The sequence below is a fragment of the Ruegeria sp. CDSC079 genome, assembly GCF_059610505.1.
Genome location: NZ_JBXWNT010000001.1, coordinates 337,586 through 393,517, shown reverse-complemented (window position 1 = coordinate 393,517; position 55,932 = coordinate 337,586). Strand labels below are relative to the sequence as shown.

Here is a 55,932-nt window from a genome sequence, read left to right as displayed (position 1 = left end):
TTTAAAGAATTCGATGTAATTGAGACGTAATCCGTGAACGACGCCGCTCATCATGGCGAGCGCGAAATTGAGGATATGCCCGGCGATCAGGATCAACACTCCGAACAGAAGGCCCAGCCCTTTCAGGGACTGCATCACCGAGACCGCCAGATCGTTGAACGTGATCGCCAGCGAAGCCGAGGCCAGCCCCAGCGCAAACAGGCGCATGTAGCTAAGCACATCGCCAAAGGCCCCCATCGCCCCGGCCAACCCCTGCACGCCCTCTATCAGGCGCCACAGCCAGTCAGAGGGTTTGGCAATCTCGCGCTCGCTGGTGAACAGAAGGATCGCCAAGGCCCCAGCGATCATGATCGCGGCCCCCGGTGCAGTTGGTCCGCCTTTCATATAGCTCAGCCACAGTATGAACCCGCCGATCAACACCGCGATCCAGCCAAGATTGGCAACGGAACTGCGCCGCCCCCAAGACGCGCGCGCTGCAAGCGCATTCGCCAATATCAGGTGCAGAACACCGACCACGATTGAAATCAGCATCATCGAGTCGAAATTGTTCAGGTCCAACAGCTTGAGTTTCCCCCAGATCGTGCCCGAGGTCGGGGAAGCGCCAAAATAGCTTCCAACCAAAATCCCGTACAGGACCGTCGCGCCCGAGATGATCAGACCATAAAGCCGCCACGATCTTTTCGCCGGTGTATTGTCGAGACGTTTCCAGAAGGCCAACAGCCCCAGCAGGATAACCAGGCCATAGCCGGCATCCGCAACGATCATCGCAAAGAAGATCGCGAACGAGACGGACACGATTATGCTGGGGTCCCATTCTCGGTACCCAGGAACCTGATAGAACAGGGCAAGGTCTACTGCTGCACTGCGATTTTCCGGCTGCTCAAGCAGCGTCGGAGGCATCTCGTTCGGGCCCGGGTCTTCGATCAATACAGCGGCGTTCTGCGAATTGGCCATGTCCAGGACAGCCTCGACCTGATCGCTGGGCACCCAACCCTGTAGGGCAAACACTTCGCCTTCGTCGCGGACCTTTTGCGTGGCATGGGCCAGTTCGGCTGCGCTTTCGGCGGCGGCAAGATTACGCCGCATCAACGTCAGAAAACGGGTCTGCCCGATACGCTCGGCTTCCAGCGCCTCAATGGCGATTTCGGCCTCTTCCAGCTGAGCTTCAAGCTCGTGAATGGGCAACGAACCCGTATGGGTGCGCGGCACTGGAAGGATGTCGTCTTCGGGATCTTCCGGGGCGATCAGAACGGCGTAGAGAAACCGGTGATCCTCTTGCAGGATGGCCCAGGGCAACTGAAGCTCCGCCAGTGCATCGCGGTGCTTTAGCGGCAGTTGATAGAACCAAAGCCGGTTGCCTGCCAACACATCACTCGGCGGAAAATCCAGATCTCCCCACGGGCGCACCTGAGCGATCCGGTGGGCCAAAAAATCCCGGTGGTCGGTCATATCCCGTATGCGCTGCATCAAGTCCAGGACTTCACCGACGAACTGGTCCATATCAAAACCAGAATCGCGCCGAACCTGACGGCGCGTTTCCGACGATTCTTTCAAGAACCGCAATGCTTTATACGCATCTCGGGCTCCACGCTCGTTGATCCGCTCTGGCTCTGCCGGCGGCGGTGCCAAAGGTAAAACATGCATGCATCCCAATGTCTGCAGCGCGCCCAGAGTGTCCCCCTTGTTCGCGGCATGGCCGACCAAAGACAGTTTCTTCAGCCTTGCAACACTCATGCCGCAACCTCCTTCGCATGTTTGCGTTTGGAGATTTTCGAGCGCACAACGGATTGCATCTGTTCATCGCTCAGATAGATGCGGATTTTCTTGATGTTGGCCCTGGCGCGCGGGATCAACACCTTCTCGAACAGATTGACGCGCTGCGTGATCGTGGCGACTGATTTGTCAAAAATCCTGACCCTTTCTTCGGCCACTTTCACGCGCAATCGGGTTTCGATCATGTCATGCAACAAACGCGCCACTGCATCCACCCAATGTGGCTTGGCCAAAAGGGAATACGGACGTACCGCGACCTCGATTCGGTCCAGATCGGGCATGGTAACGCCAACCACGTTGACCTTCTTCAGCCGGTAATCCTTTAGTTCGACCAACCCTTCCAGGTCGACACCTTGTTGCGCCAGCATGGGCAGCTTTTCCCCGACCTGCTGTGCCAAGCGCGTCACCTCGTCCTGCAGGTGCTGCACATTTTTACGTGCCTTGGCCCGTTCAGCCATCAGTTGCTGACGCTTCAGGTCCAGAGACGGCAGGAACCGCTCATAGCTTTTCAGCTGCGTCTGCTCGCGCGCAAGCGACGATTTATTCAGCTGCAACCGCGCCATGTGCATCCTTTGGGAAGTATTTGTCGATCAGATCCTGCTTCATCAGCAACTGCTCGGGGGCAAAGCATTCAGCTAGTGTCTTCCATCCCAGATCTAGCGCATCCTCCAGCGGGATCGAGACGTTGATGTCCATAAAGCGTTTGCGGAACAAAGCGCCGAATTTCAGCAACTGGTTGTCATAATCCGATAGGTCAAACGCCATGGCCTGTTTCTGCGCGGCATCTCGGCTTTCGGAATAGAACCGGATCATCGTGTTCATGATCTGGCCGTGGTCTTCGCGTGTGGTTTTGCCGATTACATTCTGCTTGAGGCGCGACAAACTGCCGAACGGGTCGATCACCCCGGAATGCAAGTAAAACTGGCCTTCAGTGATATACCCGGTGTTGTCCGGCACCGGATGCGTCACGTCATTCCCGGGCATGGTTGTGACAGTCAGCACAGTAACCGATCCACCCTTGGCATAGTCGCAAGCTTTCTCATACCGTCGTGCCAGTTGCGAGTAGAGATCGCCCATATATCCACGCTGCGATGGGACGCGTTCCTGACTGATCCCAACCTCTTTCATCGCATCGGCATAGGCGGTCATATCCGTCAGCAGGACCAGAACACGCTTGCCCTCTTCCACAGCGAATTTCTCGGCAACGGCCAGCGCCATATCCGGCACCAGCAGGCGTTCGACCAACGGGTCCATGGCCTGATTGACGAACATCACGGTCCGCGAGAACACGCCCGCATCCTCGAACGAGGTTCTGAACGTGTGGTAGTCGTCAAAAATTAGCCCTAGCCCGCCAAACACAACAATATCCGCATCCGCCTGAATGCCGATGCGGCTGAGAAACGCGTTGAACGGCTCGCCGGATACCGAAAAAATTGGGATCTTCTGGCTTTCGACCAGCGTATTGAACACGTCGATCATCGGCACATCCGTGCGAATCATCTTGTTGGGAACCGACCGCTCAACCGGGTTCACCGTTGGTCCCCCAATGTCGATGCGCGGTTCGGCAGACAAGTCCGGACCGCCGTCAATCGCCTCGCCTGCGCCGTCAAACACCCGGCCCAGAATATTGGCCGAATACGGGGTTTGCATCGGATGACCAAGGAACGTTGCTGTCGCCTCGGTCGAAATCCCCTTGGTACCCGAGAACACTTGCAAGGTTATCACATCGCGGTCGATGAAGATGACTTGCGCCAGCGTTCTGTGCCCATCGACAGTTTCGATCACGGCCAGATCGTTGAAACGCACCGTCGCGTCAGCGGACCTGTCACTCGGAACTTTTATCTTTAGCGTATCCCCCACGATCTCGAGAACGCGGGTAAATCTCAGAAGACTTCGGGACATTGCTGATCCTCTTAGCCTGAAAACTTGATTGAACTCAAATCGTGCAGCAAACGGTCACAAAGGTCTGCTTTTCAAATCGACCCACATCACAGCGTCTGCCGAAAAACCATGCGCGCGACCCTGCATTCAAGGGGTCTGCGAACTGAAATTAATGGGCAAATGGTGCTTTAAAACATGATATAAATCAATTCATTTTCAGAAATTTATCCCGGCCATCACCTCAATTACTAAAAATTTAGTTTGACACGCAGGAGGCAAATCGCTGATGCTGATCGTCATCCGGTCTGCGCCGGATCACATTATCTTTGGGAGGAAACAGATGCGGAGACATCTACTTTCCGCAGTGGCGGCGGCTGCCGTCATTGCGGGGCACGGTCCCGTTTGGGCCGACGAAGCCGCAGCACAACGCTGGATCGACGACGAATTCCAGCCATCAACCCTGTCGAAAGACGAACAGATGGCCGAGATGCAATGGTTCATCGAAGCTGCACAGCCTTACAATGGCATGGAAATCAACGTCCTGTCCGAAGGCATCCCTACGCACTCTTACGAATCTGAGGTTCTGACCAAGGCGTTCGAAGAAATTACCGGCATCAAGGTCAATCACCAGATTCTGGGTGAAGGCGAAGTAGTTCAAGCCGTTCAAACCCAGCTGCAAACAGGTCGGAATCTGTATGACGGCTACGTGAACGACAGTGACCTAATCGGCACCCACTCGCGTCTGCAGTTGGCGTATCCGCTGACCGACATGATGGGTGGCGACTGGGCGGGCACGACCTCTCCGACGCTGGATCTGGATGACTTCATGGGCATTCAGTTCACCACCGGTCCGGATGGCAAGCTGTATCAGCTGCCTGATCAGCAGTTTGCGAACCTCTACTGGTTCCGCAAGGACTGGTTCGACGATGAGGCAAACAAAGCCGCGTTCAAAGAGAAGTACGGCTATGATCTGGGCGTTCCGGTCAACTGGTCCGCTTACGAAGACATCGCCGATTTCTTTACCAACGATGTGAAAGAAGTCGACGGTACCGCGATCTATGGCCACATGGATTACGGCAAGCGCGCGCCTGACCTTGGCTGGCGTATGACCGACGCTTGGCTGTCGATGGCTGGTGCTGGCGACAAGGGTGAGCCGAACGGTATCCCCGTTGACGAATGGGGCATCCGCATGGAAGCGGGCACCTGTAACCCTGTTGGCGCATCTGTGTCGCGCGGTGGCGCTGCAAACGGTCCGGCTGCGGTCTATGCGATCCGCAAATGGGACGAATGGCTGCGCAACTATGCGCCTCCAGGTGCCGCGTCTTATGACTTCTACCAGTCGCTGCCGGCGCTTAGCCAAGGCAACGTGGCCCAGCAAATCTTCTGGTACACCGCCTTTACCGCCGACATGGTGAAGCCGAAGTCCGAAGGCAACAACACCGTCGACGACGAAGGCACACCGCTTTGGCGGATGGCGCCGAGCCCGCATGGCCCCTATTGGGAAGATGGTCAGAAGGTTGGGTATCAGGACGTGGGATCCTGGACTTTCCTGAAGTCGACCCCTGCGGATCGTGCTCAGGCGGCTTGGCTGTATGCCCAGTTCGTGACATCCAAGACGGTCGACGTGAAGAAGTCCCATGTGGGTCTGACTTTCATTCGCGACAGCTCGGTCAACCACGAGTCGTTCACCGAACGCGCGCCCAAGCTGGGTGGTTTGGTCGAGTTCTATCGCTCACCTGACCGCGTGGCATGGTCCCCGACCGGCATCAACGTGCCGGATTATCCAAAGCTGGCCCAGATCTGGTGGCAGCAGATCGGTGACGTGAACTCGGGTGCCTTCACTCCGCAAGAAGCGATGGATCGTCTGGCCGAAGAGATGGACATCACAATGGGCCGGATGCAGGCCGCGGATGAAAGCGCCGGTGTCTACGGCGGTTGTGGTCCGCGCTTGAACGAGCCGCAGGATGCGTCCTTCTGGCTGGAAAAGCCGGGTTCGCCAAAAGCCAAGCTGGAGAACGAAAAGCCGCAAGGCCAGACCGTCAACTATGACGAACTGGTTCAGCGCTGGCAGTCCCAGTAAGCGTAAACTCGTAGGCCGGGCTCAGACCCGGCCTACCCCCAAATACCCCCAGAGAACACCAGATGATCGAACTTCAAGACGCGACCAAACGGGTCGGCAACGTCATCCATATCAAACCCACGAATCTGACGCTGCAAACAGGCCATTTCAATGTGTTACTGGGTGCCACCGGTTCCGGGAAAACATCACTGATCAAGATGATGGCTGGACTGGATCCGATCGCCACAGGCAAAGTCCTGATGGACGGTCAGGACGTGACTCGGCTGAATACGCAGAAGCGTAAGATCAGTCTGGTGCACCAGTTTTTCGTCAATTACCCCCATATGAGCGTTTTCGACAACATTGCCTCGCCCCTGCGCGTGGCAGGCATGGCGAAAAGCGAAATCGAAGGCCGCGTCGAAGAGGCCGCTGATCTGCTGCAACTGCGTCCGATGCTGCAGCGCCGCCCGCACGAGCTGTCGGGTGGGCAACAACAACGCACCGCTTTGGCCCGCGCGATTGCCAAGGAAAGCCGGGCCGTGTTCCTTGATGAACCCCTTGCCAATCTGGACTACAAACTGCGCGAAGAGCTACGCGAGCAACTTCCTGATCTTTTTGCCGGACGCGGGGCCGTAGTGGTCTATGCGACATCAGAACCGGAAGAAGCATTGCTGCTCGGTGGTCATACCGCTCTGATGGCAGACGGCCGGGTCACCCAATTTGGGCCAACCGCTGATATCTACCGCAATCCGGAAAACATCGCTGCCGCACGTGTGTTCTCGGATCCGCCCATCAACGTCGCGCATATCACCGTCTCGGGTGCGCAGGCGCAACTTGCAGGGGGCGGTGGATGGGCCGTCACCGGCATCGCAGACGGTGAATACACAGTAGCGGTACGCCCGCATCGCGTGACGCCATTCCGCACATCGGACGCAGATGTAGAATTGACCGGGCGTGTGATCGTGACCGAGCTATCCGGATCTGACTCCAGTGCGCATTTCCAACATGGGAACGACGCATGGGTTTCATTGGCGGCGGGCGTACATCCCTATCAGGTTGGCGAAGACCATAGTTTCTATATGAATCCGGCCCATTGCCGGTATTTCGGCCAAGACGGCAAAAGGGTGGCCTGACATGGCACAGATCAAGCTTTCAAACCTTCGACACAGCTATTTGCCATCGCCGCAAGGCCCCGAGGATTATGCGCTGAAGGAAATCGACGTCACTTGGCGCGATGGTGGGGCCTATGCGCTGCTGGGGCCATCGGGCTGCGGCAAGTCTACGCTGCTGAACATCATCTCGGGCCTGCTGACACCCTCCGAGGGGCAGATCCTGTTTGATGACCGCGACGTGACCGCCCTGCCCCCTGATCAGCGCAACATTGCGCAGGTTTTTCAGTTTCCAGTGATCTACGACACGATGACCGTAGGCGAGAACCTAGCCTTTCCTCTGAAAAACCGGGGCGTTGACGCGGCAACCATCAAGCGGCGTGTTGATGAGATTTCCGAAATGCTGGATGTCACAGATATGCTGGGCACCAAAGCCTCTGGCCTGAGCCCGGATAACAAGCAAAAAATCTCGATGGGGCGCGGACTGGTGCGCGATGACGTGAATGCGGTGATGTTTGATGAGCCGCTGACCGTGATCGACCCGCATCTGAAATGGAAACTGCGTTCCAAGCTGAAAGAGCTGCACCAGCGCGTAAAAGCCACAATGATCTACGTCACCCACGACCAGACCGAGGCGTTGACTTTTGCTGATGAAGTCGTGGTCATGCAGGATGGTGAAGTGGTTCAGATTGGTACGCCGGTTGAACTGTTCGAGCGGCCTCAGCATACATTCGTTGGTCACTTTATCGGCTCGCCCGGCATGAATGTCTTGCCCTGCGAGACCAAGGGCGATCGCGCTATTTTCGAAGGGCATGAGGTGGCCTTGGAAGGTCCGACCCATGGTGAAGGTGGTCGCACCGATCTGGGAATACGCCCGGAATATGTAGGCTTCGGCCAATCCGGCATACCGGCACATGTCACCAAAGTGGCCGATATCGGGCGCCATTACGTGGTCAGTGCGATGGTTGGGAACACACCGATCAAGGCCGTCACCGAACACAATGCGCCTGAACAAGGCTCGATGGTCTTTCTGCAACTCAAACCCGAGCAGTCCCGCGTCTATCGCGACGGCTGGATCGCAACGCAGGAGCGGGCCCAATGAGAACAATAAACCAAAGAGCATGGTTCTTTGTCCTGCCGGTTCTGGCACTGGTCGCGTTCAACGCGCTGGTGCCAATGATGACGGTGGTCAACTACTCGGTGCAGGAGACCTTCGGCAATAACCAGTTCTTCTGGGAAGGGCTGGGATGGTTCGAACAAATCCTGCGCTCCGACCGCTTTCAGGCCGCTTTGGGGCGACAGTTCCTGTTTACCTTCATGATCCTGATCATCGAGGTGCCGCTGGGCATCATTGTTGCCCTGTCGATGCCGCGCAAAGGCTTTTGGGTGCCGGTCTGTCTGGTGCTGATGGCTCTGCCGATGCTCATCCCCTGGAACGTAGTCGGCTCGATGTGGAACATCTTTACCCTGCCAAAAATCGGCCTGCTGGGGTATTTTCTGAATGACGTGCTGGGCATCAATTATGACATGACACAGCAACCATTGTCGGCCTGGATCACTGTCATCATCATGGATGTCTGGCACTGGACTTCGCTGGTGGTTCTACTGTGCTATGCGGGTCTGGTTTCGATCCCGGACGCCTATTATCAGGCGGCCAAGATCGACGGTGCCAGCCCGTGGTCAGTGTTCCGGTATATCCAGTTACCCAAGATGAAGACGGTTCTGACAATCGCCATCCTGCTGCGGTTCATGGACAGTTTCAACATCTACACCGAACCCTTCGTTTTGACTGGCGGGGGTCCCGGAAACTCGACCACCTTACTGTCGATCGATCTTGTAAAGATCGCACTGGGACAGTTCGACCTTGGCCCTGCGGCTGCGATGAGCTTGATCTATTTCGCCATCACACTGCTGGTCTCATGGGTCTTCTACACTCTGATGACAAAGGATGACGCCGAATGAAAAAGCGCTCCCTCATCCCGATCCTCTATATCGCGTTCCTGATGTTGCCGATCTATTGGCTAGTGGCGATGTCCTTCAAGACCACGAACGAGATCCTGTCGGGCTTTTCTCTGTTCCCGCAGACCTTTACGCTGGAAAATTACATCACGATCTTCACAGACCCGACGTGGTATTGGGGCTACATCAACTCGATCACCTATGTGACGTTGAACACGGTGCTTTCCGTCTGTGTCGCCCTACCAGCGGCCTATGCGTTCTCACGCTATCGGTTCCTAGGGGACAAGCAGTTGTTCTTCTGGCTGCTGACCAACCGGATGGCACCGGCTGCGGTGTTCGCCTTGCCGTTCTTTCAGCTCTATTCGTCAATTCAGTTGTTTGACACCTATCTGGCGGTGGCGCTGGCGCATACGCTGTTTAACGTGCCGCTAGCGGTGTGGATTTTGGAAGGGTTCATGCGTGGCATCCCGAAGGAGTTGGACGAAACCGCTTATGTGGACGGGTATTCCTTTCCGCGCTTTTTCGTCACGATATTCCTGCCAAATATCAAAGCGGGCGTAGGCGTCGCGGCATTCTTCTGCTTCATGTTCTCATGGGTCGAAATGCTGTTGGCCAAGACTCTGACAGCGGTCGAGGCCAAACCCATCGCGGCCGTAATGACCCGAACCGCGTCCAGCGCCGGGTACGAATTGGGCCTGCTGGCCGCCGCCGGGACGCTGACCATCATCCCCGGCGCCATCGTCATCTGGTTTGTCCGCAACTACATCGCGCGTGGTTTCGCGATGGGGCGTGTATGAGGTTCGATATGCGTAAACTGCTTTTGATCCCCTTTCTGATCCCCGGTTCGGCCTTGGCGCAAGCACAGGCCGGGTGGGGAAGTGTGGGTCAGCCCGAAGAAAAAGAGTTTTCCTGGACTGCGCCCTTGTGGCCGGATTTCTGGATGGCGTGGACACCGGCGACCCTGGCCGTATTTGTCGGCATCTTTTCAGCCATCGCGCTGATCGGTCTGCTGGAAGGGTTTAAATACCGCGACGGGATTGAACGGCGCGGCGTTCTGGGCTTGACCACCACATTGGGCGACCGTCTGTTCATCACATTGCTTGGGGCAGCTTACATTTTTCTGGCCTGGTTAGGGCTAGTCGGGCAACCGGTCTGGACACCGCTGTTCCTGTCCATCGGCTGGGGCGTTTTCGTGTTCTGGAAAGTTTAAGCTTTGCGAAACCATCAAAGGATGCTTGTCTGTCAGGCACAGGTAAAATGACGGCACTGGGATCAATGCGAAAGAAAAAGACGACAAACCTGCTGACCGAGGTCGAACTGGAGTTCATGAACGAACTCTGGGCTCTGGGTCAGGGCTCGGTGCGTGATGTACTGGACCGGCTGCCACCAGATCGGAACCTGGCCTATACGTCAGGGGCCACAATCCTTCGCATTCTTGACGAAAAAGGCTTTGTAGAAAGTCGCAAAAACGGCAAGACCCTAAGTTATACGCCGCTTCTGGAGAAGGATAGGTATCAGGCGCGTTCACTGCAGAACCTGTCACGAACCCTGTTCGATGACACACCAGCCACGCTGGTTGCACGGTTGGTAGATGACGCTGGTCTGAGCGAGGCAGATCTTGAGGATATTCGGGCACTGGTAGAGAGGAGACTGCAAAATGACAGCGGTTAAACCGGTTCTCGACGCATTTCTCGAACTGAATCTGGTTCTTGCGCTAGCGGCTATTGTATGGATCGCGGCAAGATACGTGGTTTCAATGACGCAGATGCGACACGGGTTTGTTGCACAGCTGCGCGCATTGAAAATTCTGTGTCTTTGCGTCCTGCTCAGCCCCCTTTTGGCAATCGGGGCTGGTTTGGTCATGGCGATGTATTCCGTTGAAAGCGGGGTCGCCATTGGGGATCTTGCGGTTGCCGCCTATCTGCGTGGCGATATCGCCATGCCCGCCACCCAGTTCGAGGCCCTGCTAAATACCCGGCAAAGGTGGATCGAACAGACCCTTTCAGGCGAAAACCCGATTATATCGGCAATCTTGGTGGTAATGGCGCTCTATTCTGCGGTCTGCATCCTGCGCATTATCCGTGACGGGTTGGCAATCCGAGGCATTGTTCGCTCCAGCTATCTGTGGCGAAGCTCGGAAAAGGTCGATATCCGCCTGTCCGACCGGGTCACAGTCCCCTTCGCCGTTCGCGGTTTGTGGCGCAGGCATGTGGTATTGCCCAGCCATCTGCTCAACACCCCCAGCGATATGCGGTTTGCCCTTGCACACGAGCTGCAACATGTCAGGGCTGCCGATGTTGAATGGGAACTGGGGTTCGAGCTTTTGCGGCCGTTCCTGTTCTGGAACCCGGCATATCTGATTCTCAAGTTTCAATTCGATCGGCTGCGCGAGCTGGCCTGTGATCAATCCGTCGTTTCGCGCCGTGGAATCAACGCGGTCGAATACACGTCCTGCCTGCTGAACTATTGCTCCAATTCAGTAATGCGCGGCAGCCCGCGTGTATTGAATGTGGCTTTGGTTAAAGGGGGCAAGGCCAAACGCGTCTTGCGTCAACGTGTGATTGCCCTGGCAGATGCCCCTGCAATCCAACCCACAATGCCCCCTCTGTTCTTTGCCTTAAGCGCGGCTTTTGCTGTGACATTGGCGTTAGGCGCTGCGTCATTGCAGCCTGTAGACGACTGGAGCCATGACAGGTTGATGTTGTCGACCGTTGTGAACCTTGAACGGTTGGAAGCCCGCAATCAGGGCAACTAACCCTTATTCGGGGAAATATTCTCGAAGGATCTGCAGCGCGACGCACATTCTTGCAGCGAAGCCAATCCGCGTTTGCAGAAGAAAGAAATCGCAGGTTGCTTGGTGAAACAGGCTGAGTGGCGGTGCTGTCAGGCAAATTCGAACCAGTCTCAGTCTAGCTCAGAAAGCTGAAAATTAGGCGAAACTAAACTGGCTCCACGCCGAAAGAGCGGCAGTTCAACTGAGCTTGAACTTGTCGTGTGAGTAAAGCTGCCGTTCATGATTGAAGTGACTATGGACGGAAGTGTCGTCTGCGGCAAAATTTTGCAAACATCACATTTGCCGGAGGCAGAGCATCGCACGTTCTTTTCGCCGACGGAAGATGGGAATACTCAGCAAGATTGTTCTTCCAACGGCCAGTTTCTTGCCTAGAGGCATTACCTATGACTTTCATCGCCGCGTCGTAAGAGTGCAATTTGTCAGTGACGACGAAACCTGGCTGGCCGTATCGTTTCATCGCTTTCTTCAAGTGTAAAAGGGCCGCAACACGATCCCGGCGCTTCGTGAAATAGATTTCCAGCACCTCGCCTTCATGGTCGGCTACCCGCCACAGGTGATATTGCTTGCCGTTGATCTTCAGCAATAACCATATTTTGATGCCGCTACCAGTTCGCGAAACATCGCATCCGATTTATGCGTTTTCGGCTAATTTCTGCGGCACAGATAGGGCCAAACCTATTCAACCAGAATCGAACGTGCACGATGACTGCTAGACGAATGATCTCAGGGTTGGTTTTGAAGCAGCAAAAAAGTGAGCGTTTTTGTCATCAAGCGAAGCTACGAAACTGCCCTGCCTGTCTCAAGCCAATTTCCCCTGCACCACCCGTTCAAATGTTCAGGGCTTGCGGATCGAATGGCACAAGAATCTCCTGATTTTCTGTACCTCGGATCAAAAGTTGGTTTCCCAGAGTTTCAACTGCAATCACCCTGGCTCCACTACGCCAACGAAGCGCCCCGATGACATGTGTAACCTCAACTTGGCGATCGGGGTTTAGATGAATGACGCCGTGATCGTTCGGGAAACTGTTTTCGACATTTCCCAGGATGGGCGAAGCGGCCCCCTCCTCAACCCCAAGGCAGGCGAAGTGGCGGCTCGACCAAGGAGCATAATATCGACCACCGTTCGAATGCCACAACATCGTCATCGGCAAAGCCTGAGCCGATTTAAGCGACAGGAACATGTCGCCCTCCACGGGGCGAGTTACCGCGGTCCAACCCAATTTCTCATCAGGCGAATCCAATCCAACAACAAAGTCTTCACTCTGTGGAGACCATGGGTAGTTTGACAGATTCACTTCGCGGTCTTTCCCAGGAAAAGACGCCAACGTTTGGCTTTCAGCCGGATATCTAAGCGCTGAATAGCCTAAGGCCGGATCAACTTCCTGTTCAACCTTAGGCGTTCTCCAACACTGCTTTCGAGAGGTATGAATGATCCCGCCATTGGGCAAGGATACATTTGCGTGATTTGCAACCGGCATCGTGCCGTCGCCACCAATGAAAGTGTGACGCTGGTAGACGAATGGATGCTCAGGATGCAGTGTAATCTCTTTTTGCAGCCTAGCTCCATAAACCGTTCTGTCGAGCTCAGCGCGCAAATAGCTGTCGGTCTTTTCTTCTAGTCTCCAACGAGAGTTAGCTGGCCACCCATGCAGCGGCGATGTCCCCTCAGTTGACCCGAATGGGGCGCAGAAGAAATCACCGCCGAGTTTTTCCAAATGAGGTGCTATACCTTCGGGCATAACTTCGTCTGTGCCGACCCAAGGTGCGCGATGTAGTGGTGAAATCTCAGCGTTACCGTCGTACACACTGAAACTCTCGATCAACCCCAACTGCAAATCGAATGAAAGCCGGATGCCTGTTGCGGACAGCTCGATCACAAACCACTCCTAGCCCAAAAAATCATTCCACCAATACCATGACGCGACCATTTCCTACTCTGGTTTCGTAGGTGCGAAGATCTTCGCATACGGGCGCCCTCAAAGCTTTGCCCGTGCGATAGTCGAATAGCCCATTATGCTTGGGGCACTCTATCTCGTTGTCCATCACCAGCCCGTCCGATAAGTGCACTTGTTCGTGTGTACAGAGGCCGTCGGTGCAATAGAACTCATTGTCCAAACTGCGAACAATCAAGTAGGTTCTACCGTCGTGGTCCCAACGAATGAGATCTTCTTCCTCAACATCGTCTACGGCGCATGCGTCAACCCAAGGCATTACGTTCCTCCTCGATCACCGATTTCTAACCCCGTGTTTCTCTCCGGAACTGCCAAATGAAAATGTTCCCGATATGGGCGGGCCGTCGGCGGGAGAGACTTTCGTATGGCGTAACTCGGGTCAACACGCTGCTTCATGACAGAACCCATCATATCTTTGTAGCCGTCCCAAATCGAAGTATTCGGCGGCGGCAGATCATCCTTGATCAGATCATGAAGCGCTGGAAGAGAGTAATACGGAACCATCGGGAACATGTGATGCTCAATATGGTAATTCATGTTCCAGTAAACCCAACGGCTTATCGGGTTCATATAAAGTGTACGTGAATTTAAACGGTGATCAAGAACGTTCTCCGCAAGCCCTCCATGCTGAAGCAACCCCGTCATTACAAAATGCCAACACCCATAGACCCGAGGACCTCCGATCAAGAGTATGGGGATCAGGGATTTCCATGCGGCCCCGGAGACAAGCAAAACAAATGAAATCAACAAAACAGCGGCGTAGATCGCAATGTGAATCCGCGCCCAAAGGACCGCTTTGGGCCATTGGCTTTCCGGAATGTAATCCTGCTCTTCTTGCGACAAGTTCCCCATGGCATTTCGCATTAGAACTTTGAGTGAAGTCCAGGTCTCAAAAATCCCTACAAATGCAAGCGCCTTCAGGATCAGGCTGATCGGGTGCATCCACGCTATTTCCGGATCGCGGCCAACAATGAGTGTATCGGTGTGATGCCGCGCATGGCTCCAGCGCCAATTGACCGGGTTTCGCATAATCTGGAAGGACGCGATGTGGTACACGACGTCGTTCATCCATCGGGTTCGAAAGGCTGTTCCGTGTCCGCATTCGTGCCAACGGCTGTCGCAGGCCGAACCATACACGACACCGTATGCAAACCAGAAAGGCACGCAAAGCCAGCTACCCCAGAAGTACAGCCCGCCAGCCGCAAATACAAAGTGCAAAGCGATCCAAATCACTGTGTCACGAATGGCCGGCGCATCCCTGCGCTTCATAAGCGATTTCAGCTTCTTACGAGGAACATCGCTGTGGTACCACTCTGCGGCCGACAGACCGTTTTCTATCGCTTGACGCGTATTCGCACCAGTCAGGGAATAATCCCGAACAGTGAGTTCAGAGCCAATGGGTATGGTCGACTTACTCATTTCCCCTTTCTCCATCGCTCACAGCGCCACCCGCTTCTTCGTTGACTATAGCAAAGGCGCCTGAATTTTGACTTCGCTAATTGGGCGGCGCAGAGCTCGCCCGTGTTACAAGCTCTACGGGGAGCGCTGATTTCATTGGAAGCGCTTTGCCAGTGTTCGCCAACTGGCCCAGCAAAACCTCTGCCGCACGGCGTCCCAGTTGGTGTCGGTCCTGTCGGATTGTTGTCAGAGCCGGAACATAAGATCCTGACATTTCGATATCGTCGAAACCAACAACCGAAATGTCACCGGGCACCTTCAACCCACCCGCGACCAGCCCAGAAATCAACCCAAAGGCAACCATATCCGCAGCGCAGAACACCGCTGTTGGGCGCTCATCCATCGCAAGTATTCGTCTGGCGGCCTCATGTCCGGATTCCAGCGAGAAGTCTCCCCTGATAATCCACTCGGGCCGCGCTGGAAGCCCCAAGCGTGTCCGTTCTTCGACCACGCCCTTACGCCGAGCGGTCGTCAGAACATTCCCGTCGGGACCGGTAACATGCGCGATTTTTTTGTGGCCCAAATCATGCAGGTGCCTGATCGCCAATCGCGCACCTTCGGCGTTGTCGCTGGAAATCACCGGAAAGGCCTCGCCTTCCACCCATTCACACAAAAATACTATGCGGTCGCCGGCGCCGTATGTGACGCATTGCTGAAGTGCGGTCGAAGGAATGCCACCATCCAAAGAAATTGCGCCATCTATCCGGCCGTCTCGAAAGTACCCGGCAAGAGTTTCTTCCTGCAGCGGATTACTTTCGGTATCGGCAATCAGAACTGCATAGTCCGAGCCCGCAAACCCCTCACTGATACCGGCAAGTATGCCCGAATAGAAAGGTTTGCCGAGGTTGGGAACAAGGATCAGTACGGCCCCCGCCCTTTTCATCCGCAGGTTTCGGGCCGCCTGATTAACGCGATATCCCGTCTCGCGAATAGCATCCAAAACAGCAACACGTGTTGATTTTGACACCAGATCGGGATTGGACAGAGCTCGACTGACAGTGGCTGTCGACACCTGCGAAACACGTGCGACGTCCTGTATTGTGGCGGGTTTGGGTATCTTGCTCATTGCTTGGCAGTCGATTTCTGGCTTGACTCGAATCTCATGTGATGCCGATTATGTAATCGATTACACAATTTGGAAAGTAGGTATTTTCCAAAATGTAATCGTTTGCAGTAACGATTTCTCCAAACGAGGGAACCTGATGGCATCCGAATTCAAACGCAACAAAAGCCGGGTTCTTTGATGGTTTCGAAGGTGACATTCGACTTTGCCGGGGCAAAGGTCCTGGTGATCGGTGCCAGCCGAGCCGGCATTGGTGCCGCTATTGCAAGAGAATTCCAGGACTCGGGTGCCACAGTGGAGATTACCGGTGTGGAACCGCAATGCGTCGAAGAGGACGCCGCCCGGTTTGACTACATTCAACTGGATGTAACCAACACCGAGGAAGTCTACAATTTTGCAGGTGAGCGGGACCATATTGACGTCTTGGTAAACTGTGCGGCGGTGACTCGACGCGGTGAAGAAATGGCACCTGAGTTCTTTTCCCACGTGCTGGACGTAAATCTGACCGGGTCTTTTCGCTGCGCCGAAGCGCTGCACCCTGCCCTTTCGGTCGCGAAAGGGCGCGTCATAAATGTGGCCTCCATGTATGCGCGCTTTGGTTCACCGCTCAACCCAGCCTATGGCGCGTCAAAAGCCGGCGTGGAACAACTAACAAAATCACTGGCGATTGCGTGGGCCAAAGACGGTATTCGGGTGAACGCGATCGCGCCCGGGTTCATCGTGACCGAGCAATCGGCGAAAGCCCGAAAAGACGCCAGTTTCTCAACAGCTGTAGAAGCACGCACACCCTTGGCACGCTGGGGTCACCCAGAAGATATCGCTGGAACAGCCTTGTTTCTCGCATCCGATGCGGCAGCCTTTGTGACCGGTACCTGCGTGATCGTGGACGGAGGGTATTCGGTTGTTTGACAGGAGCGCACGATGAGTGACTTCGCAAAAATCCGCGCTGCGGTGATCGGGTCCGGCTTCATAGGAACAGTGCACGTTCAGGCGCTTCGGCGTCTGGGCGTGGACGTAAGAGGTGTTCTTGGGTCATCGCCAGAGCGCGGAAGGGAACGAGCGCGGGCAATGAGCGTAGCCCGGGCTTATGACTCTCTGGAGGATCTGTTGGCGGATGAAAACATCGATATAGTGCACGTAACGACCCCTAACCACGCACACTATCCGCAAGTGAAATCGATCCTAGCTGCGGGCAAACACGTCATCTGCGAGAAACCACTTGCCATGACGTCCGTAGAAAGCGCCGAGATGGTCGACCTAGCCAAGGCTTCTGGCAAGGTTGCAGCGGTTTGTTACAACATTCGCTTTTATCCGCTGAACCAACAAGCCCACGGCATGGTAATGGCCGGGGATCTGGGTGATATCCGTTTTGTTACCGGGCACTACCATCAGGACTGGCTTGCCAAGCCCAACGACTGGAACTGGCGGTTGGAAAGCGAAATGGGTGGTGTGTTGCGTTCGGTCGGTGACATTGGAACGCACTGGGTTGACCTGACGAGCTTTGTCACTGGCATGAAAGCGGCATCGGTCATGGCGGAACTGGCTACTTTTATCCCGGAACGCCAGAAACCTCTCGGCTCGGTTGAGACGTTTGCCAGCGGAACCGGCGAAACCGAAAATGTGCATATCGATACCGATGATGCTGCTATGATCCTAATCCGTTACGAAAACGGAGCACGCGGCGTGATGAGCACATCCCAAGTGAATATGGGGCGAAAGAACTCATTGCAATGGGACATCGCCGGAGCAAATGCCAGTGCGGCTTGGGACAGTGAAACTCCTGATCATCTGTTCATTGGGCATCGTGACGCGCCCAACCAGACCCTGATGCGTGACTTCACCTTGATGAACGGTCCGGGGATCGCAGCCGCCACCTTGCCGCCCGGGCATGTCGAAGGGTTCGCAGATTCATTCTTCAACTTTTTCCGGGCGGTCTATGCCGACGTCATCGCAGGCGGGCGGCAACAAGGCAGCACATGGGCGACATTTGAGGACGGCCACTACGAGATGCAGTTCTGCGAAGCCGTCGTCAAGTCGGCGAGTGAGAGCCGCTGGGTCGATTTGAGCGAGATTTGAGGGCGATGACATGAAACTGGGCTTACTGACTGCACCATTCGAAAACTCTCAATTGACTGAGGTGGCGGCCTGGGCCGGTTCCAATGGGTTTTCGGCGATGGAGGTCGCCTGCTGGCCATCGTCAGGTGGCGAACAACGGCGCTATGCGGGAACCAGCCACATCAACGTAGATGGCCTTTCCGCGGATCAGGGCAATGAAATTGTCGGGCAACTCGGCGATCAGGGGATCGAGATTTCGGGTCTGGGGTACTATCCCAACCCGCTCCACGCCGATGAAGAGCATCGGGTTGAAGTTATTGGACATCTTAACAAAGTAATCACCGCCGCCGGTGTTATGGGCATCAAAGTTGTCAACACATTCGTCGGCGGAGATCGCACTCTGCATCTAGACGCGAACTGGGAGCGTGCCACCGAAATTTTCGATCCGATCGTGAGGCATGCACAAAACTCTGGTGTGCGTCTGTGCTTTGAGAACTGCCCGATGATCTTCAGCTATGACGAATGGCCCGGGGGTCACAACATTGCTTACTCGCCAAGAATCTGGCGGCGGATTTTTGAAGAATGGGGCGATGCGGTTGGCATGAACTTCGATCCTTCACATCTGATCTGGCAGTTCATCGATCAGACACGGTTCATCAAGGAGTTCGGTCCTCACATGGCTCATGTCCATGCCAAAGACGTGATGGTTGATGAGGACGGGCTTTATGAGAACGGTGTGATGTCTACCGGCATGGGATGGCAAATCCCACGGCTATGCGGGCTGGGCGATGTGGACTGGTCCGGTTTCTTTTCCGGCCTGTACCGCGCCGGATACGACGGTCCGATCATTATCGAACATGAAGACAGATTGTTCGAAGGGACTGACGAAAAGGTCAAGCGGGGTTTTCTGCTGGCCCGGGATGTCCTGTCACCCTTCATCAAGTGAAGAAATTATCAAATTTGAAATGACTAAAACTGGGAGGAAACTAAAATGAAGAACCTACTTTATGGTGTTGCTGCTCTTGCAGTTTCAGCGTCTCTTTCAACTGTGGCGTTGGCTGACGGGCACAAGCAATACACAATCGGAGTGTCCAACACCGTTCAAGGTAATGGTTGGCGCGAACAGATGATCTGCGCCATGCGTGCGCAAGCTCTGGTCGAAGCCGATGTGACGAACCTGATCGTTGCGCATCGCAACACCGATTCAGCCGGGCAACTGGAAGACATCAACAACCTCATCGAAGCGGGTGTAGACGCCATCGTGCTGAACCCATCCAACCCCGATGCTTTAAACTCGGCACTGGAAAAGGCGATATCTCAGGACATCGTAGTTGTTGCCGTGGATGCCGGCGTTTCGGCTGAAGGCGCCTACATTCTTTCGAACAATCAAGAAGAATACGCCTATCTTGGCGCCAAGTGGTTGTTTGAACAGCTTGGTGGCAAAGGTGACGTTGTCTATATGCGTGGCATTGCTGGGGTTTCGGCGGATACTGACCGCGACAACGGCTTTAAACGCGCGTTGGCAGAACACCCCGATGTCAATGTGGTCCACGAGGTTTTCACCGGCTGGCAGCAAGATCAGGGCAAGCAACAGATCTTTGATTACCTGGCCACCGGCATCCCGTTTGACGGTGTCTGGACCAGCGGCATCGACAATGTAATCGTCGACGCTTTCACTGAATCCGGGGCACCTTTGGTTCCGATCGTTGGCGCAGACAACGCAGGATTTGTTCAATATCTGACCGAGGTTGAGGGATTGAACGGCGCGGCAGTGACAAATCCTGGCTCAGTCGGCGGCGCAGGCATTGCTTTGGCTGTCGACATTCTGAACGGCAAGGCACCTGAGAACAAAACCGTTCTTGTAGATCCTGTGCTTTGGGAGAATGCGACGGACGCAGGCCGTGAAACGATCACAGCGGCTCAGAATCCTAACCTTGACCCGGAGTGGCCCGTATCAGTGACCGTTCCCGGCTGGACCGATTACACGATGGAACAAATCATCGACTGTAAGGGACCCGGCGAGGGCTGATCCGAATTGACTGGCCTTCCGCCTTTAGCTGGGCGGAAGGCAAATCCAACCCACTCGGCATTCAAGGGCATCCATGAGCAGCACACCACTTCTCTACGCGTCTGACGTGGCTAAAAGTTTTGGCGCCGTACGGGCGTTGACCAATGCGCACCTCACGGTTGCCGAAGGCGAGATCGTCGCCTTGATGGGCGCAAATGGCGCTGGCAAGTCCACTTTCGTCAAGATCATTACCGGTGCCCTTAAACCCGACGCTGGTCAGGTATTGATCAGAGGCAAACAAGCGTTTGTCGGAAGCCCCGCCGAGGCGCGCCGTTCCGGTTTGGTGCCGGTTTATCAAGAACCCTCACTCATTCCTGATCTCGACGTATCCGACAATCTTCGGCTGACAGACACACCTGTCGATCAGTTTCAAAACTGGGTTACAGAACTTGGCATCGAAGGCCTGAAACTATCGGCAATGATTGGCGACCTGCCACTTGCTACGCTGCGCATCCTCGATCTGGCACGCGCGCTGGCAGTTGAACCAGATGTCCTCTTGCTGGACGAAATGACCGCGGCGCTGCCGACGGATCTGGTTGAACGCGTATTGAAGACCGTAAGGCGCAAAGCAAATGACGGGATGGGTGTGATCTATGTTTCTCACCGTTTCACCGAGATTTCGGAACTGTGCGATCGGGCCACTGTGTTGCGGGATGGCATGTCTGTCGGAGATCTCGACATTGAACCCGGCGTAGAAGAACGCGTGGTCGAATTGATGCTGGGTCAGAAGATTGACATTGGAACACGTCAGATCCTTCGAGCAAATGAACCACAGACTAAGACACCGCGCCTAGGCATTAAGTCACTGGCTTTTGAGCCCAGTTTCTCGGATGTTTCGTTCGACTTATTCCCCGGCGAGGTCCTAGGGGTGGTCGCGCTTGAAGGTCAGGGGCAAGATGAACTGTTTGAGGTTCTGGCGGGCTTTGATCGCCCATCTTCAGGATCGATGGAAGTTGATGGAATGCCCGTAAACTTCGCCCACCCCGCCGACGCCATTGCCGTCGGGATAACTTTCGTTCCGGGCGATCGTTCAGACGCTCTGCTGGCGCAAAGGTCAGTTAAAGAAAACATCGCTCTGCCATTTTCAGCCCGGCTCAAGAACTGGGGACCAATAAAATTGCGGCATGAGCGCGATCGGGTCGCTTACGCGGTCGAGAAGCTGCAGATCGACACACGCGCGCAGGGCGAGGTGCAAAGGCTTTCAGGTGGCAACCAACAGAAAGTCACCATTGGTCGCTGGCTCGCGACAGGTGTCGAAACCCTGCTTCTATTCGATCCGACCCGTGGCATCGATGTGCGCACAAAACGCCAGATTTACCCGCTTGTCCGTGAGTTGGCAGATCAAGGAGCGGCGGTTCTATTCTACACGTCCGAGTTGGAAGAAATCCCACTTGCCTGTGACCGCGCGGTCGTAATCTTCAACGGTCGCGTGGTTGATGTGATTGATGCCGCTGACGCGGATGAACAAACACTGATGCGTGCTGCCTATGGCCTGACTGAGACGGAGGGCGCGGCGTGAGCGTGGCCATCCGAAAACACGCATGGGTCATGGGGTTAGCGATTCTTCTCATGGTCCTTTTGACCATCACAAAATTGATACAACCAACTTTCGGTGCGTCAGGACTGGAGAGTATTGCCCGCGCCGCCCTGCCCTTTGCTTTCGCAACCGCCGGTATGGCCATCGTCGTAATCGTCGGCGGTATCGACCTGTCTGTTGCGTCTATGATGGCTGTCTGTGCTGTGACTGCAGCCGTTCTGATGGAGCGCATGGCCGGTGTACCGGCCTTGTTTATCGTGTTGGGGGTCGGGTTATTGATGGGGTTGATCAATGGTCTTTTGATCGTTGTAACGCGCGTGCCCGATATCGTTGTGACACTCGCCATGCTGTTTGTGTGGGAAGGCGTCGCGCTGTTGATCCTTGAGACACCGGGCGGCGCGACTGCAGATTGGCTGGAACAGGCAATACGCGGTCACTTTCTATTCGCCGGGCTGCCCAAGGCACTGCTTGTCATTGCCTTGGGCATCGCTGTTGTCTGGATGCCAATCCGGCGCTCCAAACTCGGACTATCGATCTACGCCACCGGATCAGACGAGCTTGCCGCCTTCCGCTCTGGCGTTTCAGTGGGAAGAACAAAGATAACGGCCTATGCGCTATGCGGGCTGTTTTGCGCCATGGGCGGTCTAAGCCTCGCTGCGCTGACCGGGATTGGAGAGCCGGTTCCGGGGCCATATCTTATGGCCTCGGTCGCGGCCGTAGTACTTGGCGGCGTCGTACTGGGCGGAGGCAAAGGCAGTCTGCTTGGGCCGATCATCGCGGTGTTCATTTTGCGGATCATTCGAACGATCCTGACATTGCTGGCCGTCGATCCAAACGTGACCACAATTATCGAAGGCACAATTATGGTTCTCGTCGTTATGCTGGGCACGGCGGCTTCACTAAAAGGAGCCCGCCGATGAGCATGGACACCATAGATCCACCGATGGTCCGCTTTGGCCGTTATCTGCGCGACAACCCGATCATCCCGCTATTGGTCTTCCTTGTCCTGATGATCGCTGTGCTGGAAGTATTGCGGCCAGGTATCGTTACCCCGGTCCGAGCAGGTCGGGATGGGCTGATTTCAACCTTTTGGGTTGGCAACCTGATCAAGTTCGCAATTCCATTGGCGATGCTTGCGGCTTGTCAGGTGCTGACAATGCTAACCGCAGGAATTGATCTCTCGGTCGGGGTAGTTGCCACCGTGTCAGCCTTCGTTTGCGCAACACTTAGTGCGATTTGGGGCGTGACACCTGCAGTATTGATCGCGCTGTCAGCTGGCCTAGTTGTGGGCGTTGTAAATGGCATCGGTGTGGGATTGGTCCGGGTCCATCCATTGATCATGACACTGGGATCGGGGTTAATCGCCACCGGATGTCTGCAGGTCTATCAACGCCTCGTTATCAATGCTGGCACCGAAATCCCCGCCTTCCTTGCCTGGCTCGGAACCGGCCGCACCGCTGGAATGCCGAATGGCCTTTTTGTATTCATCCCGTTTGCGCTCTTTATCCTGTGGCTTATGCGCTATACAGGATTTGGTCGGCTGCTGTTCGCCCTAGGCTCCAATGAGCAGGCCGCTAAGCTGTCCGGGGTCCGAGCATGGCAGGTCTATCTGGGGCTCTACGTGCTTTCAAGTTTGATCGCTGCGCTGGCTGGCTTGCTCTATCTCGGCATGATCCGTCAAACTTCGCTGAGCCTTGCCAACCCCTTATTGTTACCCTCTGTCGCTGCGGCGGTGATTGGCGGCACATCAATCTTCGGAGGTCGTGGCAGTTTCGCAGGTGCGATTGTGGGCGCACTTATTCTACGTGTGCTGGATACTATGCTAACATTGATGCAAATGCCGGAAGGTGCGCGCACGGCCCTGTTTGGGCTGATCATTCTTGCAGTTACCGCACTCTACGTCAGGATCACCGGCACGCGCTAAAGGGAGTTTCCAATGGCCAAATTCCGGATCGTCGGCATCAGTTTCGATCACATGCATATGGGTGACTTGCTTCGGATGGTGCACGATCACCCTGACGCTGAAATCGCCGGTATATTCGATCCTGATTGGGACAAGATGAAGGCAGCGGCAACGGCATTCAGCGTTCCCGAAGATCGGATCTTTACCGACTTCGACACATGCATGGCTGCGGGACCCTACGACATGGCAATTCTTTGTGTGGCAACGGCTCAGCATGCGGAATATACCGAACGTCTGGCCTCTTACGACCTGCATGTTTTTGTCGAAAAGCCCTTTGCCGCATCTTCTGATGATGCGCGCCGCATGATGGCTGCAATGGATAGGACCGACAAGCAGTTGATCATCAACTGGCCATTACGATGGGTCGAAAGCCACGTCACGGCCAAACGGTTGATTGATGAGGGGATGATCGGCAACCTGCGCGAAGTGCATTTCTACGACGGAAATCGCGGCCCCCTATACCATCTGGCCGACAAGGTCGAAGTCACCCCGGACGAGGTTGAGCGTCAGAAACCGAACTCATGGTGGTATAAGCGGGCATCGGGCGGTGGGTCGCTGTTGGATTACCTTGGCTACGGCGCGACGCTTGGAACCTGGTATTTAGGGGGAAAGGAGCCGATCGAGGTGACATGCACAGTCGATGAGACGCCGGGGATTGAGGTCGATCAACACGCCATTGCCGTTTGCCGTTATGAAACGGGGCTCTCAAAAATGGAAACGCGCTGGGGCACCTTCACCGACCCGTGGACAACGCAACCTCAACCAACTTGCGGATTCGTCTTTGTGGGCACAGACGGCACCATTTCATCGCCCGATTATGCCGATCACATAACGGTTCAAACCCGTACACGACCTGACCGGCACGAGATACCAGTGACTCCGCTACCGTTAGGTGAACGAAATGCGATTGAGTACGTCCTTGACTGCATATCCAGAGAAATCCCGGTCAAAGGGCCACTGGATCCAGCACTTTGCCTGACAGCGCAACGGATCGTCGATACGGCGCTCCGCTCGGCATATGAAAAACGAACACTTCGGCTACTCGCATGACCTCAGACAGTGCCAATACAGACCAGTACGCACTAAAATCTGCGCATCGGCACGAAATCGATGCGCCGGATCTGCAGTATCTTCCACCAATGCCTCGACGCTATGAACCCCGGATCGGGGTTATTGGTACGGGTGGGATTTCTGCAAGCCATCTTGATGCCTACCGAACAGCAGGCTGGGACGTCGCTGCAATCTGGAACCGTACGCGCGCGAAGGCTGAAGAGAAAGCTGCTGTTTACTGCCCGTCTGCCCGCATCGAAAATGACTGGGAGGCGCTTCTTGCCGATAGCGAGATCGACGTTGTCGATGTCACGCTGCACCCTGAACATCGCGTGCCAATCATCAGAGCTGCCCTGCAAGCAGGCAAACACGTGCTCAGCCAGAAGCCTTTTGTTACCGACCTCGATCTGGGTAATGACCTTGTGAAGCTGGCAGATGATCAGGGCGTTAAACTAGCGGTAAACCAGAACGGTCGTTGGGCCCCGCACCTGTCCTGGATGCGTGAGGCGGTTTCAGCCGGATTGATCGGTGATGTTCTGTCGGCCCATATCTCAATTCACTGGGATCACAGCTGGACTGCAGGTACCCCGTTTGACGAAATCGACCAGCTGATACTTTACGACTTTGGAATTCACTGGTTCGACTTTCTTGCGTCTCTTGTCGGAGATAGAGCAGAAAGCGTCTTTGCAACTGCTACATCTGCACGCGGCCAGGCCAACAAAGTGCCTCTGATGTCGCAGGCTCTGGTTCGTTTGGACCAAGGCCAAGCAAGCCTGGTTTTTGACGGGGGCGTTCCCTATGGGCCTCGCGATACAACATACGTTGCAGGTACGACCGGTAGCCTGACATCAGTTGGACCGGATCTGTCGACGCAATCTGTGACACTTGAGACAGCGCATGGCATTGCGCGGCCTGCACTCGAAGGACAATGGTTCAACGACGGGTTTCGTGGCGCCATGGGGGAGCTTCTTTGTTCAATTGAAGACGACCGAGAGCCCTCAACATCTGCAAGAACCAACCTAAAATCATTGGCCATCGTTCTCGCCGCGGTTGCTTCGTCTAAACGCAAAAGGGAGGTCGAGATAGGAAGCATTAGGCTCAGGACACATAGCGAATAGATTACCAAAGCGGCGAGAACGATTGCTGAAAGGAAGAGTTTGGGACACCTGTCGAACCGCGTCGCCACACGTCGCCAGTCCTTCAATCTGCCAAACATGATCTCAATCCGATTGCGGCGTTTGTAGCGGCGCTTGTCGTATCGGACAGTTGTCTTGCGCTGTTTGCGGCTTGGGATGCACGCGCGTATCCCTTTGTCTTTCAACGCTTCTCTAAACCAATCGGCATCATATCCGCGCTCACCCAGCAACCATTCGACATTTGGCGGGCTGCTGACCAATGCCCTCGCGCTAATGTAGTTGCTGACCTAACCGGCAGTGACAAACAGATTCCAGGGGCTTCATTCGCCATTGTGCTTGAACCAAAAGCGCAAAAGGGCTCATCTGTCACAAACCGCATGCAACTTTGTGTTCATGCTGGCCTTGGTGCGCCCGATCAGACATGTGCACCGCTCATTTGAGCGCGATGAATCACGCAGCCAAACGGAAATCAATGGGCCTAAATTGTTGTTGTCGCGTGACGTCTTCCACTGAAGCAGAATATACTCCAGCATAGTCCGCGCAGTCTCCAGACCGGTTGCTGAGCAAAAGATTGGTGATGTCCTGAGCCGCGTTCTGAGCATGAGCTTGAACGGCAGTAAATCCTGTAAGAAGCGCGCTGAATGTCAAAACACTCACTCGCATGGTTCGATCTCCTGGGGTTTTCAGAAATCCAAAAATATGTTGCTCGATGGGAGTTGATGTCAGTCATCCTATCCTCAAAACGCGACGCGGTCCCCTCCTTTCAAGTCCAGGATTTCTCTCGCTTCATCGGGAGTTGCGACCTGACTGCCTTTCTCTCACCGAAGATTCAGGCCGCGATTCTCGACGGCACCCGGCCGCCCGAACTCACACTCAAGCGTCTGGTCAGCGTTACCCACGCACTTGATTGGGCCGAACAGGAATGTCGTTCGACTTTTGACACCTCAAGAACCGGCCTCCCAGATACAGGGTTCGCCCTCCTTGATCTGTGGGAACAATTCCCTACTCCACCTTTTTGGGAATTTGCAGCATAGATCTCTGAAAAACATACATTTCTGAGAGGAGAAACTCTGGATTCCAGACCCATCTCACGAAAATTCCCTGTAAGTTGCCGGGTATCAGGGAAATCCCTCCCAAAGCGACCCCGCCAAAATGCGCCACTGAGACTGAGGCCTGAATTGCGTTCTGAGTGTACGGTTTGCTCCATCTCTGATTGAAAGCGCATGCGCCAACTCGCGGGAATTGCAGCGCAATTCCGGATCAGAAAACACAACTGAAGTGAGACAGGTATGAGTGGCGGGGAGACAGGGATTCGAACCCTGGGGACGCTCTCACGCCCAACGGTTTTCAAGACCGCCGCATTCGACCACTCTGCCACCTCCCCGCGTGGGGCCGGGTCTAAGGCTATCTTTAAACGGTGGCAAGACCAAATAGGGAAATCTTGCCGAAGCCTGTGCAGCAGACTTTCCATGGCCGAACGTGCAGGCTATGCTTTGCGTGAAAGACCGTGACAGGCTGGCAGTTCAGAACCAGCGATCGGCGGCGGGGTACGATGAAAGAGGCCCCTTACAGGCAAGGGATTGCAAATATGGATCGAGCGACCACGACACGCGCAAAACCGCGGGCACTGGCGGTTCTGGTAATAACAGTTGCGGCTCTGTCAGGGTGCGACGAGGCCCTGACATCGGGTGGAACATCCACCGAGCAGGCGGACGAAAGCGTGCAGGACGACGGCAAATTAGAGCTGTTTCCCAAAACGACAGGGAACGCGCGTGATGATGTTGAAGCTCCTGATGTCTTCAAGGTCACCGAAGCCGGTTTGTGGGATGGGCGCCCCTCGTTGGGCGGAATCTGGGTCGCGCACCCGGACGTTACACAGCCTGAACGTGTTCGGATAACGAATACAAAGAACAACAAATCCGTAACCGGCGCACTTTTCCGCCGCGAACGCAACTTGCCGGGCCCTGCGCTGCAACTGTCTTCGACTGCCGCCGCGAAACTGGGTATCCTCGCAGGCGCACCGACTCGGGTTGAAGTAGTTGCCCTGCGGCGCAAGCCTGCCGAGAAAGTAGAAGAAAAAGCTCCTGAGCCCGAAGAGGTCGCTGAACCCGAAGAGACCCCAACGGCTGAGGCGGTTGAACCTCAGGACAAGAAAACCGATAGCCAGACCACAGCAGATGTGTCCGAAGACGTTGATAAACCAGCCAAGCGTAAATGGTGGCAAAAGAAGGCTCCAGTTGCTGCAGCTGGTGCTGCGACAGCTTCAGCCGTGGCTGAAACCGCAGAAAAGACCGATGAGGTGGCAACAGAGATTATCGAGGCGGCGCCTGAGCCAGCACCAACCGCAAATCTGACCGATCCCACTGTCGCGCCGCCAACCGAGGCTGCACCGAAGCGGAAATGGTGGCAAAAGAAGCCTGCCGACGAAATCACCGAAACACCTCTGGACCCGATTGAGGGCGCTGCAGCGGCCATCGAAGAGGCCGCCCCTACCCCGGCAGCAACCGCAGCCAGCACTGAGGCAACCTCCGTTTCATCGCTTTCAAAACCGTTTATTCAGGTGGGCACCTTCACAGTTGAAGAAAATGCCGAAGGTGCTGCCGAGAAAATTCGGCGAAACGGGTTGCCTGCGAAAGTTCAAAAACTCGAAGCCAATGGCAAAACTGTTTGGAGGGTGATCGTTGGTCCTGCTTTGACGCGGGCGGAACGAAACGCAATGCAAAGCGACGTCAAAGATCTGGGCTTTTCTGACGCCTATACCGTGAAGAATTAAGCAAAAGGAGGTCCCCCTCGTGCTGTCCTCATTTCGATCATCTGTACTGACCCTCGGTTTGGCTATGTTTGCCCTGCCCGCACAAGCTTTCGATACGCAAGCCCGTGCTGCCTATGTCATGGACCAAACGACAGGAACCGTTCTTTTGTCCAAAGACGCAGACCAGCCGTTGCCGCCCGCGTCCATGTCCAAACTCATGACCCTGTTTGTAGCATTCGAAGCGCTGCGGGACGGTCGCCTGGAACTGAATGAGGAACTTCCGGTTTCCGAACATGCGACCAGCTATAAGGGCTCAAGTATGTTCCTGAACACGCAGGACCGTGTCCGGGTCGAAGACCTGCTGCGCGGGATCATAGTCCTGTCAGGAAATGACGCATGTGTTGTTATCGCCGAAGCCCTTAGCCCGGACGGAACCGAAGCTGGGTTTGCCCGGTTCATGACCCAACGCGCGCAACAGCTGGGCATGAATAATTCGAACTTTGCGAATTCGAACGGATGGCCAGCCGCAGGCCACATGATGTCTGTGCATGACCTCGCCATTCTGGCCGACCATCTGATTAGCGACTTTCCCGAATATTACCCTCTGTTCGCCGAGGAAGAGTTCGAATTCGACAACCGGGTGCCGTCAAATTCGCGTAACCGGAATCCCTTACTGAAACTTGGGATTGGTGCGGATGGGCTAAAGACTGGCCACACGCAAGAAGCGGGCTATGGCCTTGTAGGATCGGCACAGCAGGGGGATCGCAGGGTCATTTTCGTTTTGTCGGGGCTCGACAGCGTCGCCCGCCGCGCAGAGGAGGCTGAGGCCGTCGTTAACTGGTCGTTTCGCAATTTTGTCGAGAGGCAGCTTGCCGAAGCAGAAAAACCGATAGGACAAGCCGATATCTGGATGGGCACTTCGAAAACGGTTGATCTTGTCCCGCAAGAGGATTTGACACTGCTGCTGCCTGTTCTCGGGGATAAGAATGTTGAGGCAGAAATCGTCTATGACGGTCCGCTTGAGGCCCCCATCGCCAAAGGACAGGAAATCGCTGAGCTTGTCATCAAACCCGATGGCCTGCCCGAGATCCGCCGACCTCTGGTCGCAGCGGAAAGCGTCGAAAAGGGCGGTTTCTTCGTGCGGATCATGACGGTCGGCGGCATTGTTGCAAAAGATGTCATCGGTAACCCGTTGGGCGCGATGTGACGGCGGGCGGGTTGTTTCTGACCTTCGAAGGCATTGACGGATCGGGCAAATCCTCTCAAGCGCGCATGCTGGCCGAGCATTTGCGCGGCCTCGGGCATGATGTCGTACTGACACGTGAACCTGGCGGCTCAGCCGGGGCCGAAGAAATCCGCAGGCTGGTTCTTGAGGGCGATCCCGACCGCTGGTCCGCCGAGACGGAAATCCTGCTGTTCACTGCTGCGCGGCGCGACCATCTGGAACGCACCATTGAACCCGCTTTGACTGCGGGCAAGATCGTCATCTGCGACCGTTTCGCCGATAGCACCCGCATGTATCAGGGCCTATCTCGCGGCGACCTGCGGGGATTGGTCGATCAGTTGCATAAGCTGATGATCAAACGTGAACCGGATCTGACCGTGTTGATCGACATGGATCCTGAAACCGGCCTCTCTCGGGCCAAGGGTCGGCAGGGCACCGAAGAACGGTTCGAGGATTTCGGCATTCACCTGCAACAGAAGATGCGGGCCGGTTTTCTGGCATTGGCAGATGAGTTCTCCGACCGGTTTCGCGTGATCGACGGCGACAGGGACATGGACAGCGTTGCCCGGGATGTGACAGATATCGTCATGCAAGCCTTGTGACGGACGATTGATGAGCGACGACACCCCGATCCCGGATCAGGCACCCGGTGCCCTCCATCCGCGCGAAACACCGCAACTGTTTGGGCAGGCCGAGGCCGAGCAGGCCTTTCTTGACGCCTATACTTCTGATCGTCTGCACCACGGCTGGCTGCTGACCGGCCCCCGAGGTGTGGGTAAGGCAACGCTGGCCTGGCGGATCGCGCGGTTTCTGCTGGCAACCCCGCCGGTCGAAGAGGACGGACTGTTTGGCGCGCCACCTCCCCCTAAAACGCTTGAGATTCCACCAGATCACCCGGTTGTTCATCGAATTCTGGCTGGTGCCGAGCCTGGCCTGGCCGCCATCAAACGATCCGTGAACGATCAGGGCAGGTTGCGAAATGAAATCGTTGTGGACGACATTCGCAAACTTGGGAAGTTCTTCGGCCTGTCCTCGGCCGATGGGGGCCGCCGTGTCGTCATCGTAGATTCTGCGGATGAAATGAACATCAGCGCCGCCAACGCATTGCTGAAAATGCTCGAAGAACCGCCTGCGCGGACAACGCTGCTGTTGATATCGCATCAACCGTCCCGCCTTTTGCCCACGATCCGATCCCGGTGCCGTACCTTGCGCCTTTCGCCGCTGAACGCGGAAGATATGAACGCCGCACTGACCCAGACCGGGGTTGAGCTGACTGGAAACCCCGACCATCTGGCCGCTCTGGCCAGCGGGTCCGTTGGGGACGCCGTCCGCCTGATAAATCTGAGCGGACTCGAAATATATGCCGAGCTCATCGCGATCCTGAGCACCCTGCCCCGGCTGGACAGACAACGCGCTCTGGCTCTGGCCGAGGCTGCCGCACAGCGCGGAGCAGCCGAACGGTTCGAGTTGCTGTTGACGCTGATCGACATTGCCTTGTCACGTCTTGCTGTGACCGGTGCGACTGGTGCTCCGCCATCGCCAGAGGCCGCGCCAAACGAAGGTGATATCCTGTCCCGTTTGTCCAGATCGCCGGAGCAGGCACGCCTTTGGGCGGAAACCGCAGCCCAGATCACCGCCCGCGCCCGCCACGGGCAGGTGGTGAACCTTGACCCTGCCGCTCTGGTCCTAGATACGGTGTTCAAGATACAGGAAACCGCCGGTCAGAACAGATGAGCGACACCCCCCAAATCACCGACAGCCATTGCCATCTGGACTTCCCCGATTTTGAAGGACAGTTGGACCTGATCGTCGCAAATGCGGCCGAATCCGGTGTGACCCGGATGGTGACGATCTGCACCAGGTTGAGGAACGAACCCACTGTGCGCGCCATAGCTGAGGCTCACGCGCCGGTATTCTACGCGGCAGGCACGCACCCGATGAGTGCAGCCGATGAACCGATGGCAACTGTGGACGAGCTGGTGGCACTGTCACAGCACCCCAAGTTTGTTGGTATCGGTGAAACCGGGCTGGATTATCACTATACCGCCGACAGTGCGCAGGTTCAGCAGCAATCCCTGCGCGTTCATATCGAGGCCGCTCAGCGTACCGGACTGCCTTTGATCATTCATGCGCGCGCGGCGGACGAAGACATGGCCCGCATTCTGGCCGAAGAATACGGCAATGCCCCCTATTCATGTGTGATGCATTGTTTTTCGTCTTCGGCCGAACTGGCACAGTCCGCCCTGGATCTTGGGTTTTACCTGTCCATGTCGGGCATCGCCGCTTTTCCCAAAAGCCAGGAATTGCGCGATATTTTCGCAAATGCGCCAGTAGACCGCATCCTGGTTGAAACCGACGCGCCCTATCTGGCGCCGCCCCCGTTTCGCGGCAAACGGAATGAACCGGCCTATACCGCCCACACCGCCCGCAAAGGCGCCGAGGTCTTTGGCATGGGCTATGCCGATTTCGCGGCGCAGACCCAGGCCAATTTCGAAAGACTCTTCACCAAGGTCGCCTCTTACAAGGCGGCGGCATGACCACGCTGCGCTGCACCATTTTGGGCTGCGGCTCGTCAGGTGGAGTGCCACGTCTTGGCGGTCACTGGGGCGACTGCGACCCCGAAAACCCCAGGAACATCCGCCGCCGCTGCTCGATGCTGGTCGAACGTGACGGGCCCGAAGGCACCACCTCTGTTCTGATCGACACAACCCCGGATATGCGCAGCCAGCTGCTGGACACCGGCACCGGGCGGTTGGACGGGGTGGTCTATACCCATTCCCATGCCGACCACGTCCACGGCATTGACGACTTGCGCATGATTGTCTTCAACATGCGCGAACGGGTGCCGGTCTGGGCTGATGGCGACACCCAGAATGATCTTTTGGGCCGATTTGGCTATGCCTTCATCCAACCCGAAAACTCACCCTACCCGCCGATCCTCAACCTCAAGACAATCGACGGCCCGTTCGAGATCACTGGCCCCGGAGGCCCTATCCCGTTTCACCCCTTCAAGGTGAACCACGGATCAATCGACGCGCTTGGTTTCAAAATGGGCAATCTGGCCTACCTGCCGGACGTGGCAGAGATATATGACGATGCCTGGACCACATTAGAGGGTCTGGACTGTCTGGTGATCGACGCGCTGCGCCGGTCCCCGCACCCGACCCATGCGCATCTGGAAAAGACCCTTGGCTGGATCGACCTGTTGCAACCAAAAACCGCGGTTCTGACCAACATGCATATCGATCTTGACTATGCCACGGTCGACGCAGAAACCGCAGACAACATCACCCCTGCTTATGACGGCATGGTGATACATCAGGCTCTGTAGAGCCCTGGCCGAGATCATGCAGATATCCTTTCCCGCGCGAATAACTGTTGCGGAACGCTGACATGCTGCAAAATCTCATTGAAGTCATCCTTCCAGTTTTTCTTGTTATTGGAGCCGGTTACGTCTCCACTCTTCTTGGATACTTCAAGGAAAACCACATTGATGGCCTGATGAAGTTCACTCAGGGTTTTGCAATCCCCTGCCTTCTGTTTCTTGCGATTTCACATCTCGACCTCAGTGTCAGTTTTGATCCCAAGCTGTTGATCAGCTTTTACTCTGCTGCTGCGCTTTGCTTTTGTGCCGGCCTGTTCGGCGCGCGACTGATCTTCAACCGCGAATGGGAAGATTGCGTCGCAATCGGTTTTTGCTGCCTGTTCTCCAATTCCGTCCTGCTGGGATTGCCGATTACTGAACGGGCTTATGGCCCTGAAAGCCTTACGGGCAATTATGCCGTCATCGCCTTTCACTCGCCGTTTTGTTACGGCCTAGGCATCACGGTAATGGAGGTGATCCGGAACCGAGGCCACGGAGGATCGCGAATGGTTCGCTCGGTCCTGACCGCGATGTTTCGCAACGCTCTGATTGTCGGGATCTCACTGGGTTTCATCGTAAATCTGTCCGGGCTCGGCGTGCCAGCCGTTGTGGATGATGCCCTTGGCCTGGTGACCCGCGCGGCCCTTCCCGGCGCGCTGTTCGCGCTTGGGGGCGTTCTGGTTAAATACAGACCCGAAGGTGACCTAAGGGCGATCGCCTTTGTCTGCGGCGTTTCTCTGCTGCTGCACCCGAGCCTTTTCTGGCTTTTCGGATCCACCCTTGGACTGCCACAGGATCTATTCCGGTCCGGAGTGATGACAGCCGCCATGGCCCCTGGTTTCAACGCCTATATCTTTGCAAACATCTATGGCCGCGCCAAACGGGTTGCTGCATCCTCTGTTCTGTTGGGGACGGCAGTATCTATCCTGAGCGTCTGGTTTTGGCTGACCCTATTGGGCTGACGGTACGGCTGGCGGATTGACTTTTACACGACGCGGCGCACCTATCGCTAAAGCGGACAGGACAGATTTATGACACACGCCCTTATCGTTACCCATGGCCAACCTTCTGACCCAGAACCAGCCGAAGCGGCCTTGGCGGCTTATGCGGCCGATGTAAATGCCCTGTGTGCCGGTGTTTCGGTTCATTCTGCAACGCTGGCAGCCCCTGGGGCACTTGACAGCGCACTGGACAAGATTCCCTGCGACGCCGTCATCTATCCCCTGTTCATGGCCAAAGGGTGGTTTGTCACAGATGTGCTGCCGAAGCGTATTGGTGACCGCCGAAACCCTATTCTGGATCCTTTGGGCGCGGACCCGGAATTGCCCCAGTTGGTCGCGCAAACTCTTGAGGGAACGCTGCAAGACAAAGGCTGGCGGTCACAAGAAACGGACCTTGTGATCGCTGCGCATGGATCGGGCCGCAGCAGAAACCCTTCCGCCGTTGCAACGGCATTCGGCGACGCTTTGTTGCAGCTGATACCACTTGGATCCCTGCGCCTTGGGTTTGTCGAAGAGGCCCCTTCGATTTCTGTGGCCGCCGCAGGAACCGGCGCCCAAACCCTGTGTTTGCCATTTTTTGCCTGCACGGGTGGCCATGTTCTTGAGGATGTGCCGCAAGAATTAAGCAAGGCCAAGTTCAAGGGACAGGTTTTACCGGTTGTGGGTGAACTGCCACTGGTGCAGCAACACATAGCGTCCGTTCTCAAAGCTTTTTCTCCATCGAAGTAGAGTCGTCTGACCACATACACTTTGCCGGTTCCTTTAGGGGGAAACCTATCTGTGTGAGTGATCCACAAGCTGCGAATATAGACAGTGGCGAGACCGGCCATTTCGCTTGGCCGCATACAGGGCAAGGTCTGCCGCATGCAAAATCTCAGCGGGTTTAAGCGATGGAAACTGGGTCGAAAGCGCCGTGCCTATACTGGCTGAAACCTGGCACGACACGTTGTCGAACATCATCGGTTCCCGCAGCCGTTCGATCAGCCTGCTGGCGATTGCAGAGAGAACACCCTCGTCCGTCAATCCTTTGTATATAATTACAAATTCGTCCCCGCCGACACGCGCCACTGTATCGTCTCCGCGGGTTTCCTCACCCATGATCCGCGCCGCCTGTTGCAACACATAGTCGCCTGCGGCATGCCCGAATTGGTCATTGACCGATTTGAAAAAATCAAGATCCAGATGCATCAGCGCGAATGGAGATTTGGACGAGATCATGTGATCCAATAGAACATCCATCGCCCGGCGATTTTTCAGCCCCGTCAGTGTATCTGTAAATGCCTTTTGTTCGGCGGCAAGCATCGCCCCTTGAAGGCGCAGGTTCAGAGATCTGGACGCCTCCATCGCTGCCGATTTCGCCTCGACCAGATACAATAATTCGATCGCCAGATCAGTGCCCGAGAAATCCGCACTGGTCAGGGCATAATCCCGGACCGCATCCAAAATCGATATTCCGAAAGACAGATTGATGACCGCCCCCTTACCTTTGGGCAGCGGAGCGATAAGGCCCTTCAATGCTGTGCGCGGGGTGTCATGGAACCTGAGCTGTAACTTGGTGCCGGCCTGGGACATCAAGCCTGAAACCGTGGTAACCGCCCTAGGGCGAAGCAGCTCAAAGATTTCCAGAAAGCTCTGACCTTCCATCGGCTTTTCAGGGCGCAGCTTTTGCAAGGTTGATCCGACGCGGGTCACTTTCCCATCCTCGTTCACCAGCAAAAACATCGGGCACAGGGTTTGCAAAAGCTCTGCCAGATTATTCGCGTTCATCATGCTTTTCGCGCCCCTAAATCAAAATGCCGACCTTCTGAAAAAGCGCTTTCTACCAGAACGATTGAGATAAACTCGATCTCACCCTGCTGGCCCTCATGCGATAGCATGGCCAGAGCCCCGTAATCATCAGCCATCGCGCGCAATACACCAACCATGACGCTTGAAAACCCAGGCAGACCTGGATGGCAGGACAATCTGTATTCCGTCGGTGAAAGCTCATGCAATTCAAGTGCCGGAAGATTTAGATCCGATACGGCCAATCTGACCCGGTCAGACAGATCATCAAGCGAATGGAGAAATTCCAGATAGCTGACACCGCCAAATCGCAACAGACGGCGCAGGTCTTCCATGTTGGGATGAGACACAAGGTACGTTCCCAAGTCTTCAAGAACGTCACTGCGTGAACGTTTCAGGACCGTGCATACCTCATCCAATACCTGCTCGGTAATATCATCGTCGTAAACAAGCATGGCCTCGAACTCGGCAAAGCCCAGTTCGGCTGAATCCATCACGCGCATCCAGCACGGCTGCCCGTAGGTCACCGCAACAAAGGATTGAATCGCCCGGTTGATCAGACCATGCATGAGAGACCTCAAATTGGTTTCTCACGCAGTGTGCTCTGAAATTTGTTAACAAACACCCAACACGCGGGCGTCACCGCATAGAATTCATGCAAGTATCGAAGTGGAAGTGACTGAGATTACGCTAGAAATCTGTCGGCGCTCCGCCTTCGGTTTTGCGTCGTGCGACAAAGTCAGCAAGCTCTTCCCGGATGCCCTCATCCATTGCCGGAGCTTCAAAGCTGGTGATGATTTCCTTGAACATGTGATGCGCGCGCTCAGCGGTCCAGACGCCTCCTGCGACTTCCCAACCCTCATAGTTCTTCCAGTCACTCAGAAACGGCTGATAAAACGCTGTGGTATAGCGATCCTGAGTGTGCTGAATGCCAAAGAAATGCCCGTCATTGCCGACTGACCGGATCGCATCCAGAGCAATCTCGTCAGGGCCGGTTGCCGTCAATTCCGGCTGCATATACCGCTGAATTTGCTGCAATATCTCGCAATCCATAATGAACTTTTCAGGGCTTGCGATCAGGCCACCCTCAAGCCAACCTGCAGCGTGATAGACCATGTTGGTGCCCGATTGCACCGCCGCCCATAATGAGTTCGAGGTTTCCCATACAGATTGGCCATCCGGAACGTTTGCCGCGCAGACACCCGAAGACCGCAGGGGCAGGTCATAAAATCGGGCCATCTGGCCGGTCATCTGTGTCGCCCGCATGTATTCCGGCGTTCCAAAAGCCGGAGCACCAGATTTCATATCAACATTCGAGGTGAACGTACCGATGACACAAGGAATCCCTGGTCTCACATATTGGAACAATGCAATCGCGCACAGCGCCTCGGCCAGGGATTGCGCTACTGCACCGGCCATTGTGACGGGGGCCATCGCCCCGGCCAAGGTGAACGGCGTCACAACAATCGCCTGCCCGCGCCGCGCCAACCTCAGGCAACCGTCGATCATGGGCTGATCGTGCTTCAACGGCGAGGTCGAGTTGATGTTAGTATACATCCTCGGTTTGGCTTCGAATTCTTCATGGCTCAGCCCCCCTGCGATCCGCACCATTTCCATGACGTCTTCGACGCGTTCCTTGCCCAGCGAATAGGCATGCATCGCCTTATCGGTCAGAGTCAGCTTGTCGTACAGAACATCCAGATGCCGGACGCTGGCATGTATATCCACTGGCTCGACCGGGTATCCGCCGGCAAAATGGATACAGTTGAAATACTGCGTCAACTTCAACAGGTTCCGGCACATCTCGCGATTTCCCGGTACCTTGGTGCCAATCTCCATATCCCAGTAGTTCGGCGGGGACGAAACATTTCCGAACAGCAGGTTTTTTCCCCCGATCTCGATTGCGCGGTCGGGATTACGCGGTGTGATGGTAAAGGTGGATGGGGCTTTACGCACCATTTCCATGACAAAGTCCCGGCCCATTCGAACGTTGTCACCGTTGATCGTACATCCGGCCTCACGCAGGATTCCGATTGCCTCTTCGTTGTAGAACTCGATCCCGATCTCTTCGAGAATCCGCATTGCGCCCTCGTGGATCGCCGCGACGCCAATCTCGTCCAACGGTTCGGTTGGTTTGTCGGTGTTGATCGGAGGGCTCCACGGCATCTGATCAATAACCGCTGCGCCCCGTCTCTCGGCGGCACCAGCCCGTCCTCCGCTGCGACCTCTGCGTGCTTTCTTGTCGGCCATAGGACACTCCTCGGAACTTGGCTTTCTAGAAGCAAGCCCCGAACGCGTACTGTTGGCCGCTCTGTCTGCGACAGGCTATGTCGGTTTCGACGTCTGAACCGCCGAATTCACACCCGATCACGCCTTTTCGTACAACCAAGCAGGTATATGTCCGATGTTTGGCAAGACGACATCCGCCATCGCTTCGAGCGTTTCTGCACGCGCCATACCCGTCAGAACCCCGATCGTCTTCATACCTGCTGCCCGTCCGGCCTGCAGATCATGCAGGCTGTCGCCCACCATTGCTATGTTTTCTGGGTTTACCCCCACATGTTGCGCAAAGGCGAAGAGTTGACCCGGGCCTGGCTTGAATCCGTGCCCACTGTCATAACCGGCGACAAAATCGAAATGTTCGCGGATCCCTGCAGACGAAAGATGTTCGGATGCGGGCATCTCTCCGTCATTGGTCGCAACACCCAGTTTCAGCCCAGCCTCGCGCAGCCCATCAAGGAACGGGATAAGCGGAACGGCCTGGGCTTGCGGAGATGAGGCCGACTCGGCATTCAACAGATCCACCAACTCTTCGCGCGGCATTTCCGGGAGGTGCGGCTCTAGAACCTCGGCGATTTCTTCGACGGTGCCCGCAATGACAACACTGTCCTCAGAATAGGCAACCTGTTCGAGGTCAAAGCCGATCACCTGCCCAAGCTCGGCCGCACGGGCATGATCTCCGTTCGTCACTCGCAGTAAAAAATTGCGCCCAAACGTGCCCCAGGTTTCCGCGAAATCAAACAGGGTACCGTCTTTGTCGAACAGGATGGCTTGGATTGGCATTGTGAAACTCCTGCCCGGTAGGCTTTCAGGTCCAATGAACTTCCGCGCCACCAGACAACAAGGCGCGGGCCTGGCCCGGCTGATCATACGGCACAGAATTGACGTCACAAAACTCGACTACCCACGAATCGTCAAGCATTAGAAAATCCAGAACTGAGCCCAGAAACTCCGGCTCTGCTGCCCTGTCTTTGATGTCCTGTACCGAAGCCCCCGTCGAACCCAGAAATACAGGCAGCAGGTCATCATTGCCCACAAGCCAGGTAAGGGCATTCAGCGCCAGCGTTTCGGCGGATTGAGCGGAAATTGGCATAAAGAAGCCCCTGATCTGATATTGGAAAGGGTTTGTTAACCAGAGTCATAAACACTTTAGCAACGCATGCAATCAACGGTGACTGATATGTCGGTGCAAGGAACGATCCTTGTCCTGGACGGGACCTCAACCAATCGAATTATGCTGAAGGTACAGCTTACTGCGGCCTGGTATCACGTCGCACAGGGGGAAAATCTGCGGGGTCTTGATGGGCTGCTGAAACGTGTGCGCCCCGATTTGATCTTAACCGCGCAGTCATTGCCGGATGGAACGGCGGCTGATGTCAAGAAAGTGGTAATGGCCGACCCGGATCTGGCGGATATTCCCATTGTCGCTATCGCGCCGCAAAACGACAAATCCGCAAGGTTGAGGGCATTGTCAGATGGGTTGGACGATGTATTGGCGCACCCGTTCAAGGACACGTTGTTGCTAGCTCGGGTTCGCAGCTTGTTACGGGCACGCGCCGATACGCAGGAATTGCAAGACAATAGCGGATCGCCATGTTTGGGATTTGCCGAAGCGACAAGCACCTTTGCCACGCCACCCAAAGCTGCGCGCGCCGCCCTACTGACGCAATCCGCTAAAACCGGGGCGCTTTGGCAGAAGGCGCTGTCCGAACATACGCATCACAGTTTGTCAATTCACACGATATCGAACCTTCACCGCCTGCTTTCCGGCCCCATCCCGGACGCGGTTATTGTCGAAATTGATGGCGAATCTTCAGGCCTGAGTGTTCTGGCGGATTTGAAATCGCGCGGGGCAACACGGCACACAGTGCTGATCGGCATCTTGAGAAAGGATGACGCGTCTCTGGCTGCCGAAGCGCTGGATCGCGGCGCGGATGCCATCTGTATGGCGGGGTTCTGCCCCCGTGAAACTCTGTTGCGGCTTGATAACCAGCTTGCCCGCAAAAGCCGAATTGACCAGATGCGGGATTCTTTGCGGCGTGGCATCGCGGAATCCTGGGTGGATCCACTGACCGGCCTGCATAACCGCCGCTATGCAATGCGAGCATTGAAGCAAATCGCCCGGCAGTCTGCGCAGACCGGGCGCGGTTTTACCGTGATGGTGGCCGATCTGGACCATTTCAAATCAATCAACGACAAGTTTGGCCATGCCGGAGGCGATCAGGTCTTGATCGAAACAGCCAAGCGCATGCGCAATTCCATTGATTCTGACGGCTTTGTGGCCCGGATCGGGGGCGAAGAATTCTTGATCGGTCTGCCTGAAACTACAGGGCGGCGGGCATTGGGGATCGCACGAACCGTCTGCAACGACATCTGCCAGTGTCCATTCGACCTATCCGAGGCCGCCGAACCAATCGCAGTGACAATCAGCATCGGCCTCATTACAGCTGATGACAACACGTTTCGCCAGGGCATCCCACCCGCACCATTGGACAACATGATAAAATCTGCGGATACGGCCCTGTATGCTGCGAAAAAGGCGGGACGCAATCAGGTCATGGTCCAGAATCACGCAGCCTGATCGGGTCAGTCGCGCTTTCTGCCCGCTTTCGATTTTCGGTGCACCACATCTTCCAGACGATCAGCGTATTCGACGCGTTCTTTCGGGCTCATGGCTGACACACGGATCAGCCACTGTTCCTGCAAAGCAGACTGCATCTCTGACATCACCTGCGCCTGCTGGCCCAACAAAGTCTCTACAGCGTCAGCCGCGAAGGGTTCGGCGCGAAGTGCGTCGCCAAGGGCTTGAAAATCCGCCGTCCGATGATCGACACCTTGGCGGTGCAGGCCCGAAAGCTCGGCCCGCATCGCCTGGCGTTCATGCTTGGGAAGCGCGCGATAAAGCGCCGATCCAAATCCCGGAGGGGTTTTGACGTGGTCATTGTTTCTGACGCGCAGCGCCGTGCCAACAACCGCACCGATGACTAGCAGATTGATAGCAAGGGACACGATCAGCAGGACAGGCATCCACCGGCGTTTAGGTTTTGACTGTTCGCTCATTCGCCTTCCTCCAGGAAGATTGTATTCAGATCCATATCCGCAACCTCAAATCCAGAGGATTGCGAATAAAGCAACGTCGCCGGATCGGGCAAAAAGGCCGGGGCAGTCAATCCAATCCAGATGCCAGCAATGCCCGCGGCCGCCAGACCTCCCATCCCCTGCCAGCCAAAGAAACTATCCAATGCCTGTGCCCAGAACCCTTGGGGTGATTTCTGAAGCCTTTGCAAACGAACGGTTTCCGCATCGGCCAGAATACGAAAGGCGAGTGCATCGGGTAACGGCTCATTTTCTTGACGAGCACGTAAAAACAGGTGATTCAGGTCGCTATTTTCATCCATCGGCATATCCCAACTCGTCTCTTCTTGCGGCTAACTGCTGTGCCAGTGCCCGCTTTCCCCGAGCTGTCAGACTCTCTACAGCTTCGACGGAAATATCCATGATTCCCGCGATTTCGGGATTGGGCAACTCTTCGATATGGCGCAAGACAACAGCCTGACGTTGCCGATCCGGAAGTTGCGCCAACGCGAACTGCAGTGCGTCCAACCTGGCGGCATCCTGAAGGTGTTCGGTTGCACTGATCGCATCGCTTTCAGGTTCGGCAACATCAGAAAGACTGTCCGCCGATTTCTTCCGCCGAATATCGACACACAGGTTCAGAGTGACTCGGTAAAGCCAAGTCGACACCTTTGCCTGTCCAGCAACCCAATCCGGCGCCATCTTCCATAGGCGCATCATGGCTTCCTGTGTGACATCTTCGGCTTCGGCCCGGTCGTTCAACAGCCTGAGCGCCACCGAAAAACTGCGCGGCCCAAGCCGATCGGTCAAAATGCGTGCCGCATCAGCGTCACCCTCGGCGAACCGCCGCAACAATGCATCGTCTCCGGGGTCGCCCGCAGCCTGACTTTGGCTGCGAGCCCTCGTTGATGAGGTACTCAGGTCCCGCATCCTTCATTAGCTGTCGTCTGTGCCAGCCTTGTCACGTTTTTTGTGATGCCGGCCCATCCGGTTTTTCGCATCGGCAAATTCCTGTTCCGTGATCGTGCCATTTTTGTCCGCGTCGATGCGGTCAAACATCTTGCCAGCACGGCGCGGCTTGGGCAACTCATCATCGGATAGGAGGCCATCCTGATTGGCATCGTGCTTTTCGAACATTTGATTCACACGCTCATTCGCCTTCTTCTGGCTAGCCGCTTGCATCTCGTCGACGCTCAACATGCCGTCGCCATTGGTGTCGGCATTGGTGAAACGCTGTTGCCTATAGGTTTGCATTTCTTCCTGCGTGACCTGACCATCATTGTTCAGGTCCAGCTCTTGAAAGGTCACGTCCTCTCGGCCTTTCGGACCGACAGCCAAGGCGGTTGTGCTTGTCAATGCAATGGCCGATACCAGAATGGCCGGGATAAGTTTCGCGCTTTTCATATCGTTTTCCTTTGTTTCTCGCGACCGGTTTGTCGCTGCTCACATAGGTTAAAACGGTGCAGTTTTCGGTTTCCGTCGCCCAATTTGAATTTTTTCTGTTGCTCACTGCCATCGACCACATAATTTCCGGACATCTCATCGCGGCACAAAGCGACGCACCCCCCTTTTCTGTGGAGCAAAACAAGCGCAATATCAGGGCAATCTGAATGCGCGAGTTTCAAAATGACAGATCAAACGATCGACACAATATCCGAGAACGACCGTCCAACCCGGCCTGCGCTAATCAAAGGCTTCCGTTGCCGCTGCCCAAAATGCGGTGAAGGCAAGCTGTTGCACAGCTACCTGAAGGTGAATGACAGCTGCAGCAGCTGTGGTCAGGAACTGTTTCATCACCGTGCGGATGACGGTCCAGCCTATCTGACAATCCTGTTGGTCGGTCACCTGCTGGCGCCCGCTTTGCACATCTCTTATGTCCAGTGGCGCCCTGACCCGCTGAACATGTTCCTGATTTTTGCATTCGGATGTACAGCCTTGACACTGTTCCTGCTACCGCGAATGAAAGGGGCCGTTGTCGCCTATCAGTGGGCACGACGGATGCATGGGTTCGAAACGGACCGATGACTGGAATGATTGGGTCGGCCCTGAGATGAGTACGGACAAAACTGCTATACGGGACGCTGCAACAGTTATCGTGTTGCGGGACCGGATGTCGAACCCTTCCATTTTGATGGGTCAAAGGGGCGCAAAAGCCGTTTTTATGCCGAACAAATTCGTGTTTCCGGGTGGCGCGGTAGACGCAGAGGACGCCCTGGTCCCGCTATCGGCTGACATGTCCCAGCTCTGCCGCGATCGGCTTGCTGAACAGTCTCCGCCCGGGCTGCAGAATGCTTTGGCGGCCGCCGCAATCCGCGAGCTCTGGGAGGAAACCGGCCTGGTGCTTGGAGTTCCCGGCGCTTGGACAGGTGAGGTGCCGATTGACTGGCAAAGCTATGCAGAGGCAGGATTTCTGCCCTCTGCACAGGCATTGCAGTTTGTTTTTCGCGCCGTCACCCCGCCCGGCCGTACGCGCCGGTTTGATGCACGATTCTTTTTGGTAGATGCAGACGCCCTGCAAGGCGATCTGGATGACTTTGGCCGCGCTTCGGATGAGTTGTCTCACCTGCAATGGGTTCCGTTGAACAAGGCGCGCGAGCTTGATCTTCCCTTCATAACCGAAGTTGTTCTGGCCGAAGTTGCAGCCCGGGTCACACGACCCGAACCACCCCAAAGCGTCCCGTTCTTCCTCAATCAAGAAGAACAAAGCCTGTTCTTACAGATCAAAGGCTATCCAATGTCCGAACAGGACTTCTAGCCGAACCTACTTCATTCGGCTGATCACCGTGGTCACCTCGGGCTTTTTGCCGATCTCGGTCTTTGCTGTCTGACGCACGATCCGGCGCAATGCCTCTTCCAGCTTGTCATCGTCGCGCAGGGTTTTGGTATCCGCCCGCATGAGGAATTGGTTCAGGTCCTCTTCCAGAACTTCGACCAGTGCTGCGCGCGATGTTCCGGTCTCGGCCAAGCCCATCGTATCGCACCAGGGTTCACCCAACGGTTCGTCTTCTTCGTCTAAAATAACCGTCACGGTCACATGCCCGTTCAAGGCCATGCGAATGCGGTCGCGGACAACTCCATCCAAGGCTCCGACCTTTACGGTTCCATCCAGATAAGTTCGGCCTGTCTCGACGTAGTCGACGACCTTGGGGGCATTGCCGCTGAGATCCAGCATCGTGCCATTGACTGCCACAACCCCGGTACGACCACCCGCTTCGGCCAGTTTAGCATGTTCGCGCAGATGTCGGTGTTCACCATGCATGGGAATAACCATCTGTGGGTTGACTATGGCGTGCACTTTTTCCAGATCAGGCCGGTTGGCATGGCCAGAGACGTGATACAGACCCGAGCTGTCATCCACCACATCAACGCCCTTTTCGCTGAGCTGGTTCATGATGAAGATTACGCCCTTCTCATTGCCCGGTATCGTCTTCGACGAGAACAGGAACAGATCGCCTTCCTTCAACTCGATCCCGCGGTATTTACCGCGTGCAAGCTGGGCACTGGCCGCACGGCGTTCGCCCTGGCTGCCGGTTACGATCAGCATCAGGTTCTGGCGCGGGATATCTACGGCCTCTTCGGCGCTGATAACCTTGGGAAAATCCGTAAGAATACCGGTTTCCGTCGCGGCCTCGATCATCCGCCGCATCGCACGACCTAACAGAACGACCGAGCGTCCCGCACGCTGCCCAGCCTCGGCCAGCGTCTTCACCCGTGCGACATTCGAGGCAAAAGTCGTCGCAACCACCATTGATTTGGCATTTTCGACCAATTTGGTGATCTCGGGCCCTACCTCGGATTCCGAGCGGCCCGCATGCGTTGAAAACACGTTCGTGCTGTCGCAGACCAATGCTTTCACACCGTCCTTTGAAATCTCTGCCCAAAGGTCTTGATCGAACGGTTCACCTACCACAGGGTTGGCATCCAGCTTGAAATCCCCTGTATGCACGATCCGCCCCGCAGGCGAGTCTATGACAAGCGCCGCACTTTCGGGGATAGAGTGCGATACCGGCAAAAACCCGACTGTAAACGGGCCAACCGTCACCTGTTCAGGCCAAGCTGACAGGGTCTGGACCGCGTCTGTCGGATGGGCTTTCTCTTCCATCTTGCGACGCGCGAGATTTGCGGTGAAGGCGCGTGCATAGATCGGGGCGCCTAAATCGTCATAGCAATGCGCCACAGCGCCGACATGATCTTCGTGGGCATGGGTGACGAATACCGCCTCAAGCCGGTCGGCACGTTCTTTTAGCCAGTTGATATCGGCATGGATCAGGTCGACACCGGGTGTTGTGTCCATATCTGGGAAAGTTACACCAAGATCGACAAGGATCAGCTTTTCCTTTCCCGGCTTGCCATAGCCATAGACATAGGCATTCATCCCAATTTCGCCCGCCCCGCCCAGGGGCAGATAGATCAGTCGTTCACTGCTCATGTTGAGCCATTTTCCTTGTTATAGCGATGGATCACGGTCAGTCCGTGCATCGTCAAATCGTCTTCTATAGCGTCAAACCCAACATCTGCCTGATCGAACAGAGGCGCAAGCCCCCCGGTTCCCACGACTTTCATCGGCATGCCATATTCCGCCTTTATCCGGGCAATCAGCCCTTCGATCAGACCGGAATAGCCCCAATACACGCCAGATTGAATGCAGCCAACCGTATTTGTTCCAATCACTTTTTCGGGACGTGTGATGTCGATATGCGGCAACGCGGCGGCCCCCTGGTGCAACGCCTCAAGGCTCAGGTTTACACCTGGAGCGATGATGCCGCCGACATATGCTCCATCCGAAGACACCACGTCAAAGTTGGTGGCCGTCCCAAAATCGACAACAACCACATCGCCGCCATGCCGTTCAAATGCCCCGGCAGCATTGGCCAGGCGATCCGGGCCAGGGACCGTACCCTCGTCTATGCGCGGGCTGACAGGCAGCAGACATTCCGGCTTGCCCACGACCAATGGGCGACAGCCAAAGAACCGGTCCGCAAAGACGCGCAGATTGAATACCACACGCGGCACGGTCGAGGCGATAATCACATCGGTGATATCAGCTTGGATCTCATAATGTTTGACCAGCGTAGAGTACCAGGTGAAATAGGCATCTGCCGTACGGGCATGGTGCGTAGAAGTGCGCAGCGTGCAGACGAATTCCTCACCGTCCCAAATCGAGAAAACGGTATTGGTGTTGCCGCAGTCGATGGCTAGAAGCATTGGTGCCCCTTTCAGAAAAATACGTCTGCCGCAGGTATGCTGACGCGGCCCTTCGCGGTGTTTAGGACAAGGTTACCGCCTGCGTCCACCGTTTCGAAGGTCCCGACCGTCTCAGTGGTGACAGTACGCGCGGTGATGACCTCGCCCAGCTTAGCTGCGCGGGACAACCAAGCAGCGCGGATGGGTTCGAACCCGTAGGTTACAAACTGGGCCTCAAAACGCGCATAGGCCGATGCAAGCTCGGTCAAAAAATCTTCGGTGGTGACATCTGCCCCTGTCTCGGACAACAGCGAAACCGGCCTTAGCGCACCTGGTTCGACTTTATCTGCAGTCGGTGCCTGCGCGAGATTGACGCCGATGCCGATTGCCAAATGCGAGACGTCCCGCCCCTGCCCGGTACTTTCCAGCAGAATCCCCGCAAGCTTACCACCGTTCAGCAACACATCATTGGGCCATTTTAGCGACAAACCCGATATGCGTCCGGTGACCGCTACACATGCATCAAACAGGGCCAAGGCAGCGACAAAACTGCGCAGAGCGGCCTGTTCCGGGCGTCCTGCGGGCCGCATCAGCAGCGTTGCGGCAAGATTTCCCTCGGGGTTTGTCCAGACCCGTCCGCGCCGACCGCGCGCCTGTGTCTGGCGGTGCGCCAGGATCCAGACCGGACCCTGAGCCATCGGCGCGATCCGGGCGGCTTCGTTCAGAGTGCTATCGACCTCTTGCAATACATGCAGGCCATATCCATCCGGCCAATCACTCATGTCACAAGTACAATAGGCCGCGGGTAATGGTCGAAATCAGTTAACAAGCGTCGCCGCTGCAGCTGCCGCTGCGCCCTCAATCCCAAACTGATAGAATACGCCAACCAACATCAATGCAGCTGACCCCATCAGAGCAACCCATAGAACCGGAGACGAATTTGCGTCGATCGGGTCGTCATTCTCGGCACCGAAATACATATAGTATACGATCCGCAGGTAATAGAATGCACCGATCACCGAGGCGATGGCAGACATGATAACCAGACCGGTCAGGCCAGCCTCAATACCCGCTTGCCAGACGCCGAATTTCGCAAAGAACCCAAGCATCGGTGGAACACCGGCAAGGCTGAACATCAGGATCAGCACGGCCAGAGCCTTACCCGGATCGCGTTTGGAATACTGGCGCAAAGCGTCAATGTCGGTAACAGGTTTACCGTCCCGTTCCATCATCAGGATAAAGGCGAAAGTTCCGACATTCATGGTCACGTAAATCGCCAGATACATCAGCATCGCCTTGATACCCAGCTCGGTCCCAGCCGCCAGTCCGATCAGCGCATACCCCATATGGGCAATCGACGAAAACGCCATCAGCCGTTTAATGTCGCGTTGTCCGATGGCAGCCACGGCCCCCAACAGCATAGACAGAACAGACAAGAGTACAATCACCTGCTGCCAGTCCTTTACGACACCTCCAAATGCGTCGTGCAACACGCGGGCAAACAGGGCCATGGCGGCCACTTTGGGCGCCGTGGCGAAGAAGGCAGTGACTGGTGTGGGCGATCCTTCATAGACATCCGGCGTCCACATGTGGAACGGAACAGCCGAAACCTTGAACGCAAGCCCCGAGATCAGGAAGATCATCCCGAACAGCAACCCAAGATTCACATCGCCGTGATGAACGGTCTGAATGATGCCCGAGAACAGCGTGGTCCCGGTAAAGCCGTATACAAGCGACGCCCCATAGAGCAACAAACCCGAGCTAAGCGCGCCCAGAACGAAATACTTCAGTCCAGCCTCGGTGGATTTGGCGCTGTCACGACGCAGCGCAGCCACAACGTAAAGTGCCAGCGACTGCAGCTCGAGCCCCATATACAGAGACATCAGGTCACCCGCGCTGACCATCATCATCATGCCGACAGCGGCAAGCGCCACCAGCAAAGGGTATTCGAAACGCAACAACCCGCGGCGGGTCATATAGTCCTGGCTCATCATCAAAACGGCTGCGGCAGATAGCAGGATCGCCACTTTGGCAAAGCGCGCGAATCCGTCATCAACGAACATGCCGTTAAACGCGATGTTCGTTCCGTCGCCATTGGTGGCGATCCAGAACGCCAGCAGCGCCATCAGCCCTGCTGTCACCCAGACCAATGTCGGCGCAAGCCCGTCCTTGGTGGTGTAAACAGCCGCAAGCAATGCCGCCATCGCATATAGTGCCAGAACGATCTCTGGCAGGATAATTGTCAGATCAGCCTGGATCATGTCTCCAAAGCCTCCTTAATGCGAGGCGGCTGTCTGGGTCGCGGTCTCAGCCGCGGCCAGAGCCGTATCATAGTTCGAAATCAGCGCGGCAGTCGAGTTGCCAATCACATCTGTTACCAGCGATGGATACACACCCAGCAGGATCGTCATGACGATCAGGGGGGCAAATATCAACCGCTCGCGCGAGCTCATATCAGTCATCGCCTTGAGGCTTTCTTTGATAAGATCCCCAAATACGACCCGACGATAAAGCCACAAAGCATATCCCGCCGAGAAGATAACACCAGTCGCGGCCACAGCAGTCACCCAGGTATTGACCTGGAATGCGCCCATCAGGGTCAGGAACTCTCCGATGAACCCACTGGTGCCCGGCAGACCGACATTGGCCATGGTGAACAGCATGAAGACCAGCGCATAGGCGGGCATCCGGATCACCAGACCGCCATAGGCCTCGATATCGCGGGTGTGCATCCGGTCATAGATCACGCCGACACACAGGAAGAGCGCTGCCGAGATGAACCCGTGGCTGAGCATCTGGAAGATGGCTCCGTCGACACCCTGCTGGTTTGCCGCAAAGATGCCCATGGTGACAAAGCCCATATGTGCGACCGAGGAATAAGCGATCAGCTTTTTCATATCCTCCTGCACCAGAGCAACCAGCGATGTGTAAACCACAGCGATGGCCGACATCCACAGCACCAGATCGGTCATCACCGCCGACCCCACCGGGAACATCGGCAGGCTGAACCGCAGGAAGCCATAGCCACCCATCTTCAACAGGATCGCCGCCAGCACGACCGACCCTGCGGTCGGCGCCTGCACGTGTGCATCCGGCAGCCAGGTGTGGACCGGCCACATCGGCATCTTCACCGCAAATGAGGCAAAGAACGCCAGGAACATCAGCGTCTGCATACCGCCTACGATATGGATGCCCAGAACGGTAAAGCTGTCGGACGAGAAATGATGCGCCATCAGCGCTTCGATATCCGTCGTGCCTGCATCCGCATACATCGCAACCATAGCCACCAGCATCAGCACAGAGCCAAGGAACGTGTAGAGGAAGAACTTGAAGCTGGCATAGATGCGCTCCTTACCACCCCAGATGCCGATGATCAGGAACATCGGGATCAGACCCGCTTCGAAGAACAGGTAGAACAGCACCAGGTCCAGCGCCATGAACACGCCAAGCATCAGCGTTTCCAGCAGCAGGAAAGCAATCATGTATTCCTTGACGCGGTCTGTCACATTCCAGCTGGCCAGAATTGTCAGCGGCATAATGAAAGTGGTCAGCAACACGAACAGGACGCTGATGCCATCCACACCCATCTTGTATTTCAGACCCATCAGCCACTGGCCCTCTTCCACCATCTGGAAGCCGGTGTTTTCAGGATCAAAGCCAGTATAGATGCCAATCGAGACCAGGAAGGTCACCGTCGTCGCAACCATGGCCACCCATTTGGCATTGCGTTGCGCGGCTGCGTCGTCGCCCTGCAGAAACAGCGCCAGAATGGCGGCCGCCGCTGCGGGGATGAAGGTGACGATCGAGAGGATATTGTCCATTAGTGTGCGCCTCCGCCGATCGACATCCAGGTGACCAGGGCAGCAATTCCCAGGACCATCCAGAAGGCATAGGTAAATATGTAACCAGTCTGCGCCTTGCCTGCGAGGCGGGTGAAGAATGGCACGATGCCCATCGCTACCCCGTTCAGGAAACCGTCAATCGTGTTGCCGTCGCCGCGTTTCCACAGGAACCGCCCAAGTGCCAAGGCAGGTTTGACGAAGATCGCGTCATAGATCTCATCAAAGTACCATTTGTTCAGCAGGAACAGATAAAGCGGACGCTGGTTTGCTGCCAAGCGCGCGGGCAACGTCGTATTCACGATATAAAACCAATAGGCCACGATGAAACCAAGCAGCATCGCAACGAAGGGTGAGACCTTGACCCATTTCGGAACAGCATGCGCATCGTCCAGCACATGATTGTCCGGTGCGATGTAGAGCGCGCCTTCTCCGGGCGTTCCAACAAAGGCATAATGGTGATCGCCGCCCTGCGCGTCCTTCTCACCATGGCTGTCCTCCGCGTGACCAGCATCCGCATGCGTATCGTCGCCGTGATCATCTTCGGCATGGGTATCGTCCCCATGCGCGCCCTCTGCCGCGTGGCCATCCACCGAAGCCTCTGCAACCGGAATGCCATAGAACTGGCCGACCTTGTCGGTGTGGCCAAAAAAGTTGCCATACCAGATCATCCCGGCGAAAACCGCACCCAGCGACAGAACGCCTAGCGGAACCAGCATGACCAACGGGCTTTCATGCGCGTGCTCATGCGTGTGTTTGTCGCCACGCTCTTCGCCATAGAAGGTCAGGAAGATCAGCCGCCAGCTGTAGAATGAGGTAAAGGCCGCCGCGATCACCAGCATCCAGAACGCATAACCCGTTCCGCCGGCAAAGGCGCTTTCGATGATTGCATCTTTGGACAGGAACCCGGCAAACCCGATATGGGTCAACGGAATGCCAACACCCGTAATGGCCAGCGTACCGATCATCATCGCCCAAAACGTATAAGGGATTTTCTTCCGCAACCCGCCATATTCCGTCATCTCTTGCTCGTGATGCATCGCGTGGATCACAGAACCGGCCCCAAGGAACAACAGCGCCTTGAAAAACGCGTGTGTCAGCAGGTGGAACATCGCAGCCGAGTACATTCCGACGCCAGCCGCCACGAACATGTACCCCAGCTGAGAACAGGTCGAATACGCAATGACACGCTTGATGTCGGTCTGAACCAGACCCACAGTCGCAGCAAAAAACGCGGTCGATGCCCCAAGGAAGGTTATGAACCCGGTGGCACCCGGCGCAAACTCCATCAGCGGCGACATGCGGCAAATCAGGAATACACCCGCAGTCACCATGGTCGCGGCGTGGATCAGGGCTGATACAGGCGTCGGACCTTCCATCGCATCCGGCAACCAGGTGTGCAGGAACAACTGTGCCGATTTGCCCATCGCACCGATGAACAGTAGAACGCAGATCACCTCGATCGCGGTCCATTCACCCCACAGGAAGTGCAGCTTCTCTTCGGCCAATGCCGGGGCAGAGGCGAAGATGTCCGAGAAATTGATGCTGTCGGTCAGCAGGAATAGCGCAAAGATTCCAAGCGCAAAGCCAAAATCCCCAACCCGGTTGACGATAAACGCCTTCATCGCCGCCGCATTGGCGCTTGGCTTGCGGTAATAGAACCCGATCAGCAGATAGGACGCGACGCCCACACCTTCCCAGCCAAAGAACATCTGAACCAGATTATCCGCCGTCACCAGCATCAGCATGGCAAAGGTAAAGAAGGACAGATATGCAAAGAAGCGTGGCTTATAGCTTTCGCCTTCGCGCCATTGCGGATCGTGATCCATGTAGCCAAAGGAATACAGGTGCACCAGCGCCGAGACGGTCGTCACCACAATCAGCATGATCGCGGTCAACCGGTCCAGACGAATGGCCCAGCTTGTCGAGAGCGAGCCGCTTTCGATCCAGCGCATGATCTCGATCTGCTGGGTGTGGCCGTCGAACGTCAGGAAGACGATCCACGACAGCAGACAGACCAGAAACAGCAGGCCCGTGGCGGTCCACATGGCGGCTTTCTCGCCAATGAACTTCCAGCCGAACCCGCACAGGATCGCGCCCACCAGCGGGGCAAAGAGGATGGTGGTTTCCATGTGCCCTTACCCCTTCATCATATTGACATCTTCAACCGCGATCGAGCCGCGGTTGCGGAAGAAACAGACCAGAATGGCCAGCCCGATCGCCGCCTCGGCCGCCGCCACGGTCAACACAAACAGCGTAAACACTTGCCCGACCAGATCGCCCAGGAAGCTGGAGAACGCCACAAGGTTGATATTCACCGCCAGCAGCATCAGTTCGATGCTCATCAGCAGGATGATGACGTTCTTGCGGTTCAGGAAGAGACCGAAGATGCCGATGACGAACAGCGTCGCCGCGACCGTAAGATAGTGTTCAAGTCCGATCATAGCTTCGCTCCTGGCGAGTCTGGGTAGTAGAGTTTGCAGCCGCAGTAGGGGTTGATGCGATTTTTCTTTTTGGCCCTGCTCAAAAAGCCGTCGATAGTTGTCCAGTGGTCATAACCAGCCTGTTTGGATAATTTCACCAAGTCTTGGACAGTCGTCCCAGACGCCAAACGCAGTTTCCCGTGAGGTGGGTACAGAAGATCTGCCGAAAAATTACCCACAGAAACCCGATATTCTGAGCCCGGAGGAGCACACACGCCACGGATTTGGATGAGCTCTTTGGAATTGCAATCCACGACCAGCACACTTTCGCTGCGAACACATTCCCCGGTAAGGGTCCAACGCTGGCCTACCCGACCACTACCAATATCCGTTGCAGCGTTCCCTGAAAAAAAGGAGCTCCAACCGTCGCCAGCTTCAGAGAAGCTACAATCCTCTTTAACTTCGGCGGGCTTGTCGAAGTGATGAAGCGGCTTGCTCATACTGCAACTACCGATAGGGCACTCTGCCATGGCCGATCCTGACGAAATCGTAAGCCATGCTGATAGCCCTATGATCGCGTAAATTCTCACAACCCCTGCCCCGGTTTCACGTCCTTCAACTCCATCGCCTTGGCCGGGTCGCGCATCATCTGGCCGATGATGTCCTGACGCTTGATGTCCTGACGGTGGCGCAGCGTCAGCACGATGGCACCGATCATGGCCACCAGCAGGATCAGGCCCGCCAGTTGGAAAAGAAGGAAGTATTGGTCGTAAAGGATGACACCCAGTGCCTCGGTATTGTGACGATCCACTGGAACCGGCTGTGCCAGATTGGCGGAAGCACCCTGCGCGCTGTCCCAAGCCCCAAAGGCCATGACAAACTGCATCAGGATGACCAGACCGATCAGCAAGGCCAGCGGCATATAGCGTGCCATCTCGGCCTTGAGCTCAGCAAAATCCACGTCCAGCATCATCACGACGAACAGGAACAGAACCGCGACCGCGCCGACATAGACGATGATCAGCAGCATCGCCACGAACTCAGCCCCCAGCAGCACAAACAATCCTGCCGCGGACAGGAAGGACAGGATCAACCACAGCACGGAATGCACCGGCTGGCGGCTGATCACCGTGAACAGCCCGCCGGTGATGGCGCTGATGGCGAACAGATAGAAGGCAAAGACGGTCATTGATCCTCATCCTCGTTATCGCCCATGACCTCTTGCGCCAATTCCAGCGCGCGGGTCATGGCCGGGATGCCGGCAAAGACCGACATCTGACCGATCGTTTCCACGATCTCTTGTTTCTTGGCACCGGCTTCCACAGCGTGGCGCACGGTCTGACGCACCGCCGCATCCGCCTGCGCGCCCTGACAGGTCAGCCCGGCCAGTGTCAGCAACAGGCGGGTCTTGGCATCCAACCCGTCTTTGTTGACGGTGTTGCCGAACATCATCTCCATGACTTCTTTCGGCATGGTCGGCCATAGAGTTTCGAACCCTTTGGGCGAGAAGCTCTCCATCGCAGGGTTCATCGCCTTGGCCATGTCCTGCGCCTGCTTCATCATCAGCTCAAACGGATTTGTCGGGGCGTCATTCATCGGTACGGCGCGTCCATTTCCAGATTGCGGGCGATCTCGGCTTCCCAGCGCTCGCCGTTGTCGAGCAGTTTTTCCTTGTCGTAGAACAACTCTTCGCGGGTTTCCGTGGCGAATTCGAAATTCGGACCTTCGACGATGGCATCGACCGGGCAGGCCTCTTGGCAGAAACCGCAATAGATGCACTTGGTCATGTCGATGTCATAGCGCGTGGTACGGCGGCTGCCATCTTCGCGCGGTTCGGCGTCGATTGTAATGGCCTGTGCAGGGCAGATCGCCTCGCAGAGTTTGCAGGCAATACAGCGTTCTTCACCGTTGGGATAGCGACGCAGGGCGTGCTCACCGCGAAAACGCGGAGACAGAGGACCCTTTTCATGCGGGTAGTTCAGGGTGGCCTTCGGTGCGAAGAAATACTTCAGCCCCAACTTCATGCCGACCCAGAAATCCTGTAGAAGAAAATACTTGGCGGCACGGGTGTAGTCGATTTGGGTCATATCAGCCTCCTACGCTCCAACGCGCAAACGCGCCCCAGAACCAGTCGAATTTCGCCGCAAAGGCCACGAAGACTACCCAAGCCAGCGAGAAGGGCAGGAACACTTTCCAACCCAGCCGCATCAGCTGGTCATAGCGGTAGCGCGGCGTGATCGCCTTGACCATTGCGAAGAGGAAGAAGAAGAACGCCATCTTCGCGACCATCCACAACACGCCGTCGGGCAGGCCCGGGATCGGGGACAGCCAGCCGCCGAAAAACAGCAGCGTGGTTAGCGCGCACATCAGGAAAATGGCGATATATTCGCCAGCCATGAACAACAGGAAAGGCGTGGCCGAGTATTCGACCTGATAGCCCGCGACCAGTTCGGATTCCGCCTCTGGCAGGTCAAACGGTGGGCGGTTGGTTTCGGCCAGCGCCGAGATGAAAAACAGGAAGACCATTGGGAAATGCGGCAACCAGTACCAGCTGAAGAACCCAAAGCGCCCGTCTTGCGCATGCACGATGTCACCGAAGTTCATCGACCCGGTCGACAGGATCACACCGATGATGATCAGACCAATCGAGACCTCGTAGGAAATCATCTGAGCGGCAGAGCGCAATGAGCCAAGGAAAGGGTACTTTGAGTTCGACGCCCACCCCCCCATGATCACGCCATAAACCTCCAACGAGGACACGGCGAAGACATACAGGATGGCGACATTTATATCCGACAGCACCCAGCCGTCGTTGAACGGAATCACGGCCCAGGCGATCATCGCCAGAACAAATGAGGTCAACGGCGCGAGGATAAAGACGGTGCGGTCTGCACCCGCTGGGATAACCACCTCTTTAACCACATATTTCAGCGCGTCGGCCACCGTTTGCAGTAGGCCATAGACGCCCACCACATTGGGGCCACGGCGCATCTGAACCGCCGCCCAGATCTTGCGGTCTCCATAGACAAGGAACAACAGCGAAATCATCACAAAGGCCACAACGGCAAGCACTTGTGCCAGAATGATGAGGGCTATTCCGCCTGGGGTGTTAAAGAATTCAGCCATTGGTCCTCACACCGTGGGTAT

Annotated in this window: 57 protein-coding genes, 1 tRNA gene and 2 pseudogenes (1 of these 60 running past the window's edge); 29 read left to right on the top strand and 31 right to left on the bottom strand. The window is 55.9% G+C overall.

Annotation, left to right across the window (positions count from 1 at the left end):
• The 3 genes in view from AC2FIC_RS02010 to AC2FIC_RS02000 are tightly spaced (each overlapping or abutting the next) and all read right to left on the bottom strand, a layout consistent with a single transcriptional unit that may run on beyond the window.
• Window positions 1-1,734, bottom strand: partial view of a V-type ATP synthase subunit I gene (locus tag AC2FIC_RS02010; protein ID WP_496690810.1) — the 5' portion only. It extends 63 nt beyond the left edge of the window; only the first 1,734 of its 1,797 coding nucleotides appear in the window; its start codon is at window positions 1,732-1,734; its stop codon lies beyond the left edge, outside the window.
• Entirely contained in the window at window positions 1,731-2,336 is a 606-nt protein-coding gene (locus AC2FIC_RS02005; protein WP_496690811.1) for a V-type ATP synthase subunit D, read from the bottom strand. Before AC2FIC_RS02005 ends, AC2FIC_RS02010 begins: the two co-directional genes overlap by 4 nt.
• Window positions 2,314-3,675 carry a V-type ATP synthase subunit B gene (locus AC2FIC_RS02000; protein WP_496677311.1) on the bottom strand — a complete coding sequence of 454 codons (1,362 nt, stop codon included), beginning with the start codon at window positions 3,673-3,675 and terminating at the stop codon, window positions 2,314-2,316. Before AC2FIC_RS02000 ends, AC2FIC_RS02005 begins: the two co-directional genes overlap by 23 nt.
• Window positions 3,676-3,994: 319 nt before the next feature.
• Here AC2FIC_RS02000 and AC2FIC_RS01995 point away from each other — a divergent pair, with 319 nt between their 5' ends.
• The 8 genes from AC2FIC_RS01995 to AC2FIC_RS01960 all read left to right on the top strand — a co-directional run bounded on the left by AC2FIC_RS01995 (window position 3,995) and on the right by AC2FIC_RS01960 (window position 11,536).
• Complete coding sequence (locus tag AC2FIC_RS01995; protein ID WP_271946219.1) at window positions 3,995-5,734, top strand: ABC transporter substrate-binding protein; 1,740 nt, start codon at window positions 3,995-3,997, stop codon at window positions 5,732-5,734.
• A gap of 62 nt (window positions 5,735-5,796) precedes the next feature.
• Window positions 5,797-6,846, top strand: coding sequence for an ABC transporter ATP-binding protein (locus AC2FIC_RS01990; RefSeq protein ID WP_496690812.1), 1,050 nt, complete (start codon window positions 5,797-5,799; stop codon window positions 6,844-6,846).
• A gap of 1 nt (window position 6,847) precedes the next feature.
• Window positions 6,848-7,924, top strand: coding sequence for an ABC transporter ATP-binding protein (locus AC2FIC_RS01985; RefSeq protein WP_496690813.1), 1,077 nt, complete (start codon window positions 6,848-6,850; stop codon window positions 7,922-7,924).
• Window positions 7,921-8,784, top strand: a complete 864-nt coding sequence (locus tag AC2FIC_RS01980; protein ID WP_142634709.1) for a carbohydrate ABC transporter permease — start codon at window positions 7,921-7,923, stop codon at window positions 8,782-8,784. Before AC2FIC_RS01985 ends, AC2FIC_RS01980 begins: the two co-directional genes overlap by 4 nt.
• Window positions 8,781-9,578, top strand: a complete 798-nt coding sequence (locus tag AC2FIC_RS01975) for a carbohydrate ABC transporter permease (RefSeq protein WP_142634711.1) — start codon at window positions 8,781-8,783, stop codon at window positions 9,576-9,578. The genes AC2FIC_RS01980 and AC2FIC_RS01975 overlap by 4 nt, the downstream gene beginning before the upstream one ends.
• 8 nt (window positions 9,579-9,586) lie before the next feature.
• A complete protein-coding gene (locus AC2FIC_RS01970) occupies window positions 9,587-9,991 on the top strand; it encodes a DUF2160 domain-containing protein (RefSeq protein WP_142634713.1) in 405 nt (134 codons plus the stop codon).
• A 65-nt stretch (window positions 9,992-10,056) separates the two neighbouring features.
• Window positions 10,057-10,452 carry a BlaI/MecI/CopY family transcriptional regulator gene (locus AC2FIC_RS01965; RefSeq protein WP_142634715.1) on the top strand — a complete coding sequence of 132 codons (396 nt, stop codon included), beginning with the start codon at window positions 10,057-10,059 and terminating at the stop codon, window positions 10,450-10,452.
• Entirely contained in the window at window positions 10,439-11,536 is a 1,098-nt protein-coding gene (locus tag AC2FIC_RS01960; protein ID WP_496690814.1) for a M56 family metallopeptidase, read from the top strand. Before AC2FIC_RS01965 ends, AC2FIC_RS01960 begins: the two co-directional genes overlap by 14 nt.
• Before the next feature lie 216 nt (window positions 11,537-11,752).
• On the opposite strand, the pseudogene AC2FIC_RS01955 reads toward AC2FIC_RS01960, so the two are convergent.
• From AC2FIC_RS01955 to AC2FIC_RS01935, 5 genes and pseudogenes are all read right to left on the bottom strand, one after another.
• Window positions 11,753-12,297, bottom strand: a pseudogene (locus AC2FIC_RS01955) (DDE-type integrase/transposase/recombinase).
• A gap of 105 nt (window positions 12,298-12,402) precedes the next feature.
• Complete coding sequence (locus AC2FIC_RS01950; protein ID WP_496690815.1) at window positions 12,403-13,452, bottom strand: hypothetical protein; 1,050 nt, start codon at window positions 13,450-13,452, stop codon at window positions 12,403-12,405.
• 22 nt (window positions 13,453-13,474) lie between these two features.
• A complete protein-coding gene (locus tag AC2FIC_RS01945) occupies window positions 13,475-13,786 on the bottom strand; it encodes a MocE family 2Fe-2S type ferredoxin (RefSeq protein WP_271946204.1) in 312 nt (103 codons plus the stop codon).
• Complete coding sequence (locus AC2FIC_RS01940; RefSeq protein WP_496690816.1) at window positions 13,786-14,946, bottom strand: fatty acid desaturase family protein; 1,161 nt, start codon at window positions 14,944-14,946, stop codon at window positions 13,786-13,788. The genes AC2FIC_RS01945 and AC2FIC_RS01940 overlap by 1 nt, the downstream gene beginning before the upstream one ends.
• Before the next feature lie 76 nt (window positions 14,947-15,022).
• On the bottom strand, window positions 15,023-16,051 hold the full coding sequence (locus AC2FIC_RS01935; protein ID WP_496690817.1) for a LacI family DNA-binding transcriptional regulator: 1,029 nt from the start codon (window positions 16,049-16,051) through the stop codon (window positions 15,023-15,025).
• Between the two features lie 177 nt (window positions 16,052-16,228).
• On the opposite strand from AC2FIC_RS01935, the gene AC2FIC_RS01930 reads away from it, so the two are divergent.
• The 9 genes from AC2FIC_RS01930 (at window position 16,229) to AC2FIC_RS01890 (ending at window position 25,839) form a co-directional block, all read left to right on the top strand.
• Entirely contained in the window at window positions 16,229-16,957 is a 729-nt protein-coding gene (locus tag AC2FIC_RS01930) for an SDR family NAD(P)-dependent oxidoreductase (protein ID WP_496690818.1), read from the top strand.
• A 12-nt stretch (window positions 16,958-16,969) separates the two neighbouring features.
• Complete coding sequence (locus AC2FIC_RS01925) at window positions 16,970-18,124, top strand: Gfo/Idh/MocA family protein (protein ID WP_496690819.1); 1,155 nt, start codon at window positions 16,970-16,972, stop codon at window positions 18,122-18,124.
• A gap of 10 nt (window positions 18,125-18,134) precedes the next feature.
• Window positions 18,135-19,049, top strand: a complete 915-nt coding sequence (locus AC2FIC_RS01920; RefSeq protein WP_496690820.1) for a sugar phosphate isomerase/epimerase family protein — start codon at window positions 18,135-18,137, stop codon at window positions 19,047-19,049.
• A 45-nt stretch (window positions 19,050-19,094) separates the two neighbouring features.
• Complete coding sequence (locus AC2FIC_RS01915) at window positions 19,095-20,132, top strand: ABC transporter substrate-binding protein (protein ID WP_496690821.1); 1,038 nt, start codon at window positions 19,095-19,097, stop codon at window positions 20,130-20,132.
• A 73-nt stretch (window positions 20,133-20,205) separates the two neighbouring features.
• Window positions 20,206-21,690 (top strand): sugar ABC transporter ATP-binding protein, encoded by a 1,485-nt coding sequence (locus tag AC2FIC_RS01910; protein ID WP_496690822.1) that lies wholly within the window; start codon window positions 20,206-20,208, stop codon window positions 21,688-21,690.
• Between the two features lie 74 nt (window positions 21,691-21,764).
• The gene (locus tag AC2FIC_RS01905) at window positions 21,765-22,628 is read left to right on the top strand and encodes an ABC transporter permease (protein ID WP_496690823.1); all 864 of its coding nucleotides are present in this window, start codon (window positions 21,765-21,767) and stop codon (window positions 22,626-22,628) included.
• Window positions 22,625-23,632, top strand: a complete 1,008-nt coding sequence (locus AC2FIC_RS01900) for an ABC transporter permease (protein ID WP_496690824.1) — start codon at window positions 22,625-22,627, stop codon at window positions 23,630-23,632. The genes AC2FIC_RS01905 and AC2FIC_RS01900 overlap by 4 nt, the downstream gene beginning before the upstream one ends.
• A gap of 12 nt (window positions 23,633-23,644) precedes the next feature.
• Window positions 23,645-24,721, top strand: a complete 1,077-nt coding sequence (locus tag AC2FIC_RS01895; protein WP_496690825.1) for a Gfo/Idh/MocA family protein — start codon at window positions 23,645-23,647, stop codon at window positions 24,719-24,721.
• An 89-nt stretch (window positions 24,722-24,810) separates the two neighbouring features.
• Entirely contained in the window at window positions 24,811-25,839 is a 1,029-nt protein-coding gene (locus AC2FIC_RS01890; RefSeq protein WP_496870008.1) for a Gfo/Idh/MocA family protein, read from the top strand.
• Here AC2FIC_RS01890 and AC2FIC_RS01885 read toward each other — a convergent pair.
• Window positions 25,830-26,276 (bottom strand): annotated as a pseudogene (locus AC2FIC_RS01885) (transposase); the annotation flags it as partial. The gene AC2FIC_RS01890 and the pseudogene AC2FIC_RS01885 sit on opposite strands and share 10 nt — an antisense overlap.
• Before the next feature lie 222 nt (window positions 26,277-26,498).
• Between AC2FIC_RS01885 and AC2FIC_RS01880 the strand changes: the two are divergent.
• Complete coding sequence (locus AC2FIC_RS01880) at window positions 26,499-26,891, top strand: hypothetical protein (RefSeq protein ID WP_496690827.1); 393 nt, start codon at window positions 26,499-26,501, stop codon at window positions 26,889-26,891.
• Window positions 26,892-27,151: 260 nt separating this feature from the next.
• Here the strand turns inward: AC2FIC_RS01880 and AC2FIC_RS01875 are convergent.
• A tRNA-Ser gene (locus tag AC2FIC_RS01875) sits at window positions 27,152-27,241 on the bottom strand.
• 204 nt (window positions 27,242-27,445) lie between these two features.
• Between AC2FIC_RS01875 and AC2FIC_RS01870 the strand changes: the two genes are divergently transcribed.
• The 8 genes from AC2FIC_RS01870 (at window position 27,446) to AC2FIC_RS01835 (ending at window position 34,928) form a co-directional block, all read left to right on the top strand.
• The gene (locus AC2FIC_RS01870; protein WP_496690828.1) at window positions 27,446-28,630 is read left to right on the top strand and encodes an SPOR domain-containing protein; all 1,185 of its coding nucleotides are present in this window, start codon (window positions 27,446-27,448) and stop codon (window positions 28,628-28,630) included.
• 64 nt (window positions 28,631-28,694) lie between these two features.
• Complete coding sequence (locus AC2FIC_RS01865) at window positions 28,695-29,816, top strand: D-alanyl-D-alanine carboxypeptidase family protein (protein ID WP_281994856.1); 1,122 nt, start codon at window positions 28,695-28,697, stop codon at window positions 29,814-29,816.
• Entirely contained in the window at window positions 29,813-30,436 is a 624-nt protein-coding gene (gene tmk, locus AC2FIC_RS01860; RefSeq protein WP_496677443.1) for a dTMP kinase, read from the top strand. Before AC2FIC_RS01865 ends, tmk begins: the two co-directional genes overlap by 4 nt.
• A 10-nt stretch (window positions 30,437-30,446) precedes the next feature.
• Window positions 30,447-31,568, top strand: coding sequence for a DNA polymerase III subunit delta' (locus AC2FIC_RS01855; protein WP_496690830.1), 1,122 nt, complete (start codon window positions 30,447-30,449; stop codon window positions 31,566-31,568).
• Window positions 31,565-32,371, top strand: a complete 807-nt coding sequence (locus tag AC2FIC_RS01850; RefSeq protein ID WP_281994858.1) for a TatD family hydrolase — start codon at window positions 31,565-31,567, stop codon at window positions 32,369-32,371. The genes AC2FIC_RS01855 and AC2FIC_RS01850 overlap by 4 nt, the downstream gene beginning before the upstream one ends.
• On the top strand, window positions 32,368-33,165 hold the full coding sequence (locus AC2FIC_RS01845; RefSeq protein WP_271950144.1) for an MBL fold metallo-hydrolase: 798 nt from the start codon (window positions 32,368-32,370) through the stop codon (window positions 33,163-33,165). The genes AC2FIC_RS01850 and AC2FIC_RS01845 overlap by 4 nt, the downstream gene beginning before the upstream one ends.
• A 62-nt stretch (window positions 33,166-33,227) precedes the next feature.
• Window positions 33,228-34,160: an AEC family transporter gene (locus AC2FIC_RS01840; RefSeq protein WP_142634838.1), complete on the top strand. Its 933-nt coding sequence runs from the start codon at window positions 33,228-33,230 to the stop codon at window positions 34,158-34,160.
• A 69-nt stretch (window positions 34,161-34,229) separates the two neighbouring features.
• The gene (locus AC2FIC_RS01835; protein WP_496690831.1) at window positions 34,230-34,928 is read left to right on the top strand and encodes a CbiX/SirB N-terminal domain-containing protein; all 699 of its coding nucleotides are present in this window, start codon (window positions 34,230-34,232) and stop codon (window positions 34,926-34,928) included.
• A gap of 45 nt (window positions 34,929-34,973) precedes the next feature.
• Here AC2FIC_RS01835 and AC2FIC_RS01830 read toward each other — a convergent pair whose 3' ends face one another.
• From AC2FIC_RS01830 to AC2FIC_RS01810, 5 genes are all read right to left on the bottom strand, one after another.
• Window positions 34,974-35,969, bottom strand: a complete 996-nt coding sequence (locus AC2FIC_RS01830) for a diguanylate cyclase domain-containing protein (RefSeq protein WP_496690832.1) — start codon at window positions 35,967-35,969, stop codon at window positions 34,974-34,976.
• Window positions 35,966-36,553, bottom strand: coding sequence for a heme NO-binding domain-containing protein (locus AC2FIC_RS01825; protein WP_496690833.1), 588 nt, complete (start codon window positions 36,551-36,553; stop codon window positions 35,966-35,968). The genes AC2FIC_RS01830 and AC2FIC_RS01825 overlap by 4 nt, the downstream gene beginning before the upstream one ends.
• A 121-nt stretch (window positions 36,554-36,674) precedes the next feature.
• Window positions 36,675-38,234, bottom strand: coding sequence for a trimethylamine methyltransferase family protein (locus AC2FIC_RS01820; RefSeq protein WP_496690834.1), 1,560 nt, complete (start codon window positions 38,232-38,234; stop codon window positions 36,675-36,677).
• A 117-nt stretch (window positions 38,235-38,351) separates the two neighbouring features.
• Window positions 38,352-39,047, bottom strand: a complete 696-nt coding sequence (locus tag AC2FIC_RS01815; RefSeq protein WP_496690835.1) for an HAD family hydrolase — start codon at window positions 39,045-39,047, stop codon at window positions 38,352-38,354.
• Window positions 39,048-39,072: 25 nt separating this feature from the next.
• Window positions 39,073-39,357: a DUF3572 domain-containing protein gene (locus AC2FIC_RS01810; RefSeq protein ID WP_496690836.1), complete on the bottom strand. Its 285-nt coding sequence runs from the start codon at window positions 39,355-39,357 to the stop codon at window positions 39,073-39,075.
• Between the two features lie 87 nt (window positions 39,358-39,444).
• On the opposite strand from AC2FIC_RS01810, the gene AC2FIC_RS01805 reads away from it, so the two are divergent.
• Window positions 39,445-40,845 (top strand): diguanylate cyclase, encoded by a 1,401-nt coding sequence (locus AC2FIC_RS01805; protein WP_496691037.1) that lies wholly within the window; start codon window positions 39,445-39,447, stop codon window positions 40,843-40,845.
• A 5-nt stretch (window positions 40,846-40,850) separates the two neighbouring features.
• Here the strand turns inward: AC2FIC_RS01805 and AC2FIC_RS01800 are convergent, their stop codons facing one another.
• Genes AC2FIC_RS01800 through AC2FIC_RS01785 form a run of 4 tightly spaced genes read right to left on the bottom strand, consistent with a single transcriptional unit; the run spans window position 40,851 to window position 42,743 of the window.
• Window positions 40,851-41,324 carry a periplasmic heavy metal sensor gene (locus tag AC2FIC_RS01800; RefSeq protein WP_496690837.1) on the bottom strand — a complete coding sequence of 158 codons (474 nt, stop codon included), beginning with the start codon at window positions 41,322-41,324 and terminating at the stop codon, window positions 40,851-40,853.
• A complete protein-coding gene (locus AC2FIC_RS01795) occupies window positions 41,321-41,662 on the bottom strand; it encodes a hypothetical protein (RefSeq protein WP_496690838.1) in 342 nt (113 codons plus the stop codon). Before AC2FIC_RS01795 ends, AC2FIC_RS01800 begins: the two co-directional genes overlap by 4 nt.
• Complete coding sequence (locus AC2FIC_RS01790) at window positions 41,655-42,269, bottom strand: RNA polymerase sigma factor (protein ID WP_281972822.1); 615 nt, start codon at window positions 42,267-42,269, stop codon at window positions 41,655-41,657. The genes AC2FIC_RS01795 and AC2FIC_RS01790 overlap by 8 nt, the downstream gene beginning before the upstream one ends.
• 6 nt (window positions 42,270-42,275) lie before the next feature.
• Window positions 42,276-42,743, bottom strand: a complete 468-nt coding sequence (locus tag AC2FIC_RS01785) for an EF-hand domain-containing protein (RefSeq protein WP_496690839.1) — start codon at window positions 42,741-42,743, stop codon at window positions 42,276-42,278.
• 222 nt (window positions 42,744-42,965) lie between these two features.
• Between AC2FIC_RS01785 and AC2FIC_RS01780 the strand changes: the two genes are divergently transcribed.
• Together AC2FIC_RS01780 and AC2FIC_RS01775 are read left to right on the top strand one after the other, a co-directional pair.
• Window positions 42,966-43,364 carry a DUF983 domain-containing protein gene (locus AC2FIC_RS01780; protein WP_142634860.1) on the top strand — a complete coding sequence of 133 codons (399 nt, stop codon included), beginning with the start codon at window positions 42,966-42,968 and terminating at the stop codon, window positions 43,362-43,364.
• 25 nt (window positions 43,365-43,389) lie between these two features.
• Complete coding sequence (locus AC2FIC_RS01775; protein WP_496691038.1) at window positions 43,390-44,094, top strand: NUDIX hydrolase; 705 nt, start codon at window positions 43,390-43,392, stop codon at window positions 44,092-44,094.
• 6 nt (window positions 44,095-44,100) lie between these two features.
• Here AC2FIC_RS01775 and AC2FIC_RS01770 read toward each other — a convergent pair whose 3' ends face one another.
• From AC2FIC_RS01770 to nuoH, 12 genes are all read right to left on the bottom strand, one after another.
• Complete coding sequence (locus AC2FIC_RS01770; protein ID WP_496690840.1) at window positions 44,101-45,768, bottom strand: ribonuclease J; 1,668 nt, start codon at window positions 45,766-45,768, stop codon at window positions 44,101-44,103.
• Complete coding sequence (locus AC2FIC_RS01765; RefSeq protein ID WP_271950166.1) at window positions 45,765-46,544, bottom strand: type III pantothenate kinase; 780 nt, start codon at window positions 46,542-46,544, stop codon at window positions 45,765-45,767. The genes AC2FIC_RS01770 and AC2FIC_RS01765 overlap by 4 nt, the downstream gene beginning before the upstream one ends.
• 11 nt (window positions 46,545-46,555) lie before the next feature.
• Window positions 46,556-47,305 carry a biotin--[acetyl-CoA-carboxylase] ligase gene (locus AC2FIC_RS01760; protein ID WP_496690841.1) on the bottom strand — a complete coding sequence of 250 codons (750 nt, stop codon included), beginning with the start codon at window positions 47,303-47,305 and terminating at the stop codon, window positions 46,556-46,558.
• A gap of 36 nt (window positions 47,306-47,341) precedes the next feature.
• Window positions 47,342-48,784 (bottom strand): NADH-quinone oxidoreductase subunit NuoN, encoded by a 1,443-nt coding sequence (gene nuoN, locus AC2FIC_RS01755; RefSeq protein WP_496690842.1) that lies wholly within the window; start codon window positions 48,782-48,784, stop codon window positions 47,342-47,344.
• Window positions 48,785-48,799: 15 nt separating this feature from the next.
• The gene (locus AC2FIC_RS01750) at window positions 48,800-50,344 is read right to left on the bottom strand and encodes an NADH-quinone oxidoreductase subunit M (protein WP_271950170.1); all 1,545 of its coding nucleotides are present in this window, start codon (window positions 50,342-50,344) and stop codon (window positions 48,800-48,802) included.
• Window positions 50,344-52,494: an NADH-quinone oxidoreductase subunit L gene (gene nuoL / locus AC2FIC_RS01745; RefSeq protein ID WP_496690843.1), complete on the bottom strand. Its 2,151-nt coding sequence runs from the start codon at window positions 52,492-52,494 to the stop codon at window positions 50,344-50,346. Before nuoL ends, AC2FIC_RS01750 begins: the two co-directional genes overlap by 1 nt.
• 6 nt (window positions 52,495-52,500) lie before the next feature.
• Complete coding sequence (nuoK, locus tag AC2FIC_RS01740; RefSeq protein ID WP_050602759.1) at window positions 52,501-52,806, bottom strand: NADH-quinone oxidoreductase subunit NuoK; 306 nt, start codon at window positions 52,804-52,806, stop codon at window positions 52,501-52,503.
• On the bottom strand, window positions 52,803-53,285 hold the full coding sequence (locus tag AC2FIC_RS01735) for a hypothetical protein (RefSeq protein ID WP_496690844.1): 483 nt from the start codon (window positions 53,283-53,285) through the stop codon (window positions 52,803-52,805). Before AC2FIC_RS01735 ends, nuoK begins: the two co-directional genes overlap by 4 nt.
• A gap of 86 nt (window positions 53,286-53,371) precedes the next feature.
• Window positions 53,372-53,974 (bottom strand): NADH-quinone oxidoreductase subunit J, encoded by a 603-nt coding sequence (locus AC2FIC_RS01730; protein WP_281972815.1) that lies wholly within the window; start codon window positions 53,972-53,974, stop codon window positions 53,372-53,374.
• Complete coding sequence (locus AC2FIC_RS01725) at window positions 53,971-54,381, bottom strand: carboxymuconolactone decarboxylase family protein (protein WP_496689758.1); 411 nt, start codon at window positions 54,379-54,381, stop codon at window positions 53,971-53,973. The genes AC2FIC_RS01730 and AC2FIC_RS01725 overlap by 4 nt, the downstream gene beginning before the upstream one ends.
• On the bottom strand, window positions 54,378-54,872 hold the full coding sequence (nuoI, locus tag AC2FIC_RS01720; protein ID WP_037307839.1) for an NADH-quinone oxidoreductase subunit NuoI: 495 nt from the start codon (window positions 54,870-54,872) through the stop codon (window positions 54,378-54,380). Before nuoI ends, AC2FIC_RS01725 begins: the two co-directional genes overlap by 4 nt.
• A 1-nt stretch (window position 54,873) precedes the next feature.
• Window positions 54,874-55,911, bottom strand: a complete 1,038-nt coding sequence (gene nuoH, locus AC2FIC_RS01715) for an NADH-quinone oxidoreductase subunit NuoH (protein ID WP_496690845.1) — start codon at window positions 55,909-55,911, stop codon at window positions 54,874-54,876.
• Window positions 55,912-55,932: the final 21 nt, after the last annotated feature.

Coding starts and splice junctions, on each gene's coding strand:
- AC2FIC_RS01775 (WP_496691038.1), top strand. CDS start 43,390: ATGAGTACGGACAAAACTGCTATACGGGACGCTGCAACAGTTATCGTG.
- AC2FIC_RS01805 (WP_496691037.1), top strand. CDS start 39,445: ATGTCGGTGCAAGGAACGATCCTTGTCCTGGACGGGACCTCAACCAAT.
- nuoK (WP_050602759.1), bottom strand. CDS start 52,806: ATGATCGGACTTGAACACTATCTTACGGTCGCGGCGACGCTGTTCGTC.
- AC2FIC_RS01910 (WP_496690822.1), top strand. CDS start 20,206: ATGAGCAGCACACCACTTCTCTACGCGTCTGACGTGGCTAAAAGTTTT.
- nuoI (WP_037307839.1), bottom strand. CDS start 54,872: ATGACCCAAATCGACTACACCCGTGCCGCCAAGTATTTTCTTCTACAG.
- AC2FIC_RS01890 (WP_496870008.1), top strand. CDS start 24,811: ATGCCTCGACGCTATGAACCCCGGATCGGGGTTATTGGTACGGGTGGG.
- AC2FIC_RS01970 (WP_142634713.1), top strand. CDS start 9,587: ATGCGTAAACTGCTTTTGATCCCCTTTCTGATCCCCGGTTCGGCCTTG.
- AC2FIC_RS01835 (WP_496690831.1), top strand. CDS start 34,230: ATGACACACGCCCTTATCGTTACCCATGGCCAACCTTCTGACCCAGAA.
- AC2FIC_RS01945 (WP_271946204.1), bottom strand. CDS start 13,786: ATGCCTTGGGTTGACGCATGCGCCGTAGACGATGTTGAGGAAGAAGAT.
- nuoL (WP_496690843.1), bottom strand. CDS start 52,494: ATGGAAACCACCATCCTCTTTGCCCCGCTGGTGGGCGCGATCCTGTGC.
- AC2FIC_RS01725 (WP_496689758.1), bottom strand. CDS start 54,381: ATGAATGACGCCCCGACAAATCCGTTTGAGCTGATGATGAAGCAGGCG.
- AC2FIC_RS01810 (WP_496690836.1), bottom strand. CDS start 39,357: ATGCCAATTTCCGCTCAATCCGCCGAAACGCTGGCGCTGAATGCCCTT.
- AC2FIC_RS01800 (WP_496690837.1), bottom strand. CDS start 41,324: ATGAGCGAACAGTCAAAACCTAAACGCCGGTGGATGCCTGTCCTGCTG.
- AC2FIC_RS01825 (WP_496690833.1), bottom strand. CDS start 36,553: ATGCATGGTCTGATCAACCGGGCGATTCAATCCTTTGTTGCGGTGACC.
- AC2FIC_RS01960 (WP_496690814.1), top strand. CDS start 10,439: ATGACAGCGGTTAAACCGGTTCTCGACGCATTTCTCGAACTGAATCTG.
- AC2FIC_RS01975 (WP_142634711.1), top strand. CDS start 8,781: ATGAAAAAGCGCTCCCTCATCCCGATCCTCTATATCGCGTTCCTGATG.
- AC2FIC_RS01765 (WP_271950166.1), bottom strand. CDS start 46,544: ATGCTTCTAGCCATCGACTGCGGCAACACCAATACCGTTTTCTCGATT.
- AC2FIC_RS01815 (WP_496690835.1), bottom strand. CDS start 39,047: ATGCCAATCCAAGCCATCCTGTTCGACAAAGACGGTACCCTGTTTGAT.
- AC2FIC_RS01965 (WP_142634715.1), top strand. CDS start 10,057: ATGCGAAAGAAAAAGACGACAAACCTGCTGACCGAGGTCGAACTGGAG.
- AC2FIC_RS01795 (WP_496690838.1), bottom strand. CDS start 41,662: ATGGATGAAAATAGCGACCTGAATCACCTGTTTTTACGTGCTCGTCAA.
- AC2FIC_RS01730 (WP_281972815.1), bottom strand. CDS start 53,974: ATGACCGTCTTTGCCTTCTATCTGTTCGCCATCAGCGCCATCACCGGC.
- AC2FIC_RS01785 (WP_496690839.1), bottom strand. CDS start 42,743: ATGAAAAGCGCGAAACTTATCCCGGCCATTCTGGTATCGGCCATTGCA.
- AC2FIC_RS01760 (WP_496690841.1), bottom strand. CDS start 47,305: ATGAGTGATTGGCCGGATGGATATGGCCTGCATGTATTGCAAGAGGTC.
- AC2FIC_RS01990 (WP_496690812.1), top strand. CDS start 5,797: ATGATCGAACTTCAAGACGCGACCAAACGGGTCGGCAACGTCATCCAT.
- AC2FIC_RS01790 (WP_281972822.1), bottom strand. CDS start 42,269: ATGCGGGACCTGAGTACCTCATCAACGAGGGCTCGCAGCCAAAGTCAG.
- AC2FIC_RS01935 (WP_496690817.1), bottom strand. CDS start 16,051: ATGAGCAAGATACCCAAACCCGCCACAATACAGGACGTCGCACGTGTT.
- AC2FIC_RS02005 (WP_496690811.1), bottom strand. CDS start 2,336: ATGGCGCGGTTGCAGCTGAATAAATCGTCGCTTGCGCGCGAGCAGACG.
- AC2FIC_RS01940 (WP_496690816.1), bottom strand. CDS start 14,946: ATGAGTAAGTCGACCATACCCATTGGCTCTGAACTCACTGTTCGGGAT.
- AC2FIC_RS01985 (WP_496690813.1), top strand. CDS start 6,848: ATGGCACAGATCAAGCTTTCAAACCTTCGACACAGCTATTTGCCATCG.
- AC2FIC_RS01915 (WP_496690821.1), top strand. CDS start 19,095: ATGAAGAACCTACTTTATGGTGTTGCTGCTCTTGCAGTTTCAGCGTCT.
- AC2FIC_RS01845 (WP_271950144.1), top strand. CDS start 32,368: ATGACCACGCTGCGCTGCACCATTTTGGGCTGCGGCTCGTCAGGTGGA.
- AC2FIC_RS01895 (WP_496690825.1), top strand. CDS start 23,645: ATGGCCAAATTCCGGATCGTCGGCATCAGTTTCGATCACATGCATATG.
- AC2FIC_RS01820 (WP_496690834.1), bottom strand. CDS start 38,234: ATGGCCGACAAGAAAGCACGCAGAGGTCGCAGCGGAGGACGGGCTGGT.
- AC2FIC_RS01780 (WP_142634860.1), top strand. CDS start 42,966: ATGACAGATCAAACGATCGACACAATATCCGAGAACGACCGTCCAACC.
- AC2FIC_RS01855 (WP_496690830.1), top strand. CDS start 30,447: ATGAGCGACGACACCCCGATCCCGGATCAGGCACCCGGTGCCCTCCAT.
- AC2FIC_RS01865 (WP_281994856.1), top strand. CDS start 28,695: ATGTTTGCCCTGCCCGCACAAGCTTTCGATACGCAAGCCCGTGCTGCC.
- nuoH (WP_496690845.1), bottom strand. CDS start 55,911: ATGGCTGAATTCTTTAACACCCCAGGCGGAATAGCCCTCATCATTCTG.
- AC2FIC_RS01840 (WP_142634838.1), top strand. CDS start 33,228: ATGCTGCAAAATCTCATTGAAGTCATCCTTCCAGTTTTTCTTGTTATT.
- AC2FIC_RS01900 (WP_496690824.1), top strand. CDS start 22,625: ATGAGCATGGACACCATAGATCCACCGATGGTCCGCTTTGGCCGTTAT.
- AC2FIC_RS01870 (WP_496690828.1), top strand. CDS start 27,446: ATGGATCGAGCGACCACGACACGCGCAAAACCGCGGGCACTGGCGGTT.
- nuoN (WP_496690842.1), bottom strand. CDS start 48,784: ATGATCCAGGCTGATCTGACAATTATCCTGCCAGAGATCGTTCTGGCA.
- AC2FIC_RS01920 (WP_496690820.1), top strand. CDS start 18,135: ATGAAACTGGGCTTACTGACTGCACCATTCGAAAACTCTCAATTGACT.
- AC2FIC_RS01880 (WP_496690827.1), top strand. CDS start 26,499: ATGTCAAAACACTCACTCGCATGGTTCGATCTCCTGGGGTTTTCAGAA.
- AC2FIC_RS01850 (WP_281994858.1), top strand. CDS start 31,565: ATGAGCGACACCCCCCAAATCACCGACAGCCATTGCCATCTGGACTTC.
- AC2FIC_RS01830 (WP_496690832.1), bottom strand. CDS start 35,969: ATGATGAACGCGAATAATCTGGCAGAGCTTTTGCAAACCCTGTGCCCG.
- AC2FIC_RS01770 (WP_496690840.1), bottom strand. CDS start 45,768: ATGAGCAGTGAACGACTGATCTATCTGCCCCTGGGCGGGGCGGGCGAA.
- AC2FIC_RS01735 (WP_496690844.1), bottom strand. CDS start 53,285: ATGAGCAAGCCGCTTCATCACTTCGACAAGCCCGCCGAAGTTAAAGAG.
- AC2FIC_RS01925 (WP_496690819.1), top strand. CDS start 16,970: ATGAGTGACTTCGCAAAAATCCGCGCTGCGGTGATCGGGTCCGGCTTC.
- AC2FIC_RS01995 (WP_271946219.1), top strand. CDS start 3,995: ATGCGGAGACATCTACTTTCCGCAGTGGCGGCGGCTGCCGTCATTGCG.
- AC2FIC_RS01930 (WP_496690818.1), top strand. CDS start 16,229: ATGGTTTCGAAGGTGACATTCGACTTTGCCGGGGCAAAGGTCCTGGTG.
- AC2FIC_RS01750 (WP_271950170.1), bottom strand. CDS start 50,344: ATGGACAATATCCTCTCGATCGTCACCTTCATCCCCGCAGCGGCGGCC.
- AC2FIC_RS02000 (WP_496677311.1), bottom strand. CDS start 3,675: ATGTCCCGAAGTCTTCTGAGATTTACCCGCGTTCTCGAGATCGTGGGG.
- AC2FIC_RS01980 (WP_142634709.1), top strand. CDS start 7,921: ATGAGAACAATAAACCAAAGAGCATGGTTCTTTGTCCTGCCGGTTCTG.